This is a genomic window from Thioclava indica (assembly GCF_000714545.1).
GTDB lineage: Bacteria > Pseudomonadota > Alphaproteobacteria > Rhodobacterales > Rhodobacteraceae > Thioclava > Thioclava indica.
Map to the genome: position 1 here is coordinate 1 of NZ_AUNB01000023.1, position 49,799 is coordinate 49,799.

A 49,799-nucleotide genomic window follows, 5' to 3' on the forward strand; every position below is an offset into this window, starting at 1 on the left:
CCATCACCCAAATTCTGGCATAGCTCCTGACTTCCCATCCTAATGCACACACAGTTGAAAGGCATGGCCCACAAGTTACGGACCAACAGTTGGAAGCCAGAGCACTTACAGGTGTCGCGCCCGATGGTTCAACATTGGCTGGAAACAAGATCCCACCGCTGTCGTCTGCATTCAATTCGGAAGGTGCGATGCTGCGTGCAGATAGCGTGATGAGAGGGCAGCCTTTGCAAGATGCGATTGCAGCAAACCCAACAGCCAATACTCATAGGTTTACATTTGACGTTGGCGAAGACGTTGGCTGAGGCTATCGGCGCATAGGGTCAGCTAACCCAAACAATGTCGGGCGAAATGGGCCACCAGAAAGGGTTGATGGACTAACACACGTCCAAGTCGCAGTGGAACGAAATCCAACAACAGGGGCATGGGAAACAATAACAATGATCCCATCACTACCATGATGAATTATTCGCAAAAGTTTCCCAATCTGACACACCTACTCAACGAAGTATCTATCGGCTTAACAGAGACAGAACTGAAAGGTCTTGTTAAGCGTGAAGCAGAACGTCACTCAGCTTTGAAACTCGAAATCATCAGGTCCTTCGAAGCCCCTAATTTCTCGTGGATGGAAATACTGAACTACCCCGAAATTGGTGAGGTCTACGAAGCAGAAACCGAAGAAGAAGCACGTGAATTTGCCGCTGAAATGTTCCTAAAACCTGTAATGAGCTAGTCATGTTTGATGTTAGGAAAATGAAACGAGCCTGCCGAACATGATCTCGATCCGGTTGCGGCGTTTGTAGCGGCGCTTGTCATACCTTATTGGCGTCTTGCGTTGCTTTCGGCCTGGTATGCAGGCGCGTATCCCCTTGTCCTGCAACGCTTCCCGGAACCAATCGGCGTCGTAGCCACGGTCCCCGAGCAGCCAGTCTACATTCGGCAGGCTGCTCCGCAGTGCCCGCGCGCCAATGTAGTCGCTGACCCGACCAGCGGCCACGCCCCCCTTTTTTCACGCCCATACTGGTCGCGGTTCGGTGAGCCTTCAGGTATGTCGCGTCCGCTGCCCGGCAGCGGTTTGTTAGCAAACCGTTGCCGGGCAACGGATCATCGACGCGTGGTTTGTCGTGGGACTTCGGGAGGTAAGGCTCCAAGCGCGCCATCCGCGCGTCGCTCAGCCAGAAAAAATCAGACATGTCACCGCTTTGTTTGCAGATGGTGAATCATGACGCTGCAATGAAATCAATGGGTCCTGACCCGAGACACTGAAAAGGCATGACGGAAGCGCCAATGGAGCTCATTCCGCTAGCCTCTGAATGTCTTGCGTGCCCGCATTTCAAATGCTTCGCGATGGTATTGCGCGACAAACCAGTGCGGCGCGAAATCTCGCGGATCGATAGCTTCTCTCGCTCAGACAGTCGCAGGTGCGCACTCCACGAATGGCCGGGTTTTACCTCGTCGTTGACGGCCGGACGTTTCATCTGCCACTTAGGCGGAGATAGCAGACAACCCCAACCATCTTTGCAGCCTTGGCCAGATCAGCGCATCCAGCGAAACCATGCCACCGCCCAACCAGAGCGGTATCAACAGCAAGAACCCCCACAGCAGCCGCTGATCAAGGATCAGGCCGTAAGGATCGGCATCAAACATACCCCCGATTGTCGCTCCGTCTACGCCATGGCCGTAGAGATCCGTCAGCGACATCACCACGAGAAACCCCATCATTGCAAGCGCAGCGGGGCGGGTGGCGAGGCCGAAAATGACCAGAAGCGGCAGGATCAGTTCGGCGAGCGCTCCTGCGAGGACCACAAGATGAAGCGGCCAAGCCAACGCTGAAGGGTCATATCCTGCGGTCTCCATCTGGCGCGGCAGAACCTGAATGTAGGCCCCAGCCGAAAGGCCGAACCCGTCGATTTTCGTAACAAACGAGTTCAGGAAGAACTGCAGCAGGATCGAGGCAAACAACAGCCGTGCGATCAGTGAAACGGCGCTCGCAGCAAAACCTTGAGTGCGGTCCCACGGGTTGAAAAGGGTTCTCAGGGCGAGGGTTAGCATCGGCTGTCCTTTCGCGATGAAGTAAGGGAAACGGATGCGCCCCGTGATGAAAGGGCGCATCCAGACGGTTCAGCTTTTCGGAAGGTCGCGATCAAGCGCACTTAGCGAGCCTACCCGATCGCCGGGCAGTTCGATCGTTGTGCAGGTGCCCGCTGGAACAAGTTTGAATGAGTTGCCCTGATAATCGACCTTCGAGGTGCCTGCGCAGGTCGTACCGGGTCCTGCGGCACAATCGTTCTGGCCTGCCAGCGCGACGCCGAAGCACTGTTCTTGTCCGGCTGCGGCGGCGGGGGTGGCGAATTGAGCGGCAAGCCCTGTGCTCAGGGCTGCGGCGATCATCAAGCTTTGTTTGTGAATGGTCATTTCTCTCAGTCCTCCAGTTGGTGCGAAAGCGTCATGCCTTCCGATAGTCGACTGCGTTGGGGGCCAGACGTTACGGCGATCACGCTTTCGTGACCGCAGGTCGGATAGCCGCGATCCCGAGAGCGCGCGGCGCACGCAGCGAAGCAAAAATTACATGGGCGATGTAACATTCGCGCCGCGATGGCGACTTGTAACTGCCGGGGAAGAGATGGCGAGACAGTCCGTTCAACTGTCGAAAGCCGCCTGAAACCCGCCTGTTTGACTGTTCAAGGAGATGTTTAATGAGCCGCCCAGCCTCGCACACCTTCCCCGGCACGATCCCGCCCCGCGCGGGCGTTGGTCTGAAACCTCAGCATTATCACGAGATACTCGAGACCCGCCCCGAAGTCGGCTTTTTCGAAGTTCACGCCGAGAATTACATGGGCGCAGGCGGCCCGCCGCACCGTTATCTCGAGGCAATCCGCGCCGAGTATCCCCTGTCGCTACATGGGGTAGGATTGTCGATTGGTGCGGATCGGCCGCTGGATAGCGATCATCTCGACCGGCTTGCGGCGCTGGTGACACGCTATCAGCCCGAGTTGTTCTCAGAACATCTCGCGTGGTCGTCTCACGATGCGGGCTTTTTTAATGATCTTTTGCCGGTGCCTTACACCAACGAAACCTTGAACCGGATCTGTGACCATATCGATCAGGTTCAATCAGTGCTTGGGCGGCAGATGTTGCTCGAAAATCCCTCGACGTATCTGGCGTTCACCGAAAGCACTTGGGAAGAGGTCGACTTCATCGCTGAAATTGCCCGGCGTAGCGGGTGCGGGTTGCTGCTGGACGTCAATAATGTGCATGTGTCGGCGGCCAATCAGAACTGGTTTCCGCGCGATTATATCGCGCGCTATCCGCTGGCACAGGTCCGCGAACTCCACCTCGCGGGGTTCGCCCCCGAGAGGGATGAGGCCGGGCAACCGCTGCTGATCGACAGTCATGACCGGCCGGTGGATCACGATGTCTGGGATCTTTACGCCTATACCTTGTCGCTAACCGGCCCGCTGCCGACGCTGATCGAGTGGGATGCCGATGTGCCGGCGTGGTCCACGCTTTTGGCCGAGGCGCAGCGTGCAGACGCCGTAATGGACGCAACTTGTAATGAGGGTGTCGAGCATGCCGTCGCTCTTTGAACGTCAAGCCGATTTCGGTGCCGCGCTATTGGACCCGGCGCGCGCTGTGCCCGAGGGGCTTGTCGGGCCCGATGGTCGCCCGAGCGCCCGCCGCTTTGCCGTCTATCGCAACAATGTGGTCTTAAGCTTGATCGACGCGCTGGCCGAAGCTTATCCGGTTGTGCAGCGTTTGGTGGGAGAGGATTTCTTTGGCGCCACGGCGCGGGTTTTTGTCACCGAAAATCCACCCGATAGCCCGGTCATGCTGCGCTATGGCGCAGGTTTTGCTGACTTTCTAGATGGCTTTCCCCCGCTGGAAAACCTGCCCTATATCGGTGACGTCGCGCGGGTGGAACGGGCCTATCTGGCCTCGTATCACGCCCCCGAGGCGACGGCGCTTACGGTCGAGGCGATGATGGCGACGGCCCCCGAAACGCTGCTCGAGATGGGCATGGTGCTGCATCCGTCATGCCGCATCGTGACCTCGGATTATCCGGTGGGCACGATCTGGCAGGAAAACAGCGCTGCCGGACAGCCGGCCCCGATCGACCTTGCCGTTGGGGGCGAGACTGTGCTGATCGCGCGCCCCGAAGCGCGGGTCGATCTGCGCCTGCTGCCCGAGGCCCCCGCACAATTTCTTCTTAGCCTTGGCGCGGGACATAGCCTGACGCGGGCCGCCGAGACCGCGCTGCGCACCACGCCTGATCAGGACATATCCTCGTTGCTAAGCGGCGTGATCAGCCTTGGTCTGATCGTCGGCTTGCAACCGGTAGCCTGCGAAAGTGCGGCAACGCGCGACTGATTGCGCCAATGCCCGCGATTGGGCGGGACGCGCAAAGCGTCGCTCATGGCCTTGAGCGGCAAGCCCGGTTGGGCAGGACAAATGATGCCACCTCCGTGGCGAAAACAAAGGGATCGCATGCAAATCGATTTTTCAAATGAGGACACTCTTGTGCGCTTGCTCGTATCGGGCGATCGCGCGGCGTTTGAGCATGTGTTTCGCAAGCACAATGCCTCGCTGATCCGCATTTGCGCTGGCATCTGCAAAAACCGCGCGACAGCGGAAGAAGTGGTTCAGGATGCCTGGGTGGCGGTTCTCAAGAACATCGGCGGTTTTCAGGGGCGCTCTAGCTTGGCTGGCTGGATCTATACCATTGTTTTGAATAAGGCGCGCACGCGGGCGAAGCGCGATGGACGCTCGGTCTCGTTTGATGACGGGGGCGATGACAACAGCCTTGCCGCCGCATTTGACGGGCGCGGGCGCTGGAAGGATCAACCTGATCTTTGGGAAGAGGTAACCCCCGAACGCATCGTTGCCGGGCGTAGCGTGATGGCGCATGTGAGTGCCGCGATTGAGGCGCTGCCGTCGGGCCAACGCGCCGTGATCGAGCTGCGCGCACAACAGGGGTTGGACGCCGCCGAGGTTTGTTCAATTCTCGATATTTCCGAGGCCAACATGCGGGTGCTGCTCCATCGTGCCCGCTTGGCCGTAAGGGCGGCACTTGATGGGCTGCTTTAACGGGGGGTTGAATGTCGCTGGAAGAAAAGCAATCTGAAATCTGTAACACTGCGTGGCTTTGGTTGTCTAATGACTGTGAGCCAACGGAAAGGGCATCGTCGGATGATTACTTGCAAAGACGTTTCTGAGCGTGCCAGCGATTTGATCGACGGGAAACTAGGCCCGTGGCAGACCCTTCAAATGCGACTGCATCTTGCGATGTGTCGCGGGTGTGAGCGGTTTGTCGGCCAGATGCGAACGACCCGCGATCTGACCGAATCCACGCCCGTATCAGACAGCGCAGCACCCGAAGGTGGCGATGACGCAGAGATCGATACAATCCTTTCCAGGCTGCACGACACACAGCAACCAGAGGACTGACGTCCTCTAGAGAAGGATAGATGTCATGCAAAAACTACCAGCCGGCCTTGTTGCCGGGTTCATAGGGACTGTCGTTTTGTCGGCGATGATGCTCGTCAAGGCGATGATGGGGCTGATGCCGCAGCTTGATGTCGTTGCGATGCTCAGCGCGATGATGGGGGCGCCGATTGCCTTTGGATGGCTCGCGCATTTCATGATCGGAACGCTGGCTTGGGGCGGTGCCTTTGCGCTGTTTTATGACCGGATTCCGGGTGGCTCCGCGCCAATCAAAGGCGTGGTCTTTGGCGTGGCTGCTTGGCTTGCGATGATGCTTTTCGTCCTGCCAATGGCGGGTGCGGGTCTGTTCGGACTGGCGTTGGGCATGATGGCGCCGGTGATGACGCTGATGCTGCACATCATCTTTGGCCTCGTCCTTGGAGCCACATTCCAGATACTGGCCACACCGCGATTGCAACATTCGTAACCGAACGCTTGGGCCCGGTCGCGTCTTGGCCGGGCCGCATTTCGCACGGAGAAGCCGATGGACAATTGGATCACCCGAAGCTGCGATACGTTTCTCGATCGGATCGGTCGACGCTTGGCGGGCAAGCTCAATCGGCCAAGCTCGGGATATATCCCCTTCACCCCGTCCGATTTCGACACGCTTTGCCGTGTGCTTCAACCCGGCGATGTGGTTCTGATTGAAGGGCGGGAACGCGTTGCGAACGCGATCAAATACCTCACCCAATCCACTTGGTCTCATGCTGCGATGTATGTTGGCGACGCGCTACCCGCGCCAGATGGCGGCGCAGAGCCGCACAGGCTGATCGAGGTGAATTTGGGTGAAGGCTGCGTGTCGGCGCCCCTTGGCAAATACGCAAGCTATAACACCCGCATCTGCCGCCCCGTCGGGCTGACTGCCGCGGAATGCCAGAAGATTATCGGTTTTATGAAAGACCGCATTGGACTGCGCTATGACTTGCGCAACATTTTCGATCTCCTGCGATATTTTTTTCCAACGCCGCCGGTGCCTGTCCGATGGCGCAGGCGGATGCTGGCCGTTGGTTCGGGCGATCCGACGCGCGCGATCTGTTCATCGCTGATCGCTCAGGCCTTCCAGTCGGTTCGCTATCCGATCTTGCCAGAATCGCGCGTTCCGGAAATCGGGCCTGCGATGGATCCCGATCAGAGGGACCTCCTGCATATTCGTCATCACTCGCTGTTCGTGCCGCGCGACTTTGACCTCTCGCCCTATTTTCAGGTGATTAAGCCCTATCTGGTGGAGTCGTTTGATCCACATTTACTGCAATGGGACGAAACCCTACCGTCTGCCTGACGAGAACGCTACGCCCTCGCGGGGCGACGTCGGGGCCTGTCTTTTGGTCTAAATCTGTCGGATATTTGTGCTCATCCAGCAAGAGGAATCCTGTCAATCGATCGCCCCGGTCCCGGCCCAAAAACAGTTGCATGATCGAGCCTTTGGACAAATGCGCCCCGCCCGATTTTCGATCTGTATAAAAGTGACCGGGCGCCCGCATGTTGCAGCCGCCCGGTATCTGTCGATTGCAAACGGATCAACCTTCGCGGCTCGGAGGGTCGACGAGGCCCGTCTCAGGAAAATGGGTCACATCCACAAGATCACCCGCCTCAAGGCCCATACGCACCCTCTCTTTGTTAAAATAGAGATCACCGGCTTTGACCTGAACCTTATGCTCGGAAACGACGGCGGTCGGCGGGGCACCGGGGCGCTCGTTCGTTTGCGGACCGGCAGCGAATGCGGCACCTGCGAACAGTGCCAGAACGGCAGAAGTTGCAACGATACGTTTCATGATAGTCTCCTTGATTTAAAGTGTCCTACGGTCAGTGTCTTGACCGTGACAGGCCGTTATGACCCGTTACCTTAAAGACTTCTCACACGGCGATCGGTTACAATTCGAATGATGATTTGTTGCACGCGAATGACTGTCGTAGCGTAAAGTGCGCCGCACCGACCGGCCTATTTGCGTAGGTTCCGCACCCCACCGAGACCGCAATTCAGCGCCAGACACTCGGTCCGTGTTTTCGGAAAACGGCTTGCCTAAGTTGGACACCATCGCGCAGTTCGGAAAACCATCTCCAATGGTGCGGGGCCTTGATTGTCTTCGCGCTCTCAGATGAGCTTGGCATGTGCCGGCCCCGGTTTCGTGCGGCAACGAATGACCGGTTCGACGAGCTGCACCGCAGCATCACGATACTCCATTGAAGGTCCCCTCTCGGCCGACTGCTTCGCATTCGCCTGCCGGGCAATGGACGGCGCGATCTGCAGGGGTCTGCCCAAGACAGTGCAGCATGGCAGCTTTGACGGCCTCGGTCGTCCGATGCTTGAAATGGATGAGGTTCTGGCGCGTGCTTTGATCCCGCTGCTGGATGCGCGTCGGGTCTTGTATCAGCACTTTCTGGAACTGGATCGCCTGGTCAAACGCGCCGCCTCCCGGGATGCGACATGCCTGCGGATGATGACCGTTCCCGGTGTCGGACCTATTGCGGCGCTGACTTTCAAGGCTGCCGTTGACAATCCTGGCCGGATTTCAAAAGCCGGAGACCGGGATGTCCGATCAACTCATTACGCGGCCGCGAACGCCCTGCTGATGCGCAAGATGGCCAGCTCTCAGATCAAATCCTGAGGGATGCGACTGATGAAAACCAGAGCGCGCCGCCGCGCCGTTGTCGTCGTGGCCAGAAAATTGGCTGTTCTGCTGCACCGTATGTGGGCAGATGGCACCGGGAAGCGCGTCCCAAAGCAAGGCTCTCCACTGCCAATCCGACATATGCGTGCAGCGATGCCACCACGGCATCACCCAGACTGCGAAGAGAACCCTGACCCGGAGGCGTGAGAGGCGGCAAAGCCGGACGAAGCCGATGGTTGCGTCCTTGTCGTCTGGCTGTTGTCTGAGATGCATCATCGGCGCGACCGTTCAGCCGGGAAGCCCGTCGATCCTTTCGATGGAGGCCAGGTCGTTGTCCCAGTTCGCGCGACTGGAACAGCAGATATGCGCGTTGGGTCGTATGTCGATCCGGCTGTCGAGCGACCCTGCAGGCACCACAAGTAAACCAACCTCCGGCTGGGAAACAGGCAGCGCAGACCCGCAGTCGGAGCAAAAGCTCTTCACGTGCCGTGACCCGGAGAGCCGGAACGTCTTGATGTTTGCCTCGCCTGAAACCCAAATGAGTCTCGCCGTGGACGAAAACAGGTTTGCCGAATGGGCCGAACCGCTATCCTTGCGGCAGCGGGCGCAGTGGCATAGGAAAAAGCTCTCGAACTCTCCCGATATGCGGAACGTCACAGCGCCACACAGGCATTGTCCCGTAGTCGGATTGTCGTCCATTCACACTCCTCGCGACAGACAAGCCCCTGCCGCCAGTCGACCGCATTTTCATTGATCCCTTGTATCCACGTGTTGGATCACGGTCAAAGCTTCAACGGCCGAATGCGCGACGAGCTGCTGGGAGGCGAGCAGCGAGATCGACTAGCATAACGACGCGCGCGCGTGTCTTTGATCCGTTTTTCCGTGTCGACAGCAGCGGGACAAAACCGGGCTGCGGGCTGGGTATGTCGCTCATCAAGGCGATTGCAGAGCGTCACGGTGCAGACATCACGCTAAGCGACAATGCGCAGGTCCTGCGGGTGACGATCCGCTTTCCTGATCGCAGGGCGAACCCGACGCGCGTTGAGACCCGGGGGGCTTGAATACGCTTAACAAGCAAAATTTCGCGCGGCGCGACAAGCTGGAGATCACCCCCATCCTCAGCGCAGCCCCGAAAGCCGCGTCGCGCAACGTATTTAGCAACGAGACGCTGGCCCCAGCCGCAGGCGATCAAAAGCGCGCAAACCGTGAATGCTGCGATTGCCGTAAGACCGGCCCGGCAAACACGTCTGAGGGGGCTCGGAAGTTGCCCTTTCCCCAACGAGAGCCATTATTGATCTGTGACAGCAACCCAGTATTCTCTTGGAAGGAAGACAGGTATGGATGAGATCGACGCCAATGTCGGGCTGATATTTGACAAGCTGGACCTTTGGCTGGACGGCTTTTTCAAACTGCTTCCCAATATCTTCGTGGCAATTGTGGTCGCGGTGTTCTTCTGGTTCGTCGGTCTGGGCGTCGCCAAGCTGGTGCGGCAGGCCGCCATCCGGCGCGGGCGCGAAAACCTTGGCGAGGTCGCGGGGTCGCTGTTTCGCTGGTCCCTCGTTGTCGTCGGCTTCATGCTGGCGGTGACAATCGTGGCGCCATCGGTCTCGCCGGGCGATCTGATCGCGGGGCTCGGGGTCAGCTCTGTCGCCATCGGTTTCGCCTTTAAGGATATCTTGCAAAATATGCTGGCGGGCATCCTGATCTTGCTGCGCCAGCCCTTCGAGATCGGCGACCAGATCGTCTCGGGCGGGCATGAGGGCACGGTCGAAAAGATCGAGACCCGCGCGACGATGATCACGACCTATGATGGCCGCCGCGTCGTTATTCCAAATTCGGTGATTTATACTGACAGCGTCGTCGTCAACACCGCGTTTGAGACGCGGCGGTCGCAATACGATATCGGCATCGGTTGCAATGACGATTGGGACAAGGCGCGCGACATCATCGAGAAAGCCTGCGCAACTGTCGAAGGTGTCCAAAGCGATCCAGCGCCGGAAACCATCCCGATGGAGCTGGGCGATTTCGCCAATGTCGTTCGTCTGCGCTGGTGGACGAAATCGGACCGCGCATCGCAGATCCACACCTTTGGCAGGGTCTTGCAGGCGGTCTATATCGCGCTGGATGACGAAGGTATCGACATGCCCTATCCGACGCAGGTGCATCTGTTCCACGATCAGACCGAGGAAACGGATGGCGACCGCAGATTGCAGCGCGAAGGCTGGCCCGCCGGACGTGGCGATGTGCCCAAACCGCGCCACGCCGCATCGGCTGATAAGTGATCCAAGAACCGGAAGTGATGGGCATAGCGGCTCCCCCATCCGGCCATGATGCGCAACTTCTAGTGTCGGTCGGGTGCATTGCGGTGCTTGGAATACGCTGATGCTTGGGAATATCGTGGGCAGCCTTACCGTACCCGACCTTGATTGGATTGCGGACACGGTTTGCGACCTTACTGCCGGAAAATGCAGATATGCGTTGTCGGGCACTTGCTAATTTGGTGCACAGCAATAGCGAAAATCACATCCAAATATCGGTCGATGCTTCACCCCATACCAGAGCGAGCCGGGCGCGTCTTTGCCCGGTTTCTATCGTCTCGCCAGCTTAAAAGGGATATCACCCCCCAAGTCAGGCAGTAGATTGCACCCAAACCCAGAACATATTGCCCCTGCACAGGCCCGATGGTCGCGCGGTCTATCAATTGCGGTGCTGAGGTTAAAGGGTCGGGATGAACAAATAGCTTCCCGAGATAGGCTGTGCTTTGAATGAGCAGTATCCAGAAGTAATTTCGCCGAATACGCCGCCCGATTGCCACAGCCATGGAAACGTGGTGCGTCGGTCTCCAATAGTCTTCGGCGAGAACGCGTTGCCAACCCTCCTCCATGTGCAGATTGCCATCGTGCAGCATTGGCGCGAAAAAATGCAATTCCATCCATCTGCAACGCGCACGCCAAACATTGAAATAGCGATACCGACGCGCCTCTAGCATCAAGAAGAAGAAGATCAAGACACCCACAAGTATCAAAGGCAACGGGGATGCGGCGGGTGACGAAAACGCAATCGAGAGCGCGATCCCCAGCGTTACAACCGCCCAGTTCGTCGTCGTGTCGAGCCGTGTACGCCAAAGCGTCGATCTGTAGACTTCGCCGCGATATAGATGCGCTATCGCCCCAATCTCGGCTGCGTCAAGCTGTTTGCGTTCTTCGCCATTCTCAACCGCCATAGCGAGCCTCCCCCACGGATAGCGTTGCATGAAGCACATTCACCACACAACAATTATCCTGACCGGCGCCATGTATGTCGGGTCAAAGCGGTCTTTATCTTGGCTCACAACAAGAACGCCAAGAGAGGTCGAAGACCACGCTTGGCCTTTTAAGACGCTCGATAACCGATGAAAGCGGTGGAGGTGGTTGGTTGAACGCGACCGGTTCGAGAGAGGCCACAAACGGGGTATTTTCGCAAAGATGATAGCGGATTTGGCCGCCATGCACGGTGACACGAAAACCGTCATGATTGATGCGACCTATCTACTGCCCGGCGGGGATTTGCCTGCAAACCGCGCAAGGGTTCGCCTCCATCAGACTTCGGGCATGATAGCCCGAGAATCGTTTCCATTTCGCCCGCCCAAGGCGGCCGGTCGCCCTAAGAATGATCGCGCGGGCGCTTGCTGCGAACACTCGCTCCACCGTCGCAATCGACACCAAGGTTTAGCAACCTGGCGTTGACTTCAATCGATATTTATATGAGGTATTTGAGGTGTCTGAAGCGAATTGGGCTTTCGTTAGCAGCCTGTCTTGAGCGCCGTCACATCCTTGGTCAATAAAGACCTCGAAAGTGGGCGGCGCTTTGCCAAGCTACATGCCCCGGAGGCGAACCAAATGACTGGACTTCTGCCAAGTGATCGCGCAATCGCTCAATCCTCCCTTCTTCTCAACCAGCTGCCGCAGGATGTGCAGGATATGCTGCTCGAAAGCGCGCGCGCGATCGAGTTTGATCGCGGCTCCACCATTTTCTTGCAGGGCGAGCAGGCGCGCGCGATCTATATCGTGGCCAAAGGTTGGGTGAAACTATTCCGGATTTCGCCCAACGGCGCAGAGGCGGTTGTCGGCGTTTTCACCAAGGGGCGCAGTTTCGGGGAAGCCGTGGCCTTTCGACATGACATCTACCCCGTATCGGCCGAGGCGGTGACCTATTGCCGTCTGATCCGCATTGAGGCCTCGGTCTTTTTGCAGATGATCCGTGAAAATCATGAAGTGACTCTGGCGATCCTTACGGCGACATACACCCATCTGCATTCGCTGGTCGCGCAGGTCGAGGCGCTGAAAGCGCGGACAGGGGCGCAGCGCGTGGCCGAGTTCCTGCTCGACCTCGCCGATTGCAGCACCGGGGACTGCCGGGTGCGCCTGCCCTACGACAAGGGGCTGATTGCAGGGCGTTTGGGAATGAAACCCGAAAGCCTGAGCCGCGCCTTTGGCAAATTGAAATCCATCGGAGTCACGGTCACGCGCGAGACCGCCGAAATCGGCGATTTGCACGCGCTGCGCGATTTCGCCGACGAAGATCCCGCAAACGCTTGGAATAAATCATGAAAACGCCTCTGCAAACCGCTCTCGATGCCGTTGACGCGGCCAATGCCGCCGACCCTGACACCAGCGAAACCCGTCCCGCCGCGCTGCTTTACGGCGAGCGGATGACAACCGAGCTTGACCGGCTTTTCCCCGAGGCCTCCGATGTGCTGCGCATCGCCGCGCGTGGCCAGCATATCGAGCGCTGGCTGCTGCCGCGCAAGGACTTCCCCGAAGGCCGCACGGGCTATCTCGACTGGCGCCGCGAACAGGGTCGGCGGCACGGTGCACGCGTGGCCGGGATTATGGCCGAGGCGGGCTATGAGGCGGAGGACTGCGACCGCGCAGGCGTGATGCTGCGCAAGGAAGGGATCAAGCGCGACGCAGAGGTGCAGGCGCTGGAAGACGTGATCTGTTTCGTCTTTCTCAAGTGGTATTTTGCGCCCTTCTCGGGCACGCAGTCGCCCGAGGCGCTCGACAAGATCGTGCGGCGCACGGCGCGCAAGATGTCGGCTGAGGGGCGCGCGCGGGTGCTGGAAGAATTCGATCTGCCCGAGGCGCTGGCCGGGGCGTTCCGCGATCAGGAGGCCGGTTAAACGCGCGGCCAAGACGGCCCCATCAAACCCGTCTCAAACCGCCCCGGCGGCCACGGCAAGCCCCATCGCCCCCAGCATGAATAGCCCGAGCACAAACGCAAAGCCCCGGCTCCACGCTGGCACCTGCGACAGGCCAAGGTAGACATTCAAAACGATCTGCGCCTTGACCCAGGCCAGCGCGAGGATCGCCACGGCGGCCACTGCCCCCGTGCTGCCAGACCATGCAAGCAGCGTGCTGCCCACCGACAGCGCCACCAGAACCAGCCATCCTTGCGTTGCGGTCATTGCCTCACCTCAGCAGATAGATGATGGGAAACAGCAGCACCCAGACCAGATCGACCATGTGCCAAAACGCGGTGCCAACTTCGAGATTGCGCGGGCTGGCCTTCCAGCCGACCAGCGCGAGAATGACGATCCCCGCCAGCACATGCAGCGCATGAAAGCCGGTCAACAGGAAATAGAAGGTGAAAAACGTGTGGGTCTCGAAATTGATCCCCTCCGCCGCCTTGCCCGCATATTCCATCCCCTTGATCCAAAGGAAAAGCATCCCCAGCGACGCAGCCGCCGCCAGCAAAAGACGCACCCGCGCCACCTGCCCCGCCTCGCTTGCCTTGAGCGCAAGGGCCGCGAGCCAGCCCGACGTGACCAGCACGACGGTATTGATCCCCGCCGCCGTCGCATTGAGATGACCCTGCGCCGCCGTGAACCCCGCCGGATCGGTCACCCGCATCGCCATGAACGCCAGCAGCCCCGCGCCGAACACCAAAAGTTCCGAAATGATGAGAATCCACATCATCAGATCGCCCGGCAGCGCATAGAAATCGCTTTCACCCCCGCTTTCGTCGCTGTCGCTCATCCCATCCCCACCAACTCGCGATAAATGCGCGGCAACGTTGCGGTCAGCTTGTCGGGGTCAGGGATCACGGCAAAACCGCCCTGCCCGAAAATGCGCGGAAACCACGCTTTTGCATTGCGATCCACAGTGATGCCAAAGACGGCATGCCCCGCGCGCCGGGCCTCGCGCACGGCCATGCGGCTGTCTTCAATCCCGTGGCGCCCCTCGTAATGGTCCAGATCATTGGGCTTGCCATCGGTGATCACCAGCAACAGCCGCCGCTTGCGGGGCTGGCGCGACAACTCGGCCGAGACATGGCGCATCGCCGCACCCAGCCGGGTGTAAAACCCCGGTTTGAGGCTCGCGATCCGCGCCTCGACCGCGCGGCTCATTGGTGCGCCGAAATCCTTGGCCGTCTGGACATAAACCCGTTGTCGGCGCAGCGAGGAGAACGCGTTGATCGCGAAATCATCTCCGCAGGCATCAAGCCCCCATGCAAAGGCGGCCAGCGCCTCGCGTTCAACGTCGATCACGGTGCGGCCCTCATGGCCATGACCCGGAATTGCGGCTTCGGTCGAGCGGGACACGTCCAGCAGGATCGACACCGCCAGATCGCGCTTTTCCGCCCGCGTCTGGCGCCAGACGCGATCATAGCCCTCGCCGGTCGCGGCGAAATCGACCTGCGCGCGCACGGCACGTTCCATGTCCAGCTCATCGCCCTCAGGATGGCCCGGCGTCGAGATCCGGCCCGGACGCAACGCCTCGAACTGTCGCTTGACCGCCTTGATACGGGCGCGGGCGCGCGGGTCGTCGGCAAAGGCGCTGATCCCGGCTTTCGCCTCGATGCGCGTGGCCAGCACGCGGGCATGGGCGGGCATGTAGGCGCCTGTGCGCACGTCCCATTCGGGATAGGTCGTCTCGGCCGAAAGCGCCTCGCGATCCACGTCTTCGGGTGCAAGATCAAGGTGCAGTTTCAGGCGCGTCGCAGGGGCTTTGGAAATCTGGCCCAGCCCGATCTCGTCCTGATCGTCAGCGGCCTTGCCCGTGTCGTCTTCGTCATCCTCGTCAATGCGACGGTTGATATTCATGAACTGCGCAAAGCTGAGGATCGACTCGAACTTGTGCAGGACGAGACTGTCCTTCTTTTCTGCTTCATCGGCCTTATGACGGCGCGCACGCCGCGATGGGCCATCTTCCGAAACTTCGGGCGCGCCTGTCGCATCGGGGCTTTCGGCGGCGGCGGTGCCGGACGCGTTAAGCGCGCGCAGATCGGGCCAAAGTGGCACCGGACGCGTCGGGCGATAACGGCGCGGCGCGGTAAAGTGCGCGACATCGCCACTTTCGATCGCGGCGCGCATGGTTTGCGCCAGATCGCCCGATGCGGCAACCTCATCGCCCAGATGCGCGCGTAGCGCCGCTTCCAGCGCGGCCTCGATTGGCGGCAGATGCGGCACCCGGCGCAGCGCCAGAACCGCGCCGCAAAGATCGGCGTAAAGCCGGGCGTAGCCGGGCGCCGCCTCAAGGGCTGCGCGAACCGTCACCTGCGCGTGATGCAGCGCCAAAAGATCGGCCTGCAACGGATCTTGGGGTATCTCAGCCCCCGGCGCGGCCTGCGCCGCACAGGCAGCAAGCCAAACATACAGCGCCGCGTTGGCCTCGCGCGCGGGAAACACCGCAAGCGATTCCGGCAGGCGCAGCGCGGCCCCGTCAAAGCTGGCTCGCGGCGCGGTTTCGGCCCATGTGCCCAGCTTGCGCCGCCAAGACAGCCGGTGATGCGAGACCTCGTCTCCCACCGGTTTGATCTCGACGGCATGATCACCGCCCAAGCCCCGGAAAAGAACTGCCAACCGCCCGCCGACCTCAGAAAGGCCGACACGGGCTCCGTCGTGGACGCTCGGCGCGTCGAGGCGGCTGGCATAAGCGTGCCACAGTTTCCCGACGGTTTCTTCGGGTTCCCATGGCTCGATTTCGACCGTTGTCATCGCTTTGCCTCACCCGAAGATGGCGGTGACAAGATCGAGGAGCCCGCGTTTCACATCCGCGTCGTCCGTCAGCGGCTCGATCATCGCAGCGGTGATCGCGCGCTCGACCGGCATGCCCTGCTTGATCAGCGTGGCGGCATAGATCACGAGGCGGGTCGAAACCCCTTCCTCAAGGTCCTGCCCTTTGAGATCGCGCAGTTTGTCCGCAAGCCGCACCAACGGTTTCACCCGCTCTGGGTCAAGCCCGCTTTCGCGCGCGACGACGGCAATCTCATGTTCCTGCACCGGGAAATCGAATTCCACCGCGAGAAAGCGCTGCCGGGTCGAGGGCTTTAGCGTCTTGAGGATATTCTGGTAGCCGGGGTTATACGAGGCCACCAGCATGAATCCCTCTGCTGCTTCCAGCTCTTCGCCGGTGCGGTCGATGGGCAGGATGCGGCGATCATCGGTCAGCGGATGCAGCACGACGGTCACGTCCTTGCGCGCCTCGACCACCTCGTCGAGATAACAGATCGCGCCCTCGCGCACCGCGCGGGTCAAAGGGCCATCGACCCAGACAGTCTCACCGCCCTTAAGAAGATAGCGCCCGATCAGGTCAGCCGCCGACAGGTCATCATGGCAGGCCACGGTATATAGCGGCCGCCCCAGCGTCGCCGCCATATGGGACACGAACCGCGTCTTGCCGCAGCCCGTCGGCCCCTTGAGCAGCAGCGGCAGATCGTTGCGGGCAGCGGTCGCAAAGATCTCGCACTCGTCGCCCTGCGGGAGGTAGAAGGGGGCGTCTGCCGCCCCCTCCATCAAGGTATGTGCATTCATTAGCTTCACTCCGCAGGGGTTTCGGCTGATTTATGCGATTGCACGGGGCCAGCCTTGACGACCTCGCGGCGCGGGAAGGCGAGCGCATAGATCAGGATGTAAGCCCCGATCACCACCGCAACACCGGACCCAAAGCGCATGACGTAGAAGATCCAGAGTTGATCCTGAACGCTCATGTAGTCCACGCCCTCGACCCGCTGCATATGGGTCTGGATCGTGCCCGCAAAGGTCAGCGTGAAGGTCATAAAGGCCATCCCCGCCGTCATCAGCCAGAACGCGCCCATATTGAGCACCTGATTATAGGGATCGCGGTTGCGCAGGATCGGCATGGCATAAGAGAACATCGCCAGGTTCAGCATCACATAGGCGCCGTAAAAAGCGAGGTGCCCATGCGCGGCGGTGATCTGCGTGCCATGGGTGTAGTAGTTGATCCCGTGCAGCGTGTGCAGGAAGCCCCAGACACCGGCACCGAAGAAGGCCACCACAGAGCAACCGAGGCTCCACAAAAGCGCGGCCTTGTTCGGGTGATCACGCCGCCCCTTCCAGACCATCACAAAGGTGAAGGCCATCATTGCGAATAGCGGCGCCACTTCGAGAGACGAGAAGATGTTGCCGATCCACTGCCAATAGGGCGGCATGCCGATCCAGTAGTAGTGATGCCCGGTCCCGAGGATTCCCGAGAACAGCGCCAGCGCAACAATGATATAAAGCCATTTCTCGATCACTTCGCGGTCAACCCCGGTCAGCTTGAGCACAAGGAAGGCCAGGATCGACGCCATCACCAGTTCCCACGTCGCCTCGACCCAGAGGTGGATGACAAACCACCAGTACTGCTTATCAAGCGCGAGGTTGGCCGGGTTGTAGAAGGCAAACAGGAACAGCAGCACCATCAGCCACAGGCCAAGCAACAGGATATTGGTGATCGCCGTCTTGCGCCCTTTGAGCACCGTCATCGAGATGTTGTAGAGGAAGATCACCGCCGCAACGGCGATCCCGATCTTGACCCATATCGGCTGTTCGATGAACTCGCGCCCGCTGAAGCCGAAAAGCAGACTGCCCTTGAACAGGCTGAACAGGTAGGTGACGACAACGCCAAGCGTGCCCAACACCAAAATCCCCAGTTGCAGATAGGCAAGGAAGGGCGAATGTATATCGCGCTCGGATTCCTCGGGAATGAGGTAATAGGCCGCGCCGAAAAAGCCCAGCAGCAACCACACGACAAGCGAGTTGGTATGCAGCATCCGCCCGATATTGAACGGCAGGACCTCGGACAGGAAATTCGGGCTGACATAGATCCAGCCGATGAGAAGGCCCATGCTCACCTGAACGGCGAACAGGCCCAAGGCGACCGCAAAATACATAAGCGCGATCTTCTGTGTCGGATATTTCATGGTTTCATCCCCTCAGCCCGCGTCATTAGGCGGCCAGTCCTGCGTGCGGATCGTGTTGGTCCACAGCAGGAAATCCGCAAGCTCGCGGTATTCTTCATCAGTCAGGTTGAAATTGGGCATCTGTCGGCGGCCTTCGATGCCGGTGGGCATCGCGTCCATCCAGGATTTAAGAGAGTCGTAGGCCCCTTCGTGATCGCCACGATCCACACCCCAGCGGTCCATCACATTTCCCAGCTCGGGCGCGAAATACGCCCCTTCTCCCAGGATCGTGTGGCAATTGACGCAAGAGTGCTTTTCCCAGATATGCTTGCCCGCCGCCACGCTGTCGGTCAGCGTTGCTTTGTCGGTCGACGTGGTGACGATATATCTGTGCGAATGCACCGACAGGCCCACAAATATGAGGATAAAGAACACGGAACCGCCATAAAAGATATTGCGGGCCATGCTCTTGGTCATGACTTCACGCATAGCGCTCTTCCTTCCCTCGAGATTGCTGTCTGCAAAGGGACGATCACCCGGCAGCGCGATTCGCCTCCTTAACCAAAGTCAATTGTTTGTGAATTCCGCGCCTCAGCCGAGATATTCCAGCCGGGCGTCAGGAAAAGCGGCCAGCGCATCGGTGATCTGCGCCCGCGTCATCAGGCAAAACGCGGTCGACAGGCCATCGGCGAGCGCCGCCGAGGGGGCCGAGACCGACACCGTCTGCCAAAGCGCGCTGCGCCCGTCGATATGCTGGATATGCGCGGCATGCGCGGGGCCGACGCGGGTGGCCCCCGGCGACGAGGTCGCCAGCGCCCGGTTTTCCAACGCGCGCGTGTCCAGCAGCGCGCCATCCGCCCCCGCAATCCCGACACGCCACGGGGTGTGGTCTGCGCCCTGCCCCAGCGCCATGATTTCGCCCGCATCAATCAAGACATTGTCCAGCCCCTCGCGTCGCATCAGCGCCGCGATCTGATCGCCCGCATAGCCCTGCGCGATGCCGTTGAAAGTCAGCGCGCCGCCGGGGGCAAGGCGAATACGGTCGTCACCGATCTGCACGCGATGCCAGCCCGCCAGACGGCGCGCCTGATCGGGCTCGCGCCCCTCGGCCAAAGCCTGCCAGATCACCTGCACCGAGGGATCGAACGCGCCGCCAGTGGCCACGTTGAGATCCCCCGATAACCCCATCAGCGCGCGCATTGCAGCGCTCGGATTCACAAGGATGCCGGTTTCGTTAAGGCGCACCAATTCGGATCGCCGAAACAGAGAAAACCGCGCCTCGACCTGCCCTAGAACGCGTTCGACGCGCCGCCAAAGCCGCGCGCTCGCTGCGGCGGGCAGACCCTCGATCCGCAGGCTTACATCGGCCCCCAGTGCGCGGCCCTGCCATTGCGCGCGCTCGCCAGCGCCCACCGCAAAGGGAACCGCTACAGCCGAGCCAGAGATCACCAGAAAACGACGCCGCGAAAAGGTCATGCGGTGGCCCCTTTTTCCGGGAGGTCCGTCTCGCCCCAGAATACCGGCCAAAGCGAGATAACATAGAAGGTGAACAGCACAATCCAAAGTGCCCCCGCCAGCAACACGCCGGGATAATAGAACGCCGGGAAAGCCGACCCGGCAAACCGCGCCAGCGTCGCAACCGGCACCAGCGCATAGGCAAAGACCAGCTCGCCCGGCGCCACCAGCGCCCGCCCGGAATGGCCAATCGCGGCGCGTGACATCACCGAAAGGGTCATGCCACCAACCCCGCCAATCCCCAGCACATGCAGCGCCGCCACCTCAGAGCCAAGCCCCAGCATCGACACGCCAAGCGCGATGAACCCCAGCGCCACAGCCGCGTAAGACAGGTGCAGCGTCCACAGGATCGGCTGGCGCAACGCCCAAAGCCCGCGCCAGAACATCAGACGCGCCAAGGCCGCCGCCCCCGCAACAAGTGCGAGCACGCCAGTCACGCCCTCGGGCAGCCCCGCCAGCATCGACAGCGTCACGGCGATCCCCCCGCCGATGGCGGGAATGGCCAGCGCAGGCAGATCGCGCGGCAGCCCGTCCTCGCGCCCCGCGCGGCGCATCGCGTTGCGGGTAAAGGCGGGGGTCACCCGCCCGCCAAGAATGAGGATCAGCGACGACAGCGCCAACAACCCGACGCGCAACCCGGCATAGGCGGTGTCCTCGCTGATGCCCATCCATTCCAGATGCACCATCAAATTCCCCGCCCAGATCAGCGCGATCATCCCCAGCAGGATCATCTGCTGCGGCTTTGGGCGGGCCAGCAGCATCGCCAGAATGCGCCCTGCCACCACCGGCAGGAAGGCCAGATCAACCACGGCGACCAGCACAGGCGACAGGCTGCCCGACCACCAGATCGCCATACGCCCGGCCAGCCAAAGCGCCGTCATGGCAAGGAAGAAGACGCTGCCAGCACCCTTCGCCTTGGTCCAGTTCGGCGCGGCGGTCATCAAGAACCCCGCAATCGCAATCGAGCCATAGCCAAAGATCATTTCATGGGCATGCCACAGATGCGGTGCCATCGCGAATGGCTCGTCCGAGACCAGCCCACCGGCCGCATGAATCGCAAGCCAGCCCTCCCAGACGATCATCGAAAGGATGGCGAAAAGCCCGGCCAACAGGAAAAACACCCGGTATCCGGCAGAGAAAAGGTGCTTGAACGCGATCATGATATTTCCTCGCAACAAGGCGGCCGGGAGTGGGCCGAGCGTCTTTGACATTATGCCCGCCCCGTCGCCTGCCACCTTAACGAAAGTCAAAAGCGGCTTGATCGGATGCCACGGCGATCAGGCCAGATACATAGCCTACGATTGCCAGCACCAGCGAAAAGGCAAACCAGTGAAGCCCATCGAACCGATCAGTTCTGAACTGCGTCTCATCACCGGTGACGATAGCCAGATGCTTGAGCCGATTGTGCCAGCCCGGCCCCGCCGCGCCCGGCATGAACAACACTGGCGCGGTCGCAAAGACCGAAAACAGCCCAAGCGCGAGACATTGCTTGAGCGTCAAAAGCAGCCCAAAGCGCGTTTCGATCAGGGCCGCGAAGCCGCCTGCGGCGCTCAGATGCTCGCCATACATCCAGAAACCGGTTCCAAACAGCGGCACCAGCGCCACCGGATAGGCCCGCCGGATACGGCGAAACAGCAGGAACTCGATCCGCCGGAACTCCTCTTCGCTTAAATAACGGCGCAGCGGCGCGAGGGCGAACACCTCGGTGAAGATCGCCCCGCCAAAGAAGATGGCACAGACGAGATGCACGATGACGATATGGGAATAGTCCATGACAGCGCCCTTTTTCCAATTTCCGACAATTTAAGTCAGGTTAAGGGGCGGCTGATTTGACCAAAGTCAAGACTGCGACGTTTGCGCCGGGGCTGCGGGCGTTTGCGGGCGCGCGCGGCGCTTAAGCACGGGGCATTGCGCATCGTCATTCATGATCACCTGGCAGCGCAGGCACAGGATACACTCATTGGGGTTAATGCGCCCCACCGGATCAATCGCGCCGACCGTGCATTTTCTTTCACACAGCCGACATTCACGGCCACATTGCGGGCGGCGGTGCAGCCAGTCGAAGATTTTGAACTTGGACGGAATCGCCAGCGCCGCACCCAGCGGGCAGAGATAGCGGCAATAAAACCGCTCGATGAACAGCCCCGCAACAAGCAACACGACGACGAACAGAACAAACGGCCAGGCCCGCAGCATCCGCATCGAGATCGCTGTTTTGAACGGTTCGACCTCGGCCACCACCAGCGCGTCATGCATCGAATAAAACGACAGCGCAACGATGCCAACAAACGCGGTGTATTTCAAAATCCAGAGCCGTTCATGCAAAGCCTGAGGCACTGCGATCTGCTTGATATGCAGCTTGACCGCTGCCGCGTTAAGCAGCTCTTGCAGCGCGCCGAACGGGCAAAGCCAACCGCAATAGACCCCGCGCCCCCAGAACAGCAGCCCCAACGCCACAAAGCCCCAGAGCAGGAAGATCACCGGCTCGATCAGGAAGGTCTCCCAGCGGAACCCATTCAGCAGCGAATGCAGGAAGGCGACCACCTGCACGATGCTCAGCTGCCCGCCCAAGCCCCAGCCCAGCACGACAAGCGTGACCGCCAGAAAGCTTAGCCGCAAACCGCGCCAGAGTTTCGGGCGGTGAGTGACCCATTCCTGCGCAAGAAACAGCAACGTCAGCGCGACCAGCATCGCGCCCGTGATGGCGATGGACAGCTTATCCTCCTGCCACGCGCGGCGCCAAAGTGGCTCGGGCTCGGCTGGGGGCGCGGTGCGATAGGCCCCGGGCAAGGTGTAATCGGCCTTTATCACGGTCGCGATCTCCTCGCCGTTTTCGCCCGGTCGCGTGGCACGCACCTCGACTGTAAAGGGCAAAAGCGGGTCGATATCGGAGGGCAATTGAAAGAGGCTGATTTCCTTCACCTCCGGCGCACCCTCGATGCGCAGGCGTTTGACCATGTGATAGCTTTCGGCGGAGGGCTGCAACCGCGTGTCGCCCTGAACCAGCGTCAGCCGATCAAACACGCCCGAGCGCCGCCAACCGGTGCCGCGATGGGAATAAAGCCCCGAGGAAATCACCAAAAGCGCCGTTTGCCCCGGATCGAGCCCGCCGATGGCGGCGGTGTATTCCTGCTGGCCTAAAAGGTTCTGCCCCACGGTGGGAGGATCGGCCAGCCCGGCCCAGAGATGCAGAAAATCGCCATCGCTCGGGGGGATCGCCACCTTGGCCTTGGCAAAGACCTGCGCCGCATCCTGCATGCTAAGCCGCCCCTCGGCCAGCCCGCCGGTCTCGATCAGATCACCCCAGACTGCGGGGTGCCATGTCAGCCGGTCAATCCCGCCGCCAATGTCGATCAACCCGCGCCCCGCAGCCAGCGTGCGCGCGCTGCGCAGGATGCCGTCGCGGATCACACCGGTCGAGACAGTCGCGCGGCTGATTACATCGGGAAGACCGGCTTCAACCTCGGTGAACGGCTTGCGCAGGTCATGTCCGGCAAAGCCTGACACATATTGCGCGATATCCGCATCGGAAATGCCCAGCGTCAGCACCGGCTCGTTATGGCGCACCAGCTTGGCCCCGGTGATCACCGCCTCGGGGCTGATGGCGACCAGCACCTCAAGCGGACGTCCGGAATAGCCCACCGAAGCCGCGATTTCCCAAGTCGAGCCGATATAGCCCGCAAGGCCGCGCGCATCCTGCACGCTCCAGCCCGGCACGCCCTCACTGACGCGCTCGATCGTAATTGGCGGGGAGATACCCAAAAGCGTTTCGGCCATAGCCCGGTCCGGGGCTGTCGCTGGATCAGAGGCACTTGGCCCAACGCCCTGCGCGCTCGCGGACATGGCCAGCGAGACGAGCAGAAAAATCAGCAAAACTCCGGTTCTGAACATGGCCACTATCGCTGTTCCGATCCGGCGAGACTTTCCGATCCGTCGTGAGTCGTCCTTGAGAAAAGTCAAAGTTTCGTGATCGCGACTATGCCACGCTCACGCTGCCTTACCCACGCAACGGAGAGTTAGCCATGAGAATCATACCGACCACAGCCAGACGCCTACTCCTGAGCAGCGCCGCCGTGGCCTTGATGCTCACCGGAAGTACGGTGTGGGCACAAGACACCAAAGAGCCGATCCCCGAAGACCCGAAGGTGGTCCACGGCGACAACCCTGCCGACGCCTACCAGCCGTCGATGACGACGCTGGCGGAAATTCAGGTTCAGATCCCCGGTCGCAAGGAAGGCGACCCGGTCATGACACAGGACGAATTCCAGCGCGGCACGAAGATCTATTTCGAACGCTGCGCCGGGTGTCATGGCGTGTTGCGCAAGGGCGCCACGGGCAAGCCGCTGACACCGGATATCACCCGCGAGCACGGTTACGACTACCTGCAAAGCTTTATCACCTACGGCTCGCCCGCCGGGATGCCCAACTGGGGCACGTCGGGTGAATTGAGCGAAGCCGACGTCGACCTGATGGCGCGCTATGTGCTGCTTGAGCCACCGACGCCGCCCGAATTCGGCATGCCGGAAATGTTGGACTCCTGGAAGGTGATTGTCGCACCCGAGGATCGTCCGACCAAGAAGATGAACGATATCGACATCGAGAACCTGATGTCGGTCACGCTGCGCGACGCGGGCGAAATCGCACTGATCGATGGCAATACTTATGACATCCGCGAAGTGATCAAGACCGGTTATGCCGTGCATATCAGCCGGATTTCAGCCTCGGGGCGCTATCTTTTTGTCATCGGTCGCGATGCGCGCGTCAACATGATCGATTTGTGGATGGAGCACCCGTCCTCTGTTGCCGAGATCAAGATCGGTATGGAAGCGCGCTCGGTCGAGACCTCGAAAATGGAAGGCTGGGAAGACAAATATGCTATCGCCGGGGCATATTGGCCGCCGCAATATGTCATCATGGATGGCGACACGCTTGAGCCGAAGAAAATCGTCTCGACCCGCGGCAACATCTATGACGAGCAGACCTATCACCCCGAACCGCGCGTGGCCGCGATTTTGGCCAGCCATTACCGGCCGGAGTTCATCATCAACGTCAAGGAAACCGGCAAGATCCTGATGGTCGATTATACCGACCTGAAGAACTTGAAAACCACCGAGATTGAGGCCGAGCGCTTCCTTCACGATGGCGGTCTCGACAGCACCCATCGGTATTTCATCACCGCCGCCAACGCGCGCGGCAAGCTGGTGGTGATCGACACCAAAGAGGGCAAGCTGGTCGCCATCACCGAGACCGGCGGCGAAACGCCCCATCCGGGTCGTGGCGCGAACTTCGTGCACCCCGATTACGGTCCGGTCTGGGCGACGTCGCACCTTGGCGATGACTCGGTGGCGCTGATTGGCACCGATCCCGAGGGGCACCCCGAGCAAGCTTGGAAAATCGCCGACAGCTTCTATGCGCTTGGCGGTGGGTCGCTGTTCATCAAGACGCACCCGAACTCGGACAACCTGTATGTCGATGCAACGCTGAACCCGGATGCCGAGACCTCTGCTTCGGTCGCGGTGTTCAAGATCAGCGACATGAAGGAAAGCGTCGAGCCGGAATACACCACTTTGCCGATTGGCGAATGGGCCGGTATCGCCGACGGCCAGCCGCGTGTGGTGCAGCCCGAGTTCAACAAAGAGGGCACCGAAGTCTGGTTCAGCGTCTGGAACGCCAAGGACAAGGTCTCGGCCATCGTTGTGGTGGATGACAAGACGCTGGAGCTGAAGAAGGTGATCAAAGACCCGCGCCTGATTACGCCGACCGGCAAGTTCAACGTCTATAACACCCAGAAAGACGTCTACTGATCGTCTTCTCGCGGAAGGGGGGCTTCTCCCCTTCCGCATCTCTTTTCAAAGCCAATCGAAAGATAGAGCCATGAAAGATCTGACACGCGGCAAAGTCTTCCTCATCGGCGCCGGTCCCGGCGATCCCGACCTTCTGACGCTCAAGGCGCTCAAGGCCATGCAAGCCGCCGATGTGGTGGTCTATGACCGTCTTGTTTCGCCCGAGATCACGGCGCTGGTGCCCGCGCATGTCGAACGCATCGACGTGGGCAAAATGCCCAAGCGCCACAAGGTGCCACAGGAACAGATCAACGATATTCTCGTCAAACTCGCGATGCAGGGCCAGCGCGTGGTGCGTCTTAAGGGCGGCGATCCGCTGATTTTCGGGCGCGGCAGCGAAGAGGCCGAAGAGTTGCGCCTTGCTGGTGTGGCCTATGAATATGTGCCCGGTATTACTTCGGCGCAGGGGGCTGCTGCCTCGACTGGGGTGCCGCTTACGCATCGCGGGCTGGCCAGCGGTGTGCGCTATGTCACCGGGCATCGTGCCAAGGATGCGACCCTTGATCTCGACTGGGCCAGCCTTGCCTGCGAGGACACCACACTGGTGATCTATATGGGCGCGATGAATATCGGCGATATCGCCGCCGAGCTGATGCGCAACGGCCTGCCGTCTGCGCTGCCGGTGATGGCCGTGGCCTCGGTCACAACGCCGCGCGAAAAGCGGCTGATCTCGACGCTGGCAACCATCGCGGATGACGTCGAAGGGGCCGCGCTGGCCGCGCCGGTGCTGTTCGTCGTGGGCCATGTCGTCTCACTTTACGAAGCTACCGCCCTGCCTGCCGAGGTCGCAGCCTATGCCTGACGCCCGCGCGATCCCTGCCCTTCTGCTGTCACTGGCGCTTGCGTCAGCCCCGGCCCGGGCCGAGGTTGCAGGGCAGATTCCCGGCCCCCGCGCCGCCGAGCTTGAGCACATGGTGATCCAGGATTGCGGCTCGTGTCACGGGCTGACCATGAAGGGCGGGCTTGGCTCGCCGCTGACCCACGATGCCCTTGACGGGGCCGATCCGGGCGCTTTGGCCTCGATCATCCTCGACGGTGTGCCGGGCACCGCGATGCCGCCTTGGCGCCCGCTTCTGACCGAGGACGAGGCGCACTGGATCGCTGACTACCTTTTGCAAGGAGAGAAAGAGAAATGAAACGCCTGCTCGCCGCGACCGCCCTCGCCCTTTTGCCTTTCGCCGCGCTGGCGATGGATGCCGATCAGTCCCGCGCCACTGGCGACATGGGGCTGGTGATCGAACGCGCCACCGGCTCGGCACTGGTGATTGACCGGTCCGAGCATGCCGCCATTGGCCGGATCGAGGGGCTGGGCGATACCAGCCACGCCTCGATGACCTATTCACCCGACGAGCGTTTCGCCTATGTCTTTGCGCGCGACGGAGGGTTGACCAAGATCGATATGCTGACCCAGAAGGTGGTCGCGCGCACCATGCAGGCGGGCAATTCGATCGGTGGCGCGATTTCGGATGATGGCAAGCTGGTGGCGGTTTCAAACTACACGCCCGGCGGCGTGAAGGTGTTTGACGCAGACACGCTTGATCTGGTCGCTGACATCCCCGCCGGTGGCAAGACCATCGGTCTTGCGGATCTTCCGGGGCGGCGGTTCGTCTGGACGGTCTGGGATACGGGCCATGCGTTTATGGGTGATTTCTCTGGCGAGACGCCAGTGGTCACCGATCTGGGCGAGGTGGGCGAAAACCCGTTCGACGCGGTGGTGACGGATGACGCGCATACCTACCTGATCGGGCTGTTTGGCGAAAAAGGCGTCACCTCGATCGACCTTTGGTCAGAGCATCCCAAGCCCGTCAAGTTCCTCAAAGATTACGGCAAGCTTGAGGACGACATGCCCGTCTACAAGATGCCCCACCTGCAAGGCTGGGCCTTTACCGAAGGGCAGTTTGTTCTGCCCGCCGTGGGGCGTCACGAGTTGCTTTGGGTCAATCGTGAAACGCTGGAGGAAGTGGGGCGTACGCAGGTGCATGGCCAGCCCGTCTTCGTGATCGCGCAGCCCGCCTCGCCCTATGTCTGGGTCAACTTCGCCACGCCGCTGAACGGTGTGGTGCAGGTGGTGGACAGCCGCACGCATGAGGTGGTCAAGACGCTGGAACCCGGAAAGGCGATCCTGCACATGGAATTCGCCCCGCGCGGCGCCGAGGTCTGGATGAGCTCGCGCGATGACAACAAGATCATCGTCTATGACACCCGCACCTTCGCGGTGAAGGCCGAAATCCCGGCGCAGTCGCCCTCGGGGATCTTCTTTACCGCGCGTGCGCACCAGCCGGGGCTTTGAGCGCAATGTTGGACGCTTTCGCCCCCCTCGACCGCTCCCTGCTGAATGATTTCCAGCGTGGCTTGCCCGCATGCCCGCGCCCGTTTGCATGGATGGCCGAGCAGTTGGACAGTACCGAAGCCGAGGTGATCGCGCGCCTGACGGCCCTGCGCGATGATGGTGCCATCACGCGCGTCGGGGCGACCGTGCGGCCCAATACCGCCGGGGCCTCGACACTAGCCGCGCTGGCCGTGCCCGAGGCGCGCCTAGAACAGGTCGCGGCGTTTCTGGGCGGTTTCGACGAGGTCAACCATTCCTATCTGCGCGAGAATGATTGGAACCTGTGGTTTGTCGTCACCGCCAGCGATAGCGCGCATCTTGATCAAACGCTCGATACCATCCGCCGCGATACGGGGCTGACCCTGCTCGACCTGCGGCTTCTGCGGCCGTTTAATATCGACCTTGGCTTTTCGCTGTCGGGCGCGGGCGCGCAGCCGCTGACCCGCAAGCAGATCGACCTTGATGCCCTGCGCGAAGACGACCGCCCCCTGCTGCATCACTTGTCGCGCGGCCTGCCGCTATACCCGCATCCGTTCAAGGCGGTGGCCGACGCACTGGGCCGCCCCGAGGATACCGTAATCGCGCGCACCGACGCGCTGATCAAGGCGGGGATCATCTCGCGCTTTGGCGTGATTGTGCGCCACCGCCGGATCGGGTGGAGCGCCAATGCGATGGTCGTCTGGGACGTGCCCGACGCGCAGGTCGAGGCCGCCGGCACGGCGCTGGCCAGTCTCTCTGGCGTCACGCTGTGTTACCAGCGCCGAACCGTGCCCGATCTCTGGCGCTTTGGCCTGTTCTCGATGATCCACGCGCGGTCGCGCGATGAGGCGCATGAGGTGCTGTCGCGCGCCAAAGCCCTGCCCGAACTGGCGGATATCGAGCATCAGGTGCTGTTCTCGACGCGCTGCTTCAAGCAGACCGGCGCGGCCCTGACCAATTCCCGCAGCACGGAGGCCTGATATGCGACGCACCCCCCTGCCCCCAGACGCGCTTGATGACATTGACAGGGCGTTGATCAACCGCCTTCAGGATGGCATCGCGCTGACCTCGCACCCGTTTGCCGGGATCGCCGCGGATCTGGGCCTAAGCGAAACCGAGGTCGTCGATCGGGTCGCGCTGATGCGCGATCTGGGCGCGATCACGCGGTTTGGACCGTTTCTTGATGCCAAAGCGATGGGAGGAGATTTCTGCCTGTGTGCGATGGAGGTGCCCGAGCCGCGGTTCGAAGAGGTCATGACTTTGGTCAATGCGCATCCCGAGGTCGCGCATAACTATGAACGCATCCACCGGCTGAACATGTGGTTCGTCCTCGCCTGCGACAGGCCTGACGACATCGACAGGACGGCGGACCGGATCGAGGCGGAAACGGGTCTAACCGTGCTGCGCTTTCCGAAGCTGAAAGAGTTTTTCATAGGGTTCCGGGTGAGCGCATGATCGACGCAACAGACAGACGCATCCTTTCTGCAACGCAGGGCGGCCTGCCGCTTGTTCCGGCGCCCTACGGCGAAGTGGCGGGCTGGCTGGGGCTGAAAGAGAGCGAAGTGATCGCGCGGTTCGAGCGGATGATGAAAGAGGGCATCGTGCGCCGTATCGCCATCGCCCCCAATCACTATGCGCTGGGGATGATCGCCAACGGGATGAGCGTTTGGGACGTGGATGATGCCCATGCCGAGACCTTGGGGGAAAAGGTTGGCGCGCTTGATTTCGTCAGCCATAGCTACCTGCGCCCCCGCGCCAAGGGCTGGCCCTATAACCTGTTTGCGATGATCCACGGACCCAACCGCGAGGCCGTCGAAGCGCATCGGGGCGAGATCGCCGACATCCTAGGCGATGCCTGCCGCGAACGCGATATTCTCTATTCCACCCGCATCCTGAAAAAGACCGGCATGCGCCTTAAAAAGGAGGGCTGAACGATGTTTCGCCTCACCCAATACATGCAGCAACTGGTAAACCCGACCCCGGTGCGGGTGCGCCGCGGCAACGGCACTGGCGGCGTAAAACCGGTGGTGATCTGGAACCTGACGCGGCGCTGCAATCTGAAATGTCGGCATTGCTATACCGTCTCGGCGGATGTGGATTTCCCCTTTGAGTTAAGCCATGAGCAAGCGATGGGCGTGCTGGACGACCTTTCGGGCTTTGGCATCCCCGCGCTGATCCTGTCGGGTGGCGAGCCGCTCTCGCGGTTTGATTTCTTCGATATCGCGGAACGCGCGCGGGCGCTGAATTTCCGCTACCTTGCGCTGTCCACCAACGGCACAAAGCTGGTGGGCGATACCGCCGCGCGGGTGGCCGATATCGGCTTTGATTACGTCGGCATCTCGCTTGACGGGATCGGCAAGCATAACGACTGGTTTCGCGGCAAGGACGGCGCGTTTGACGAGGCTTTGGCAGGCCTGCGCGACTGCAAGAAGCGCGGAATCAAGGTGGGCTTGCGCTTTACCATCACCGACAGCAACGCGCATATGCTCGCAGATATGCTGGACCTGTGCGACAGCGAGGGCGTGGACAAGTTCTACCTTTCGCATCTCGTCTATGCCGGGCGGGGCGACAAGAACCGGGGCGAGGATACGCAGCATATCCGCACCCGCCGCGCCATGGATGCGCTGATCGAGCGCGCCTGGATCGCGGTGGCCGAGGACGAGTCGCTGGAAATCGTGACCGGCAACAATGATGCCGATGCGGTGTATTTCCTGCAATGGGCGCGCCGTAATTTCGACGCAAGCCGTGTCGCCCATGTCGAGGATCATCTGCGCGCTTGGGGGGGCAATTCCAGCGGGCTGGGCGTGGCCAATATCGCCCCCACCGGCGCGGTGCATCCCGATACCTATTGGTCGGATTACACCGTGGGCAACGTCAAGCAGGTGCCGTTCACACAGCTCTGGAACGGCGATGATGCGATGCTGGCCACGCTGCGCCAGCGCCCCCGCCCGCTGAAGGGGCGTTGCGGGGCCTGCGCGTTCAAAGAGGTCTGCGGCGGCAATACCCGCATCCGCGCGTTGCAAATCACCGGCGATCCCTGGGCCGAAGATCCCGCCTGCTACCTTTCCAACGCCGAGATCGGGTTGGATCAGGACGCCCTGACCGACTCCGAACGGCTGACCGTCACCCCCTTCCGAGGCAAACGAAATGATCCCGAACACCGCTTTTTCTGAACGTCTGCGCCAAGGGGCGCGCGTGCTGGCGGTGGCGGGGCTGTCCCTTCCTGCCGCCGCCAGTCACCTGAATGCCGCAGAGCAAGGCCAGACGATTTACAACGATCTCTGCGCTTCGTGCCATGCCGAAAGCCGCCTTGGCGGGATCGGACCCGCGCTGATCCCGGAATCGCTGGCGCGGCTGCGCGGTGCCTCGCTGGAAGAGGTGGTTGCCCACGGTCGCACGGCCACGCAGATGCCTGCCTTCGCCGATCAGTTGACGCCAGATCAGATCGCCGCCGTCGCCGCCTATATCGAGACGCCGCTTGATCATATCCCCGACTGGACCGCCCAAGACATCCTGGCCGTGCTCGAGATGAACCCCGATTACGTGGCCGCCGACACACCCGTGTTTGACGCCGATCCGATGAACATCACGCTGGTGGTGGAAACCGGCGATCACCACATTAGCGTTCTGGATGGCGACACGTTCGAGGTGCTCGACCGCTTTCCCACGCCCTTCGCGGTGCATGGTGGCCCGAAATTTTCACCCGACGGGCGCTATGTTTTCGTGATGTCGCGCGATGGCTGGGTGCAGAAATACGATATCTGGTCGCTGCAAGAGGTGGGGCGCACCCGCGCGGGCATCAATTCGCGCAACATCGCGATGAGCGCGGATGGCAAATGGCTGGCGGTGGCGAATTACCTGCCCCACACGCTGAGTATCCTGTCAACCGAGGATCTGACACCTGTGCAGGTCCGCCGCGTCGTCGCCCGTGATGGGCGCGAAAGCCGTGTCTCTGCCGTTTATCAGGCCCCGCAGCGTGAGAGTTTCATCCTCGCGCTCAAGGACGCGCCCGAGATCTGGGAGATCGGCACGACCGAGGCGTCAGGCCCGTTTCATGACGGTTTCGTTCACAGCCACGAGGCGGACATGAAGGAATCGCTGGGCGCGGAACAGGGCCTGTTTGCGCGTCGCCGGATCGAGGTCGCAGAGCCTCTGGATGATTTCTTCTTTACCCCCGATTACCGCAACCTGATCGGGGCCAGCCGCTCGGGCGACAAGGGGGTTGTCGTCAATCTCGACGTGGGCCGTGAAATCGCGCAATTGCCGCTGCCGGGAATGCCCCATCTCGGGTCTGGCATCTCGTGGGAAAGTCAGGGTCGTCAGGTCATGGCCACGCCGCATCTGCGCGAAGGGCGTCTAAGCGTGATCGACACCGCCGACTGGTCGCTGGTCAAGACGATCGAGACGCTTGGCCCCGGCTTCTTCCTGCGCAGTCATGAAAATACGCCCTATGTCTGGGCCGATGTGTTTTTCGGCCCCAACAAGGACAAGATGCATATCATCGACAAGGACACGCTGGAAATCGTGCGCACGCTCGACCCCGCGCCGGGCAAGACCGTGGCGCATATCGAGTTCACCCGCGATGGCAAATATGCCTTGGTTTCGATCTGGGAAGACGACGGCGCGGTGATCGTCTACGATGCCAAAACGCTCGAAGAAGTCCGCCGCCTGCCGATGCGCAAACCCTCGGGGAAATACAATGTTTGGAATAAGATCACATTCTCCGATGGCACCAGTCACTGACCCCTCCCTGCTCATTGTCGCCCATGGCAGCCCGTCCGAACCTGAGCCACAGGAAGAGGCGATGCGCGCGCTGGGTCGCGCGGTGGGCGAACACCTGCCGGGCTGGCGCGTCGAGGGCACGACGCTGGCTGCTAAGGGCTGTTTCGAGGCCGCTGCCGCGCGGCTGGGGCAGCCCGTGGTCTATCCGTTCTTCATGTCCGAGGGCTGGTTCACGGGCCGGTTCCTTGCCGGGAAGACGTCAGAACTGGGCCTTGAACAGCTCGCCCCCTTTGGCGTTGATCCCGCATTGCCAGCTTGCGCGGCAGCGCGGCTCACGGACACGCTGGTATCGCAGGGCTGGGCCAGCCGTGACACCGCACTGCTGCTTGCCGCCCATGGCAGCGCGCGCTCGCGCAGCAGCGCCGATGCGCCGCGCGCCTTTGCCGAAAAACTGGCGCAGGCCATTGCGTTTCGCCACGTGACGACCGGTTTTGTCGAGCAGGAGCCTTTCTTAACCGACGCCGCCCGCGATCTGGGTCAGGCGCTGTGCCTTACGTTCTTCGCCCTGCGCTCGGGCCATGTTGAGGGCGACCTGCCCGAAGCGTTCCGCGCGGCGGGCTTTAGTGGTCCGGTCCTGCCCCCCTTCATCGAATGGAGCGAGGTGCCAGAGTTGATCGCGCAAGGCACCCTGCGCCAGATCGGCCATCCAAAGGAGGCGATCGGATGAAACTGCGTAAACCCCTGCCTTCGTGGAAACTTCTCCTCGGGCTTTACCCGTTTGCCGCAGCCGCCGTGGCGATCAACCTTTTCATGCTGTTCCTGATGCTTCAGGCGGTTGGCGTGGCGGCGCTCACGCCGTTGAATGCGGTTCTGGCGGCGATCCCGCTGGGCCTGCCCGCGACATGGGCGGCGGCACGCTGGGTGCAACACCTGATCGCCGAGGCCGAGCGCACCCCTCAGTGACCACCCCATACAAAACTGTCAGGCTACACGATCATGCAATCGCCCCTTTGCACCTCCGCGAAAGACCTAGAGTGTGCAAAGACCAGTGAACCCTTGGCCAGGCGAGTTGCTGTAGAACTTGCAAACTCGCCTGTGTATCCGAGCCAAAATCAAGCGTCACGTGGGCAGACGCTGCGGTTTAGGTATTACTCCGCAGCCATCTGTTGATCATACGCGTTGTCCTGCTGTGCGTCATCGCGATACAGGTAGTCGCGCGTCAGCGGCACGTCGCCCACCTCATGGGCCAGTTGATATTGGAATACGACCTGCCCGCCATGGCGGAATGCCATTTCCGACGCGATCAGATAGAACCTCCACATCCGGGTGAATTCTTCGTCATACAGCGCTGCCGCCTTGTCGAGATTGGCCTCAAATCGGGCGCACCAATGTTTCAACGTCTCGGCATAATGCAGCCGCCAGACCTCTAGATCGGTGACAATCAAGCCTTCATGCTCCAGCGCGTGCGAGGCCTCTGACATCGCCGGGCAATAGCCACCGGGGAAGATGTATTTGGTGATGAACTCTGCCGTGGCCCCCCCCGGCCCCGAGCGCCCGATAAAATGAATAAGCGACACGCCGCCGGGTTTCAGCATCTCGCGGATATGGCGAAAATACTCGCGATAATGGGGCACGCCGACATGTTCGAACATTCCGACCGAGACGATCCGGTCAAAAGTTTCGCGCACATCGCGGTAATCGGTGAGGCGAATGTCGACCATCTCCTCAAGCCCAGCCTCGCGAACGCGTTTTATAGCCAGCGCATGCTGTTCCGTCGATAGCGTTACGCCCACGACTTTAACGCCATAATCGCGCGCCAAGGTGATCGCCATGCCGCCCCAGCCACAGCCGATATCCAGAACGCGCATGCCGGGTTCAAGCAGAAGTTTCTTGGCGATATGATGTTTCTTGGCCTCTTGCGCCTGATCCAACGTCAGATCGGGATGCTCGAAATAGGCGCAGCTATATTGGCGGTCCGCATCCAGAAATAAATCGTATAATTCGCCCGACAGGTCATAATGATGAGCCACATTCGTGCGCGCTTTGTTAACCGGATTGAACTGCGCGAACCTGCGTCCAAAGACCCGCGAGACCTCGCGTGGCTTTTCAAACCAAGGCATCCCCGAGCCCGTCTGATTGCGGATCGCCAGCGCCAGAAATCCGCGCAGATCGTCGTTCTCAATGGTGTAATCGCCAAGCATATAGCCCTCGCCAACCCCCAGTTCCGGATTGACGACGATCTTCTTGACGGCATCGGGGGATTGGACGGTGACGTTGACAGGTTCGCCCGTCCCGTCCCCATATCGGCGGATAGTGCCGCAGTGGTAGGTCAACTCCAACGTGCCAACGCGCATCAGATGGCGCAGCATACGGTCTAAAATGGCATCCCAAGGTTTCATGACAGTCTCCGAAATGATCGATCCTTTATCTTTCGACTGCGCAAGCGCATGACATTGCGGGAACCGCACTGGCGGCGGATCGGTTCCCCGAAGGGGGCAACCTTACCAAAAAGTGAACGAATTTTCGAGCATCAGACGATCTATGCGAACATAGCTTGCGGAGAGGCGGTTGAGTGCATGGCTATGATCCGGGCTTGATTGATCCAGATCATGGCGCTACTTCCCGCTTATGCGCAAATGCGCATTAAGGAGATTGCCCGATGATCCTAACCGTTCTATCCGCCCTTGCCGAACCGACGCGCCTTGGCGTGATTGCCCTGCTTGCCGATGGCTCTGAGCATTGCGTCTGCGAGTTGATGCCGAAACTGGACGCCACCCAAAGCCGGATGTCGCGCCATATGCAGGTGCTGCGACAGGCCGGGCTGGTGGTGGATCGGCGCGACGCGCAATGGGTGCGCTATCGGCTCAACCCCGACATGGCCCCGGAAATTCGCCAGATCATCAAGGCGGTTCTTGAGGCCAGCGAAAAACACGAAAGGGCCGCCGCATGAGTGCCGATATCACGAGTCCCCCGCAGCGCGCCCCCCGCCCCGATTGGGTTTGGCACTTGGGCGTCGTGGCCTTTGTCGTGGTGTGGTGGCTGGTCTATCAGCAACTGATCCCCGCCTCGGAATGGATCACCGCGCTATTTCCAATCGCGCGCCACAGCCACACGGGCGAGGCCGTCGCCTTCTTCTTTTATGACACGCCGAAGGTGATGATGCTGTTGACGCTGATCGTCTTTGCGATGGGTGTGGTGCGCAGCTTTTTCTCGCCCGAAAAGACCCGCGCGCTACTCTCGGGGCGGCGCGAGGGCGTGGGTAACATCTTTTCCGCTGGGCTTGGCATTGTGACGCCGTTTTGTTCGTGCTCGGCGGTGCCGCTGTTCATCGGCTTCGTCTCGGCGGGGGTACCTTTGGGGGTGACGTTCTCGTTTCTCATCGCCGCGCCGATGGTGAACGAGGTCGCGCTGGTCTTGCTGGTCGGGCTTGTCGGTTGGCAGGTGGCCGCGATTTACCTAATCTTCGGGCTGAGCATCGCCATCGTCGCCGGATTTATCATTGGCAAGCTGCATCTGGAAGGCTGGCTGCAAGATTGGGTGCGCGACATTCATTCCGGCGCCAACACCGCCGCTGTCATGGAGGAATACCACCTCAGCATGACCGATCGCTATCGCCTTGGCATCGAAGCCGTGCGCGAGATTTTCTCTAAGGTCTGGGTCTGGATCATCCTCGGGATCGGGATGGGCGCGCTTATTCACGGCTATGTCCCGCAGGATCTGATGGTGCGCATCATGGGGGCCGGGGCGTGGTGGTCCGTTCCCGCCGCCGTACTGATGGGGGTGCCGATGTATACCAATGCTGCGGGCGTCATTCCGATTGTCGAGGCGCTTTTGGGCAAAGGGGCCGCGCTTGGCACCGTGCTGGCCTTTATGATGAGCGTGATCGCGCTGTCCTTGCCCGAAATGATCATCCTGCGCCAGGTTCTGACGCTGCGCCTGATCGCCGTGTTCGTCGGCGTCGTCGCCAGCGGTATTCTGGCGGTCGGCTTCCTCTTTAACGTCATCTTCTGAAAGGACATCCCATGAAATCCATCAAGGTCTACGGCCCCGGCTGCAAACGTTGCGAAACCGCCGAGGCAATGGTGAAAGATACCGCTGCAAATCTTGGCGTCGAGGTTGAGGTCGAGAAGGTCACCGACCCGAAAGCCATCGCAATGGCGGGCGTAATGTCAACGCCGGGAATAGCGATTGATGGCAAGCTGGTACATGCGGGCGGGCTGCCCGATGCCGCGAAACTTGCGGGCTGGCTGAGCGCCTAACCCGCCCCTTCTTTCTGCATGACCTCACAGGATGTGAACGCAAATCATGGATTATCACGTCACCGCCCGCCGTATCGACAGCCATCGCTCTGAAGCCATGACGAAAGAGGCCCGGATCGTTCTGGACACCGATATGGCGGGACGGCTTGATGCCTTTAACCCCGCCGAGATGCTGCTGGCGAGCCTTGCGGCCTGTATCCTCAAAGGCACCGAGCGGATCATTCCGATGCTGAAGTTCGATCTGCGCGGGATCGAGGTATCGCTGCGCGGTGTGCGCCAAGATGCCCCGCCAAAGATGGTGCAGATTACCTATGAAATCGTGGTGGACTCCGATGAGACCGACCAGCGGATTGATCTTTTGCATCGCAATCTTCAGAAATACGGCACGATCTATAACACATTAGCCGGTGCGACCGAGCTTTCGGGGACGATCCGGCGAAAGGACTGACCCATGCCACATGATCACGCGCATGCGCACGCAGCCCCAACCGATCTTGGGCCCGCGTTTCGCTGGGCGGTGGGGATGAACACTGCCTACGTTTTGATCGAGGGCGCGGCGGGGTTTCTGACCGGCTCGCTCGCGCTGTTGGCGGATGCCGCGCATAACCTCACCGATGTTGCGGGGCTCTTGATTGCGTGGGGGGCAACGGTTCTGGCCAAGCGCGCGGGCAATAGCCGCTACACATTCGGTTATGGCCGCGCGACAATTCTGGCGGCAATGCTCAACGCCACGGCCATTCTGATCGGCGTCGTGCTGGTGATCTGGGAGGCCGCGCACCGCTTTGGCACGCCCGTCAAACTGCCCGGTGCCACGATTATGTGGGTCGCGTTGATCGGGATCGCGGTGAACGCAGGATCGGCGCTGTTGTTCATGCGTTCGCAAAAGGGCGATCTGAACGCCAAGGGCGCATTTTTGCACATGGCGGCGGATGCGGTGGTCTCGGGCGCGGTGGTGCTGGCGGCAGCGGGGATCATGCTGACCGGCTGGGAGTGGCTTGATCCGGCGGTGGCGATTGGCGTCAGTCTTGTGATCGCTGTGACGGCGTGGGGTCTGCTACGTGACTCGCTGCGGCTGGAACTGGACGGCGTGCCCGACACCATCGACCGGCAGGCGATTGCCGACTGGCTGGGCGCGCAGCCCGGCGTGAGCGACGTGCATGACCTGCATATCTGGCCGCTCTCGACGACGCGCACCGCCCTGTCGGTGCATCTGGTCTGGAGCGGCGAAGACGGCGATGCGCTGATCCAGCATCTCGCGCACGAACTGGCCGAGCATTTCGCCATCGCCCATGCCACGATCCAACTTGAAGCCACCCCCTGTGACGCTGCGGCGGCCTGTGTCGCGTAACGCGCTGCCCCGTCTTGGGCGCTGAGATCGCGACGCCATCGTCATATAAAATTGCGCCCCCAAAGTGGAGAAACCACGATGGGGGCGTATTTGGTCTTTGAGTGTCACTCGGCCAGATCGGCGATCTGTTCAGGTGCCGGGGGCGTGGTTTCAGCCCCCTTCCCTTCTTTCTCAAACAAATCGGCAACCATGCCGGTCATGCCCTTGTCCATGTTCAGCCCGACCTGTTTGCCAATCGCATCCAACGCAGGCAGTTGGAACGCCATTTTGCGCATTTCGTCAAAGGCTTGGTTGACCAGACCGTCACCGCCACTTGAGTGCGCGGCGCCCACGCCGCCGCCCAAAGCACCGGTCAGCCCCTCGACCTTGTGAATGATGATGCCACCGATTTTCTCGGCCGGATTGACCATTTCAGCCACGATTTTCGGCATCGCATCAAGGCACGCTTTGGCCAGACGGAAGTCGATGATCGAGGCGGACAAGCCGTTTTCAGCCTCGGCCAGAGCCTCGCTTTTGGCGGCTTCGGCACGCAAGCCATCGACCAGCTTACCCTCAACCATCTCGCGCAGCGCGCGTTCGTCAAAGGTGCGATCGCCCAAGGTTTGGGCGGCGCGCGCGATGCCCTCTTCGTTGGCCTGAACCGTGACATAAAATTCCACGCCCACATCGACGCGCATCCGGTCTTTGGTGATCAGTGCCGAATTGCCGTCACGGCGAACTTCCAGACGGGTGGATCACCAAGGTGCCCCCGTCGATGATCACCTGACGCCCGCCCGTCCCGGTTTTGACAAGGCTGACCTCGCGTGTCGAGCGCACATACATGCGTGAAAACGCCAAGACCACCACAAGGAAAGCGAAGATAATCAGCAAGACAGGCATTGCCAGGCCAAAGAGAAGGTTCATAGGGAAAGGTCCTGTTTTGAACTTTTAGGAAGGGGAAAGGGTTGAGGGGCTGATCAGCCCAGTGGAACGAGACGCAGCAGGCCGCGCGGCAGGCGTAGCACCAGCACCTTGCTGCCTTGGGTGATTTCATCGCTGTCTGACAGCGGTTCGAGCATCGTGTAATGGGTGTTGCCATAGCCATCGGTGATGCGCACCTGCGCCGGGCTGCGCCGCCGCGCGGTGCCGATGATGACCACGCTACGGCGCCGCCCCAGACTATGTTCAGATATCGCAGGGGTTTCTGTGCGCGGGATCAAGCGCGCAATGCCGCTTGCGATGGCGCGCGTCAACGCCAGCGCAGGCACCAGCGCAATGGGCACCGCGATTATGCGTGGCAGCATCCAGCCAAAGGTCGCAGACAAAAGCGTCTGCATCACCAGCCCCGCGCTCGCAAACAGCGCCAGAAAGATCGCAAGCCAAACCGTCATCGGCACTTTGCGCATCCCCAAGATGTCCAGAATGCCGCCAACAGAGGTGCCAGATACGTCATGCGTGATCTCGCCGGGGCCATCATAGCCGTCCAGATCCAGCTCAACCTGCGCCGCGATATCGCTTGGCAGATCAAACTCGGCGGCGAGTTCGGGCGCGCTCATCGCTGTGACATCAAGATCCAGATCGGGCGCATCGCCAAGGGTTGGCGCATCACCCGCGCTGGAAAACCCGCCCATCATCAGTGCGATTTCCAACAACAACAGAAGGACAACAAGCCCCGCCGCACCCAGAAATGGAAACAAGTCAGGATTGAAAATAAAGGACATTATGGGACCGCTCAAAATCACGGCTCAGATTACGCGACCTATGCCGCGCGTTTCGTTTTAAGCAACCTAGGCGTAAAAAAATGCGCTGGCAGGAAAGACCTGTGACAGAGACGAATGAGGGAACGCCGCGTTGCCAAACGCATCTTTGAAGGCGCTTATCTCCCGTCCATCGCGGTTGCCAGCGCCTCACCGCTGACACGGCGATAGTTCACGAATGCATTGGCACTGACCACGACGAAAAAGCTGTCCATATCGATCACGACAAAGCCGATTTCAAACGCCGCGCGGGTCAGCTGTTCGATGTCATCGCGATAGATCCGTTTGCGCCCCAGCAACTCGCGGACCTGCTTGGCGGTCAGTCGAAACCTTCACCCGCGACGGGACGGATTTGGTGCGCTTTAGGGTGCAACAAGATGATGAAATGCCCGAAGTCGCGGTGGAATCCCCGATTTTCGAGTGGCGCCACATCAAGCATACCAGCGGCATCCCCGAAGAGCGCATCGTGATCCGCACCACGTAATAGCTGATCGACCGGGCCTGGACCATCGCGGTGTCGCTGACCGATCGCAGCAATATGCGCTTTCCGACGATTGTCGGGCGCACCGCGCGGAAAAAACACAATATCGCAGTGCACACGCGCCGCGCCAACCTGACTTGCGACTTAGGTCGGTAACGCCCCTGTGGCAAAAGGAGTTTTCTAATGAAAATCGCAATGATGGCGCGCGGGCACGAGCTGCACATCATCAACACGCTGCGCTGCTATATGAACATCGCCTCGCGCCGCCCCGAGATGTATTACAATGGCGAAAAGCTAGAGGGCTTTGACGCCGTGATCCCGCGGATCGGAGCGTCGGTGACGTTTCACGGGCTGGCCGTGCTGCGCCAGTTTGAAATGATGGGGGTCTATCCGCACAATGAAAGCGTCGCGATCGGGCGCAGCCGGGACAAACTGCGCTCGATGCAGCTTTTGGCGCGCGACGGTGTGGGTCTGCCGGTCACGACCTTTGCCCATGATCCCAAGCAAACCGATGAGGTGCTGGAGTTGGCGGGGGCGCGCCCGTCGTGATCAAGCTGTTAGAGAGCACGCAGGGTATCGGCGTGGTTCTGGCTGACACCAAGCGTTTCGCGGCGCAGGCGTGAACATTCTGCTGCAGAAATTCATCAAGGAACCCGGCGGCACCGACATTCGCGCCATCGTCGTGGGTGGTAAGGTGATCGCGGCGATGAAACGCACCGGTGCCGAGCGCGATTTCCGCTCGAACCTGCATCGGGGTGGATCGGCGCAAGTGATCAAACTCTCGCCCGAAGAACGCGCAACGGCAGTGCGCGCGGCAAAGTCGATGGGGCTGGATGTGGCGGGTAAGATTATCGAATATCTTGAGAAAAACGTGCCCACCGGCAGCACGAAAACCAAGGGCAAAGGCTGATAGCCAAGCGCGCAGGATTTGAGATTGGCGGCCATGTGATCGCGCCCGGCACCCGTCAGACCGTTGACCTGCCCGTCAGCGTTCTGTCCGATCACACGCCGGTGTCAATGTCGGTGCATGTCATTCATGGCAAGGCCGACGGCCCCACCATGTTCGTCAGCGCAGGCATTCACGGCGATGAGGTGATCGGAGTGGAAATCGTGCGTCGCTTGCTGCGCACGCCCCATCTTAAGTCGCTGCGCGGCACGCTGATCGTGATCCCGATTTTGAATGCGTTCGGGTTCATCAACCACGCGCGCTACCTGCCCGACCGGCGCGATCTGAACCGGATGTTTCCGGGCACGCCGGGGAGCTTGCTGCGCATCTTTCACGGGCGCGGCGATGTGGTGGCAAGCGGTGATCTGATGGCGGTGGTTTGCGACCCGTTTGGCGAAAACGAGCAGGAAATCACCGCCCCCTTTGATGGCATCGTCGTAGGTCGCGCCGTGCTGCCCGTCGTGAACGAAGGGGATGCGATCATTCACCTTGCGCGGGTGCAGTCAATGAAACGCGCCGAAGATGCGGTAGGCGATCTGAATGACCAACTGTCAGACGATCCGCTTTTTGACGAGGACGAGATTATCTGAGATTAGCTGCGGCAAATATCAGCGCCATGCCTTACAGCGCCTGTTGCGTGAGCTGATGCAGCTTTTGCGTGATGTCCAACAGCGTCTGCGCCTCGGCATCCGAAAATACGCGATCAGACCGCGTGAACCCCGAGATCGAGCGCGAACTCGATGGCCCCGTTGCGCAGGCCAGCCCATTGGTCAAGCCATGCGCCGCCGCATCCGCGAGAATGCCGATGGGATCCTCAAGATCGCTCCAGCGCATCACGCCGGTCTCGCGAAGCCCCCATTTCACCACCGGATCTTCGATGATCATGCCCTTCGCATCGTAGTGCGAAATCCAGCTTTGGGGATAGGTGCGATACATGAAACTTGGGCGTGTAAAGCGGATATGCAGGGCAAAAGCATAGCCCGTATCGCAAAGCGCACCTGTCTCGCTCAGCAATTGCTCTACCGAATGTCGAATTTCGGTTTTCATATGCCGCATACAATCATAGGTTAAGTCCCAACACCTACTCATCGCCCCTCAAGCGAGATTAGGTTTCGCCCTTTTGAAACGCAAGCGGTTTGACCTGCGAATGACCTTAAAGCACAGCCAGTCCCTGTTCCAGACGCTAGCGCCTGCTGGCTATTATGTGGCTTTGCGCGTCGGATATTCCTTTCCTGAAGAAGAAATGAACTGCCTCAATCAGGACTGGATCGAGGAATACACACAGCGCGGTCTGTTTGTTCACGATCCCTCGATGCGTTGGATTTATGGCAACCAAGGCGCGATTCGCTGGAGCGAACTCACGCTGCCCGACCCTGCCGGCGTTCTGAATTTGGCACGCAGTTTGAACCTGAGCTATGGCGCGACGATCTCGGTCAGCGGTGGTGCAGATTGTGGGCGGCGTAGCTATGGTGTGCTGTTTCGCACCGACCGCGAGTATGAAGATCGCGAGTTGGACGAAGCGCTTCAAACGCTCAAAAGCCTGCATTCACGCGCGCAACGCGGGCCAAGCCTGACCGATGCCGAGGCCGAGGCCATCCGAATGCGCGCTGACGGGCTGTTGCTGAAACAGATCGCGGCAGAGCTTGCGATTAGCGAAAGCGCAGTCAAAGCCCGCATCGCCTCGGCCTGTCGGAAATTTGGCGCTAAAAATGCCATAGAATTGCTGGCAATTGCATCCGCAAGACGATTGATTTAACGACCCACAACCCAAAGTGGTGAAAATTTTACGAATTCGTGTTTGTGGTTAACCATCCTAAAGGAGGTTAACATGCACAATCAGACATTTGAATTTTCCCAGCTTCATCAACACGGAACCGCATTTTACGACTTTTTGCGCCTGCGCAAAAAAGTCTTTGTGGATCAGCTTGGTTGGGACGTGCCCCATAATAATGACGTTGAGATGGATCAATATGATACGCCGCTCGCGCATTATTCGATCGTGATCAAAGATGGTGAGGTGGTTGGCGGCGCGCGTGCGATGCCCACCACGGCGATCTGGGGGCCAAATACCTACATGCTGCGCGATGCGCATCTGGGCAAGCTCGCCCACATCCCTGCCGAGGTGCTGCCCGACGATATCGCCTCGGAGTCCGTGTGGGAATGCACCCGGCTGGTGATTTCCGACACCTTAAGCACGCAGGTCGAGCGCACGACCTGTCTGCGACTGATCGTCGATGGTTTGGTTGAGCGCGCGATGGAGCGGGGCGCGGATGAGATGATCTGCCTCTCGTCGCTGGCGCTGATGCGGGCGCTGCGACAGGTCGGCCATGATGTTACCCGGATGGGGCCGATCTATCGCAATGACGAAGACGGTCGCAGCTATGCCGCGCTAAGCATGCCCGTCGCCTTTTCCAATGCCCGGCGGGCAGAGATGGGCATACTTGGCCACGCGCTTTCGGCGCAAAGCGGCAGGCGCGACATCCGCCCTGCCGCCTAATCTGGCGCAACCGATGAAACGATTGCCCCCTGATGGCGCGCCAAAGGGGGGCTTAGACCAACAGGTGGTCGGGCATACGTTCCAGCAAGCGCTTGAGCGTTTCGATCGCTTGACGGAACCGCTCTTCGCTGACCCCGCCCGACAGCGCGATGCGCACCGCATTGGGCGCCTGCCCGTCTTGCAGCACATATTCATCCGCCGCGCGCAGCAGCACGCCCTCGGCCTCGGCCATGCGCACAAACGCCGAGGCGCGCCAGCCCAGCGGCAAGGTCAGCCAGACAAAGCTCAGCCCCGATTGCCAGCCCAGTTCCTGATCGCCAAGCGCCTGTAACAACATCTGCAACCGTCGCCCCATTTCGGCCTGCGCGCGGTGTTTAAGATCGAGCGCTTCGCCGCTGTCAAACAGCCCCGCCATGATGTCGGTGACCGGGCGCGACAGGCCGAAATAGCTGTGCTGCGCGGTCAGTCGGCCCGCCTCGCCCATGCCCTCAGGCGCGACCACAATGCCAAAGCGCATCCCCGCTGAAATGGATTTCGACAGCGAGGTGATATGCCAGCAGCGTTCAGGCGCAAGCGTGCGCAGGCTCGCCAAACCGGTGACGGGGGCGGTGTAGCAATCATCCTCGATGATCTGCAAATCATGGCGGCGTGCAACCTCGACCAAGGCATGACGGCGCGCCATGCCCATCCGCCCGGCGGTGGGGTTTTGCGCATCAGGCGTAACACAAACCAACTGCCCGCCGTGGCGACGACAGGCTGCATCCAGCGCCTCGGGGATCATGCCCTCATCGTCAATCGCTACGGCGCGTATTTCGGCCCGGTTCAGGCGCGCGGCATGGCGAAACCCCGGATAGGCCAGCGCCTCGGCGTGAATGACGGGGCGCTCACCGCGCAGGCAGCATTGCATCACGACGTTGATCCCGTTCTGCCCGCCATGGGTCAGCACCAGATCATCGGCCGTGATCGCATCGAAATCGGTATATTCCGAGAACCAGTTCAGCGCGGCTTGCCGGCAGTATTCGTCGCGCTTGAGGCCGGGATATTCCAGATAGTGCCAGCCGATATCATCGGCTGCTGCAATCATCGCGCGCTTGAGTGCCTCGGACTGCCCGATATCGGGCAATTGCGGCGAGCGCAGATCGACCACATTTTCATCAAGTGCAGGATCGCGCGACGCCATCGTGTACAATGTCTCGGTTGGCCCCATGCGGCGCGATTGTGTCGATACAAACGTGCCGCGCCCCACAACGGCCTGCAAAAGCCCCTCTTGCGTGGCAATTTGATAGCCGCGCGCGATGGTGCCCGGCGTAACCCCCAAGCGCCACGCCAAGTCCCTGACCGTTGGGAGTTTTGCGCCCGGTGCAAGGTCTCCGTTGCGGATCCCTTCGCGCAATGCCCGCACGAGGGCGAGGTATTTCGGGCCGCTTTGGCGGGCGAGATCTGCTGTCCAGCTTGTATCAGTCACAATGTTTCTCTGGCCGACTCAATTTGCTATTTGTATTCATCACCTACCAGAACAACACACATTGTATCAACACAAGAAAGGTATCCCCATGTTGACCCTTACGCGGACCCGCCCCGCCCTCGCCCGTCACGCCGCCAATGGTCTGACTGCGCGCGTTGCGCGTGCGCTGTCTGTGTATCGTTCGCGCAAGGCGCTGGGGAAACTGGATGATCGCCTGTTGAATGATATCGGACTAAGCCGCGCCAGCGCGCAAATCGAAATGCGCCGCTTCCTGTGACGCAAGCGGGCCTTCTGTTCCCCGGAGGGTCTGCACTTAGGCCGGGCCACGCGCCCGGCTCTTTTTTATGATCCGCAAGAGTTTATGACCGGCAAAAGATGAAGGCCGGATGCAATCGCATCCGGCCCATCGTGCAAACCGTGTCAGAGGTCGGTTGGCCTAGGAAACTTTATGATCCACCAGCGGCGCATCGGGGCGCACAGGGGCATATTCAACAGCGTCGGGAAGCGCGGCCATCAGATCGGCGCGCGATTGCGTCGAGAGAGCTGCGATATTGTCTGCGTTAGGGCGAAAGCTCTCGGACCAGATGCCGTTGGCCAACACCAGTTCATGGTGATCAAACAGCAATTGGAAATAGGTCACCTCGGGACAGGCGCATTGTGTCACGCCCTCAAGCCCGATCAGATCGCGCGCCATCACCAATTGTTCGCCGTTTGCGCCCAGTGCGGGCATACTGGACAGCAAGCGGTGATTGGGCGACACGGTGATTTCGGTTTCCGGCAGATCGCGGCCCAGCGCACTGGCCGCCAGTCGCACCGGGCGCAGCAGCGGGTTCAGACCCAGCATGTGCCAGCCAAACCGACGCGCGCCGATCCAGCGCAGCTCTTGCAAGCCATTGTCGCGCGTCACAACCCGCTGACCTGCGCGCAAGTCCGAGACCGCCACTTCGCCCGCCTCGGTGACGATACGTGCATCTTGCGTGAAACAGGGAAGTGCCGCGATGACAGTCGCAATCTCACCGTTGAACAGCGCCTGCCCCTGCGCATCATAGCCGCGCACCATGCCGTTGCGTTCGTCATGATCGCTGAATTCAAGCCGAAGCATCTGCGCACAATCCGGCCCCTGCTCTGTGAAAACAGAGGTCAGGAAAGGGGTTTGCCCCGTGCTGTTCGTCGTCAAATCCATTTGCATGTCTGCCGCAGTCATCTTTGCCCTGTTTCCTTGGCGCTTTGCCAAGTCACTTGAGCCCCCATAAAAAGGTATGGCAGAACGGGACTTAAAGAAACGTTAAAACGCCCAAACTTCGCCAAGTTAGACGAAATTGAGCGTTTCCTGACATGAAACAGACATAATCTGTTCACGACATGTTTGCGCCCGGAACCGTAGCCCCGGGCGCGATAGGTCTGGCGATCAGCCCTTGAGAAGAACCGCAGCCTCGTGCTTTTTCAAGGTCTTGCGTGCCGCTTGGTAGTCTTCGCGACCCGCCGAGGTTTGCAGCTCGGGGAACAGTTCGAAGATTTCCTGACGTTGCGCATTACCCATGCCACCCAAGGTCAGATCGCCCGGCTGGAAGCTTTCAGTCCAGGCACCGTTGCCCAGAACCACCTCGTGACGGTCGAACATAAAGTGCAGATAGCTTGTGCCCAGCGTCTGCGCCGAGGCGATGCCGTCATTGCCGATCAGGTGCTTGGCCGCGACGAGAACCTCGTGCTCTTCGAAGTAGAGCGCAGTCTTGTCATTGGCGACCAGCATCCGGTGGTTGGGCGAGACCAGCATATCGCGCTCGGGCAGATCGTTGCCGAGGCTTCCAGCCTTGATTAGCACCGGAGCCAGATGCGGCGCATCGTGCAGCATATCGCGGGTCAGATCGCAACGCCCGGCCCAACGGATTTCCTGAATGCCGTTGTCGCGCGTCAGAACCTTGTCGCCTTCTTTGAGCGTCTCGGCAGGCACTTCGCCTTTCGGCGTCGCAATCATCGTGCCCGGCGTAAAGCAGGGGATCACTTGCTCCATATTGGAGAATTCAAGCGTTCCATCCGGGTTGCCGTCGCCATCGAGGAAGGTGACCGTGCCCGCATAGGTGCTGACACCCGAGACCGGATCATAATCCGTCACCGTCTGATCAACCCGCAGCGGACCGGAGCCGGTCAGATCGAGCGTGTCGAAGTCGTCGCCACCCTCGCCACCATCCAGCGTGTCGCCTGCCCCGTCTTCAGCCGAGCCGACCACGAACAGATCGCGATCATCGCCACCCGAGACCGAGTCATTCCCCGTGCCGCCGTTCAGCGTATCGTCGCCCTGCCCGCCTTTCAGCGTGTCGTTGCCAGCATCGCCAAACAGCGTGTCATTGTCGATCCCGCCATCCAGCATGTCATTGCCGGTGCCGCCATGGATCAGGTCGTCGTCATCCTCACCGTAGATAACGTCATTGCCCGCACCGCCCGACAGCGTGTCCATGCCGTTATCGGTGACCGGATCAGGGTAGATCGAGCTGTCATTGGGGACGTTGAGGATATCGGGATAGCTTGGGCCAAGACCACCATAGATCGTGTCATTGCCATCGCCGCCATCGACACTGTCCGAGCCTTCGCCCGAGGTGATCACGTCATTGCCGTCACCGCCAAAGACCGTATCGGCATCGATGCCGGAGTCGATCACGTCATTGCCGGTGCCGCCATCGACATAATCCGCATCGTCGCCGGTGATGATCGTGTCATTGCCCGCGCCGCCATAGACAGTGTCGAGATCGTTATTGGGGTTGGGGTCAGCGCTCCAACCGCCCGGGAAGGCGAGGTCCGGCTGGCCATCGCTGCCCGAGGTGTTGATGTAGTCATTGCCATCGCCACCTTCGGCCAAATCATTGCCGTTGCCGCCGATCAGGCTGTCATTGCCGGCGCCGCCGTTCAGCGTATCGTTGCCCGATTCACCGATAAGCGTATCATTGCCGCTGTCGCCGTTAAGCAGATCATTGCCCGAGCCGCCGTTCAGGCTGTCATCGCCGGAGCCGCCATTGAGCGTATCGTTGCCCGCTTCGCCATAAAGCGTGTCATTGCCGCTATCACCGTTGAGCAGGTCATTGCCCGTGCCGCCATAGACAAGATCATCGCCCAGCCCCGCATCGACGGTATCGTTGCCCGCACCCGCTTCGACGATATCGTCATTGGGCGTGTCATGGGGCAGGATCGCGTCGCCATGGTCGATCATGTCGCCTTGGGGGTCGCCGGTGTAGTCATAATCGATCAGATCATCGCCATCGGTGCCTTCAACGATGCCGTCGCCATCGGTCACGATGTTCTCGATATTCTCGAATTGCAGCGTGCCGACAGTGTTGCCGTTATCATCCAGGAAAGACACGGTGCCCGCATAGGTGCTGACACCCGTGACCGGATCGGTCGCCGTGACAGAGGACTCCACGCGCACCGGGCCTGCGCCCGTCAGATCGAGCGTGTCATAGTCATCGCCACCTTCCGAGCCATCAATGCTATCGCCCGAGCCATCGGCCGCCGATCCTACATTGAACACATCGCGATCATCGCCGCCAACAAGGCTATCCGCGCCCGTGCCGCCGTCGATCGTGTCATTGCCAGCGCCACCGGTAACAGTGTCATCGCCCGCATCGCCCGACAGGCTGTCTGCGCCATCATCGCCGGAAAGGCTGTCATCGCCCTGCCCGCCCGACAGCGTGTCATCGCCCGCATCGCCCGACAGCGTGTCATCGCCTTGCTCGCCGTAAAGCACATCGTCGCCGGTGCCGCCGTTGATCACGTCATTGCCCGGCGCGCCAGTATCGGTATTCAGCGGAACCGTCTCGAAGTTGATGTCGGTAACCGTGATCGCCTGATCGGTATCGGCGCCGTTGTTATAGCCGATGGAGAGTTTCGCCGTCGGATCAGCGATCTCGACCAGAACCGAGCCCGTAGCGTCATCTGGGTCGATATTTCCGGAGTCGGAATCGGTGCCGGTAATCGTGTAGGTGCCGGAGCTGGCATCATAGCTGACGGTCTGGTCGCCCGAAGGCGTAATGGTGATATCAACCGGGTTGCCTTCGTCATCGACAGCGAGCAGCGTCACGATATCGACGTGGTTATCGTAGCAATTGCCCTTGTCCAGATCGTTGATGCGGAACGAGAGGTTTTGCGCCTCGCCGGTGTAGTCGTCATTATCCGAGCTGAAGCTCAGCGTCGTCATCGAAGTCTTGTCGACCCCGCCTTCACCGCCGCGCCCATAAAGCTTGAGGCCCGAGTTTTCGTCAAAGCTGGCACCGCCGGTATATTCGGTGGTGTTGGTGTAGCTCGCCGTGGCACCGTGATCGAGCACGGTAAAATCGAACGCCACCTTGGTGTCGCCCAGATCGACGGTCTGATCCTCGATCTTGCCGCAATCGGTTTTAAAATCACCCCAATCGACGGTCTGATCGACCGGATCGGCGG

The 49,799-nt window shown here is 60.6% G+C and carries 57 protein-coding genes and 5 pseudogenes; 35 read left to right on the forward strand and 27 right to left on the reverse strand.

The features are described from left to right. Positions 1-421 precede the first annotated feature (421 nt). On the forward strand, positions 422-730 hold the full coding sequence (locus DT23_RS08500) for a hypothetical protein (protein ID WP_038130446.1): 309 nt from the start codon (positions 422-424) through the stop codon (positions 728-730). Positions 731-757: 27 nt separating this feature from the next. Here the strand turns inward: DT23_RS08500 and DT23_RS18980 are convergent. From DT23_RS18980 to DT23_RS08515, 4 genes and pseudogenes are all read right to left on the reverse strand, one after another. Further along, a pseudogene (locus DT23_RS18980) lies at positions 758-1,190 on the reverse strand (transposase); the annotation flags it as partial. Positions 1,191-1,328: 138 nt separating this feature from the next. Continuing rightward, a pseudogene (locus DT23_RS19805) lies at positions 1,329-1,475 on the reverse strand (winged helix-turn-helix transcriptional regulator); the annotation flags it as partial. Positions 1,476-1,482: 7 nt separating this feature from the next. Next, a complete protein-coding gene (locus DT23_RS08510) occupies positions 1,483-2,049 on the reverse strand; it encodes a DoxX family protein (protein WP_038130505.1) in 567 nt (188 codons plus the stop codon). Positions 2,050-2,118: 69 nt separating this feature from the next. Continuing rightward, positions 2,119-2,412: a BufA1 family periplasmic bufferin-type metallophore gene (locus tag DT23_RS08515; RefSeq protein WP_038130447.1), complete on the reverse strand. Its 294-nt coding sequence runs from the start codon at positions 2,410-2,412 to the stop codon at positions 2,119-2,121. Positions 2,413-2,693: 281 nt separating this feature from the next. On the opposite strand from DT23_RS08515, the gene bufB reads away from it, so the two are divergent. The 6 genes from bufB (at position 2,694) to DT23_RS08545 (ending at position 6,757) form a co-directional block, all read left to right on the forward strand. Then, a complete protein-coding gene (bufB, locus tag DT23_RS08520; RefSeq protein ID WP_038130449.1) occupies positions 2,694-3,584 on the forward strand; it encodes an MNIO family bufferin maturase in 891 nt (296 codons plus the stop codon). After that, positions 3,568-4,365 (forward strand): HvfC/BufC N-terminal domain-containing protein, encoded by a 798-nt coding sequence (locus DT23_RS08525; RefSeq protein WP_038130450.1) that lies wholly within the window; start codon positions 3,568-3,570, stop codon positions 4,363-4,365. The genes bufB and DT23_RS08525 overlap by 17 nt, the downstream gene beginning before the upstream one ends. Before the next feature lie 117 nt (positions 4,366-4,482). After that, positions 4,483-5,082, forward strand: a complete 600-nt coding sequence (locus DT23_RS08530) for an RNA polymerase sigma factor (protein ID WP_038130451.1) — start codon at positions 4,483-4,485, stop codon at positions 5,080-5,082. A gap of 102 nt (positions 5,083-5,184) precedes the next feature. Beyond that, a complete protein-coding gene (locus DT23_RS20310) occupies positions 5,185-5,442 on the forward strand; it encodes an anti-sigma factor family protein (RefSeq protein ID WP_038130453.1) in 258 nt (85 codons plus the stop codon). Positions 5,443-5,467: 25 nt separating this feature from the next. Then, complete coding sequence (locus DT23_RS08540; protein ID WP_038130454.1) at positions 5,468-5,905, forward strand: DUF6789 family protein; 438 nt, start codon at positions 5,468-5,470, stop codon at positions 5,903-5,905. A gap of 57 nt (positions 5,906-5,962) precedes the next feature. After that, positions 5,963-6,757, forward strand: a complete 795-nt coding sequence (locus DT23_RS08545; protein WP_205618231.1) for a YiiX/YebB-like N1pC/P60 family cysteine hydrolase — start codon at positions 5,963-5,965, stop codon at positions 6,755-6,757. A 238-nt stretch (positions 6,758-6,995) separates the two neighbouring features. On the opposite strand, the gene DT23_RS08550 is transcribed toward DT23_RS08545, so the two are convergent. Beyond that, a complete protein-coding gene (locus tag DT23_RS08550; RefSeq protein ID WP_038130455.1) occupies positions 6,996-7,250 on the reverse strand; it encodes a hypothetical protein in 255 nt (84 codons plus the stop codon). A gap of 366 nt (positions 7,251-7,616) precedes the next feature. Here DT23_RS08550 and DT23_RS08555 point away from each other — a divergent pair, with 366 nt between their 5' ends. Next, a complete protein-coding gene (locus DT23_RS08555) occupies positions 7,617-8,084 on the forward strand; it encodes a hypothetical protein (protein WP_240473574.1) in 468 nt (155 codons plus the stop codon). Between the two features lie 291 nt (positions 8,085-8,375). Here the strand turns inward: DT23_RS08555 and DT23_RS18990 are convergent, their stop codons facing one another. Then, on the reverse strand, positions 8,376-8,786 hold the full coding sequence (locus DT23_RS18990) for a GFA family protein (protein WP_081847020.1): 411 nt from the start codon (positions 8,784-8,786) through the stop codon (positions 8,376-8,378). 59 nt (positions 8,787-8,845) lie between these two features. Here DT23_RS18990 and DT23_RS20260 point away from each other — a divergent pair, with 59 nt between their 5' ends. Both DT23_RS20260 and DT23_RS08560 read left to right on the forward strand, forming a co-directional pair. After that, entirely contained in the window at positions 8,846-9,148 is a 303-nt protein-coding gene (locus tag DT23_RS20260) for a sensor histidine kinase (protein WP_338064220.1), read from the forward strand. Between the two features lie 276 nt (positions 9,149-9,424). Further along, entirely contained in the window at positions 9,425-10,369 is a 945-nt protein-coding gene (locus DT23_RS08560; protein WP_051697151.1) for a mechanosensitive ion channel family protein, read from the forward strand. Between the two features lie 263 nt (positions 10,370-10,632). On the opposite strand, the gene DT23_RS08565 is transcribed toward DT23_RS08560, so the two are convergent. Continuing rightward, positions 10,633-11,340 carry a DUF2270 domain-containing protein gene (locus tag DT23_RS08565; protein ID WP_420804684.1) on the reverse strand — a complete coding sequence of 236 codons (708 nt, stop codon included), beginning with the start codon at positions 11,338-11,340 and terminating at the stop codon, positions 10,633-10,635. A 190-nt stretch (positions 11,341-11,530) separates the two neighbouring features. On the opposite strand from DT23_RS08565, the pseudogene DT23_RS19990 reads away from it, so the two are divergent. Then, positions 11,531-11,617 (forward strand): annotated as a pseudogene (locus DT23_RS19990) (IS5/IS1182 family transposase); the annotation flags it as partial. A gap of 39 nt (positions 11,618-11,656) precedes the next feature. Here DT23_RS19990 and DT23_RS19435 read toward each other — a convergent pair. After that, positions 11,657-11,758: pseudogene (locus DT23_RS19435) on the reverse strand (IS5/IS1182 family transposase); the annotation flags it as partial. A 207-nt stretch (positions 11,759-11,965) separates the two neighbouring features. On the opposite strand from DT23_RS19435, the gene DT23_RS08570 reads away from it, so the two are divergent. Both DT23_RS08570 and DT23_RS08575 read left to right on the forward strand, forming a co-directional pair. After that, entirely contained in the window at positions 11,966-12,676 is a 711-nt protein-coding gene (locus DT23_RS08570) for a Crp/Fnr family transcriptional regulator (RefSeq protein ID WP_038130456.1), read from the forward strand. Continuing rightward, positions 12,673-13,248 carry a DUF4202 domain-containing protein gene (locus DT23_RS08575; RefSeq protein WP_038130458.1) on the forward strand — a complete coding sequence of 192 codons (576 nt, stop codon included), beginning with the start codon at positions 12,673-12,675 and terminating at the stop codon, positions 13,246-13,248. Before DT23_RS08570 ends, DT23_RS08575 begins: the two co-directional genes overlap by 4 nt. Before the next feature lie 33 nt (positions 13,249-13,281). Here DT23_RS08575 and DT23_RS08580 read toward each other — a convergent pair whose 3' ends face one another. The 10 genes from DT23_RS08580 to DT23_RS08625 form a co-directional block, all read right to left on the reverse strand. Then, entirely contained in the window at positions 13,282-13,533 is a 252-nt protein-coding gene (locus DT23_RS08580; RefSeq protein WP_038130460.1) for a cytochrome C oxidase subunit IV family protein, read from the reverse strand. A 4-nt stretch (positions 13,534-13,537) separates the two neighbouring features. Next, positions 13,538-14,104 (reverse strand): cytochrome c oxidase subunit 3, encoded by a 567-nt coding sequence (locus tag DT23_RS08585; RefSeq protein WP_038130461.1) that lies wholly within the window; start codon positions 14,102-14,104, stop codon positions 13,538-13,540. Next, a complete protein-coding gene (locus tag DT23_RS08590) occupies positions 14,101-16,065 on the reverse strand; it encodes a nitric oxide reductase activation protein NorD (RefSeq protein WP_038130463.1) in 1,965 nt (654 codons plus the stop codon). The genes DT23_RS08585 and DT23_RS08590 overlap by 4 nt, the downstream gene beginning before the upstream one ends. A gap of 9 nt (positions 16,066-16,074) precedes the next feature. After that, on the reverse strand, positions 16,075-16,881 hold the full coding sequence (locus tag DT23_RS08595) for a CbbQ/NirQ/NorQ/GpvN family protein (RefSeq protein ID WP_038130464.1): 807 nt from the start codon (positions 16,879-16,881) through the stop codon (positions 16,075-16,077). A 5-nt stretch (positions 16,882-16,886) separates the two neighbouring features. After that, entirely contained in the window at positions 16,887-18,272 is a 1,386-nt protein-coding gene (locus DT23_RS08600; RefSeq protein WP_038130465.1) for a cbb3-type cytochrome c oxidase subunit I, read from the reverse strand. Positions 18,273-18,284: 12 nt separating this feature from the next. Continuing rightward, on the reverse strand, positions 18,285-18,740 hold the full coding sequence (locus tag DT23_RS08605) for a c-type cytochrome (RefSeq protein ID WP_038130467.1): 456 nt from the start codon (positions 18,738-18,740) through the stop codon (positions 18,285-18,287). Positions 18,741-18,842: 102 nt separating this feature from the next. Further along, the gene (locus tag DT23_RS08610) at positions 18,843-19,727 is read right to left on the reverse strand and encodes an FAD:protein FMN transferase (RefSeq protein WP_038130468.1); all 885 of its coding nucleotides are present in this window, start codon (positions 19,725-19,727) and stop codon (positions 18,843-18,845) included. Continuing rightward, positions 19,724-20,926, reverse strand: coding sequence for an NnrS family protein (locus DT23_RS08615; protein ID WP_038130469.1), 1,203 nt, complete (start codon positions 20,924-20,926; stop codon positions 19,724-19,726). The genes DT23_RS08610 and DT23_RS08615 overlap by 4 nt, the downstream gene beginning before the upstream one ends. A gap of 76 nt (positions 20,927-21,002) precedes the next feature. Beyond that, entirely contained in the window at positions 21,003-21,539 is a 537-nt protein-coding gene (locus DT23_RS18540) for a hypothetical protein (protein ID WP_051697152.1), read from the reverse strand. 66 nt (positions 21,540-21,605) lie between these two features. Beyond that, complete coding sequence (locus DT23_RS08625) at positions 21,606-23,657, reverse strand: NosR/NirI family protein (protein ID WP_038130470.1); 2,052 nt, start codon at positions 23,655-23,657, stop codon at positions 21,606-21,608. Positions 23,658-23,788: 131 nt separating this feature from the next. Here DT23_RS08625 and DT23_RS08630 point away from each other — a divergent pair, with 131 nt between their 5' ends. The 11 genes from DT23_RS08630 (at position 23,789) to DT23_RS08680 (ending at position 33,602) form a co-directional block, all read left to right on the forward strand. After that, positions 23,789-25,570 (forward strand): nitrite reductase, encoded by a 1,782-nt coding sequence (locus DT23_RS08630; RefSeq protein WP_038130472.1) that lies wholly within the window; start codon positions 23,789-23,791, stop codon positions 25,568-25,570. 70 nt (positions 25,571-25,640) lie between these two features. Beyond that, positions 25,641-26,411: a uroporphyrinogen-III C-methyltransferase gene (cobA, locus tag DT23_RS08635; protein WP_038130473.1), complete on the forward strand. Its 771-nt coding sequence runs from the start codon at positions 25,641-25,643 to the stop codon at positions 26,409-26,411. Continuing rightward, positions 26,404-26,745, forward strand: coding sequence for a c-type cytochrome (locus tag DT23_RS08640; RefSeq protein WP_038130475.1), 342 nt, complete (start codon positions 26,404-26,406; stop codon positions 26,743-26,745). The genes cobA and DT23_RS08640 overlap by 8 nt, the downstream gene beginning before the upstream one ends. Then, positions 26,742-27,899, forward strand: coding sequence for a cytochrome D1 domain-containing protein (locus tag DT23_RS08645; RefSeq protein ID WP_038130476.1), 1,158 nt, complete (start codon positions 26,742-26,744; stop codon positions 27,897-27,899). The genes DT23_RS08640 and DT23_RS08645 overlap by 4 nt, the downstream gene beginning before the upstream one ends. Before the next feature lie 5 nt (positions 27,900-27,904). Next, positions 27,905-28,897, forward strand: a complete 993-nt coding sequence (ahbB, locus tag DT23_RS08650) for a siroheme decarboxylase subunit beta (RefSeq protein WP_038130477.1) — start codon at positions 27,905-27,907, stop codon at positions 28,895-28,897. Position 28,898: 1 nt separating this feature from the next. Next, a complete protein-coding gene (locus DT23_RS08655) occupies positions 28,899-29,372 on the forward strand; it encodes an Lrp/AsnC family transcriptional regulator (protein WP_038130479.1) in 474 nt (157 codons plus the stop codon). Then, complete coding sequence (ahbB, locus tag DT23_RS08660) at positions 29,369-29,848, forward strand: siroheme decarboxylase subunit beta (RefSeq protein WP_038130480.1); 480 nt, start codon at positions 29,369-29,371, stop codon at positions 29,846-29,848. Before DT23_RS08655 ends, ahbB (DT23_RS08660) begins: the two co-directional genes overlap by 4 nt. Before the next feature lie 3 nt (positions 29,849-29,851). After that, on the forward strand, positions 29,852-31,090 hold the full coding sequence (nirJ, locus tag DT23_RS08665) for a heme d1 biosynthesis radical SAM protein NirJ (RefSeq protein ID WP_038130481.1): 1,239 nt from the start codon (positions 29,852-29,854) through the stop codon (positions 31,088-31,090). Continuing rightward, a complete protein-coding gene (locus tag DT23_RS08670) occupies positions 31,065-32,660 on the forward strand; it encodes a nitrite reductase (protein WP_081847022.1) in 1,596 nt (531 codons plus the stop codon). The genes nirJ and DT23_RS08670 overlap by 26 nt, the downstream gene beginning before the upstream one ends. Next, positions 32,644-33,366: a hypothetical protein gene (locus DT23_RS08675; RefSeq protein WP_038130483.1), complete on the forward strand. Its 723-nt coding sequence runs from the start codon at positions 32,644-32,646 to the stop codon at positions 33,364-33,366. Before DT23_RS08670 ends, DT23_RS08675 begins: the two co-directional genes overlap by 17 nt. Next, positions 33,363-33,602, forward strand: coding sequence for a hypothetical protein (locus tag DT23_RS08680; protein ID WP_038130485.1), 240 nt, complete (start codon positions 33,363-33,365; stop codon positions 33,600-33,602). Before DT23_RS08675 ends, DT23_RS08680 begins: the two co-directional genes overlap by 4 nt. Positions 33,603-33,787: 185 nt before the next feature. On the opposite strand, the gene DT23_RS08685 is transcribed toward DT23_RS08680, so the two are convergent. Then, a complete protein-coding gene (locus DT23_RS08685) occupies positions 33,788-35,038 on the reverse strand; it encodes an SAM-dependent methyltransferase (protein WP_038130486.1) in 1,251 nt (416 codons plus the stop codon). Positions 35,039-35,298: 260 nt separating this feature from the next. Between DT23_RS08685 and DT23_RS08690 the strand changes: the two genes are divergently transcribed. Genes DT23_RS08690 through DT23_RS08710 form a run of 5 tightly spaced genes read left to right on the forward strand, consistent with a single transcriptional unit; the run spans position 35,299 to position 38,246 of the window. Then, the gene (locus DT23_RS08690) at positions 35,299-35,589 is read left to right on the forward strand and encodes an ArsR/SmtB family transcription factor (protein WP_038130487.1); all 291 of its coding nucleotides are present in this window, start codon (positions 35,299-35,301) and stop codon (positions 35,587-35,589) included. Beyond that, positions 35,586-36,650, forward strand: coding sequence for a permease (locus DT23_RS08695; RefSeq protein ID WP_038130489.1), 1,065 nt, complete (start codon positions 35,586-35,588; stop codon positions 36,648-36,650). The genes DT23_RS08690 and DT23_RS08695 overlap by 4 nt, the downstream gene beginning before the upstream one ends. An 11-nt stretch (positions 36,651-36,661) precedes the next feature. Continuing rightward, positions 36,662-36,898, forward strand: coding sequence for a thioredoxin family protein (locus DT23_RS08700; protein ID WP_038130491.1), 237 nt, complete (start codon positions 36,662-36,664; stop codon positions 36,896-36,898). 46 nt (positions 36,899-36,944) lie between these two features. Next, complete coding sequence (locus tag DT23_RS08705) at positions 36,945-37,346, forward strand: OsmC family protein (RefSeq protein ID WP_038130492.1); 402 nt, start codon at positions 36,945-36,947, stop codon at positions 37,344-37,346. A gap of 3 nt (positions 37,347-37,349) precedes the next feature. Further along, complete coding sequence (locus tag DT23_RS08710) at positions 37,350-38,246, forward strand: cation diffusion facilitator family transporter (protein WP_038130493.1); 897 nt, start codon at positions 37,350-37,352, stop codon at positions 38,244-38,246. A gap of 104 nt (positions 38,247-38,350) precedes the next feature. Here the strand turns inward: DT23_RS08710 and DT23_RS08715 are convergent, their stop codons facing one another. From DT23_RS08715 to DT23_RS08730, 4 genes are all read right to left on the reverse strand, one after another. After that, positions 38,351-38,923, reverse strand: a complete 573-nt coding sequence (locus DT23_RS08715) for a flotillin domain-containing protein (protein ID WP_038130495.1) — start codon at positions 38,921-38,923, stop codon at positions 38,351-38,353. A 31-nt stretch (positions 38,924-38,954) separates the two neighbouring features. After that, complete coding sequence (locus tag DT23_RS20265; protein ID WP_038130496.1) at positions 38,955-39,149, reverse strand: hypothetical protein; 195 nt, start codon at positions 39,147-39,149, stop codon at positions 38,955-38,957. Between the two features lie 53 nt (positions 39,150-39,202). Next, on the reverse strand, positions 39,203-39,946 hold the full coding sequence (locus DT23_RS18545; RefSeq protein ID WP_051697154.1) for an OB-fold-containig protein: 744 nt from the start codon (positions 39,944-39,946) through the stop codon (positions 39,203-39,205). A gap of 155 nt (positions 39,947-40,101) precedes the next feature. After that, positions 40,102-40,281 (reverse strand): hypothetical protein, encoded by a 180-nt coding sequence (locus DT23_RS08730; RefSeq protein WP_051697155.1) that lies wholly within the window; start codon positions 40,279-40,281, stop codon positions 40,102-40,104. A 365-nt stretch (positions 40,282-40,646) separates the two neighbouring features. On the opposite strand from DT23_RS08730, the gene DT23_RS20385 reads away from it, so the two are divergent. The 3 genes and pseudogenes from DT23_RS20385 (at position 40,647) to DT23_RS08745 (ending at position 41,999) form a co-directional block, all read left to right on the forward strand. Then, the gene (locus tag DT23_RS20385) at positions 40,647-41,012 is read left to right on the forward strand and encodes a hypothetical protein (protein WP_276202215.1); all 366 of its coding nucleotides are present in this window, start codon (positions 40,647-40,649) and stop codon (positions 41,010-41,012) included. A gap of 32 nt (positions 41,013-41,044) precedes the next feature. After that, a pseudogene (locus DT23_RS20390) lies at positions 41,045-41,373 on the forward strand (ATP-grasp domain-containing protein). Beyond that, positions 41,373-41,999: a succinylglutamate desuccinylase/aspartoacylase family protein gene (locus DT23_RS08745; RefSeq protein ID WP_038130498.1), complete on the forward strand. Its 627-nt coding sequence runs from the start codon at positions 41,373-41,375 to the stop codon at positions 41,997-41,999. The pseudogene DT23_RS20390 and the gene DT23_RS08745 overlap by 1 nt, the downstream one beginning before the upstream one ends. 31 nt (positions 42,000-42,030) lie before the next feature. Here DT23_RS08745 and DT23_RS08750 read toward each other — a convergent pair whose 3' ends face one another. Beyond that, a complete protein-coding gene (locus DT23_RS08750) occupies positions 42,031-42,456 on the reverse strand; it encodes an autoinducer binding domain-containing protein (RefSeq protein ID WP_162177194.1) in 426 nt (141 codons plus the stop codon). Between the two features lie 100 nt (positions 42,457-42,556). Here DT23_RS08750 and DT23_RS08755 point away from each other — a divergent pair, with 100 nt between their 5' ends. Beyond that, the gene (locus DT23_RS08755) at positions 42,557-43,165 is read left to right on the forward strand and encodes a helix-turn-helix transcriptional regulator (RefSeq protein WP_038130499.1); all 609 of its coding nucleotides are present in this window, start codon (positions 42,557-42,559) and stop codon (positions 43,163-43,165) included. A gap of 72 nt (positions 43,166-43,237) precedes the next feature. Continuing rightward, positions 43,238-43,906, forward strand: a complete 669-nt coding sequence (locus DT23_RS08760) for an acyl-homoserine-lactone synthase (RefSeq protein ID WP_081847028.1) — start codon at positions 43,238-43,240, stop codon at positions 43,904-43,906. Positions 43,907-43,958: 52 nt separating this feature from the next. Here DT23_RS08760 and DT23_RS08765 read toward each other — a convergent pair whose 3' ends face one another. Next, positions 43,959-45,371: an aminotransferase-like domain-containing protein gene (locus DT23_RS08765; protein WP_038130501.1), complete on the reverse strand. Its 1,413-nt coding sequence runs from the start codon at positions 45,369-45,371 to the stop codon at positions 43,959-43,961. A gap of 88 nt (positions 45,372-45,459) precedes the next feature. Between DT23_RS08765 and DT23_RS08770 the strand changes: the two genes are divergently transcribed. Continuing rightward, positions 45,460-45,648, forward strand: coding sequence for a DUF1127 domain-containing protein (locus DT23_RS08770; RefSeq protein WP_038130502.1), 189 nt, complete (start codon positions 45,460-45,462; stop codon positions 45,646-45,648). Between the two features lie 159 nt (positions 45,649-45,807). Here DT23_RS08770 and DT23_RS08775 read toward each other — a convergent pair whose 3' ends face one another. Together DT23_RS08775 and DT23_RS08780 are read right to left on the reverse strand one after the other, a co-directional pair. Continuing rightward, positions 45,808-46,554, reverse strand: coding sequence for a Hint domain-containing protein (locus DT23_RS08775; RefSeq protein ID WP_162177196.1), 747 nt, complete (start codon positions 46,552-46,554; stop codon positions 45,808-45,810). A 225-nt stretch (positions 46,555-46,779) separates the two neighbouring features. Further along, positions 46,780-49,799: Hint domain-containing protein (locus DT23_RS08780; protein ID WP_156023894.1), on the reverse strand; the 3,020-nt coding region annotated here is incomplete at its 5' end.

Excerpts from the sequence above, each read along its gene's own strand:
- DT23_RS08500 (WP_038130446.1), top strand. The coding sequence starts at position 422 with ATGGGAAACAATAACAATGATCCCATCACTACCATGATGAATTATTCG.
- DT23_RS08510 (WP_038130505.1), bottom strand. The coding sequence starts at position 2,049 with ATGCTAACCCTCGCCCTGAGAACCCTTTTCAACCCGTGGGACCGCACT.
- DT23_RS08515 (WP_038130447.1), bottom strand. The coding sequence starts at position 2,412 with ATGACCATTCACAAACAAAGCTTGATGATCGCCGCAGCCCTGAGCACA.
- bufB (WP_038130449.1), top strand. The coding sequence starts at position 2,694 with ATGAGCCGCCCAGCCTCGCACACCTTCCCCGGCACGATCCCGCCCCGC.
- DT23_RS08525 (WP_038130450.1), top strand. The coding sequence starts at position 3,568 with ATGCCGTCGCTCTTTGAACGTCAAGCCGATTTCGGTGCCGCGCTATTG.
- DT23_RS08530 (WP_038130451.1), top strand. The coding sequence starts at position 4,483 with ATGCAAATCGATTTTTCAAATGAGGACACTCTTGTGCGCTTGCTCGTA.
- DT23_RS20310 (WP_038130453.1), top strand. The coding sequence starts at position 5,185 with ATGATTACTTGCAAAGACGTTTCTGAGCGTGCCAGCGATTTGATCGAC.
- DT23_RS08540 (WP_038130454.1), top strand. The coding sequence starts at position 5,468 with ATGCAAAAACTACCAGCCGGCCTTGTTGCCGGGTTCATAGGGACTGTC.
- DT23_RS08545 (WP_205618231.1), top strand. The coding sequence starts at position 5,963 with ATGGACAATTGGATCACCCGAAGCTGCGATACGTTTCTCGATCGGATC.
- DT23_RS08550 (WP_038130455.1), bottom strand. The coding sequence starts at position 7,250 with ATGAAACGTATCGTTGCAACTTCTGCCGTTCTGGCACTGTTCGCAGGT.
- DT23_RS08555 (WP_240473574.1), top strand. The coding sequence starts at position 7,617 with ATGACCGGTTCGACGAGCTGCACCGCAGCATCACGATACTCCATTGAA.
- DT23_RS18990 (WP_081847020.1), bottom strand. The coding sequence starts at position 8,786 with ATGGACGACAATCCGACTACGGGACAATGCCTGTGTGGCGCTGTGACG.
- DT23_RS08560 (WP_051697151.1), top strand. The coding sequence starts at position 9,425 with ATGGATGAGATCGACGCCAATGTCGGGCTGATATTTGACAAGCTGGAC.
- DT23_RS08565 (WP_420804684.1), bottom strand. The coding sequence starts at position 11,340 with ATGCAACGCTATCCGTGGGGGAGGCTCGCTATGGCGGTTGAGAATGGC.
- DT23_RS08570 (WP_038130456.1), top strand. The coding sequence starts at position 11,966 with ATGACTGGACTTCTGCCAAGTGATCGCGCAATCGCTCAATCCTCCCTT.
- DT23_RS08575 (WP_038130458.1), top strand. The coding sequence starts at position 12,673 with ATGAAAACGCCTCTGCAAACCGCTCTCGATGCCGTTGACGCGGCCAAT.
- DT23_RS08580 (WP_038130460.1), bottom strand. The coding sequence starts at position 13,533 with ATGACCGCAACGCAAGGATGGCTGGTTCTGGTGGCGCTGTCGGTGGGC.
- DT23_RS08585 (WP_038130461.1), bottom strand. The coding sequence starts at position 14,104 with ATGAGCGACAGCGACGAAAGCGGGGGTGAAAGCGATTTCTATGCGCTG.
- DT23_RS08590 (WP_038130463.1), bottom strand. The coding sequence starts at position 16,065 with ATGACAACGGTCGAAATCGAGCCATGGGAACCCGAAGAAACCGTCGGG.
- DT23_RS08595 (WP_038130464.1), bottom strand. The coding sequence starts at position 16,881 with ATGAATGCACATACCTTGATGGAGGGGGCGGCAGACGCCCCCTTCTAC.
- DT23_RS08600 (WP_038130465.1), bottom strand. The coding sequence starts at position 18,272 with ATGAAATATCCGACACAGAAGATCGCGCTTATGTATTTTGCGGTCGCC.
- DT23_RS08605 (WP_038130467.1), bottom strand. The coding sequence starts at position 18,740 with ATGCGTGAAGTCATGACCAAGAGCATGGCCCGCAATATCTTTTATGGC.
- DT23_RS08610 (WP_038130468.1), bottom strand. The coding sequence starts at position 19,727 with ATGACCTTTTCGCGGCGTCGTTTTCTGGTGATCTCTGGCTCGGCTGTA.
- DT23_RS08615 (WP_038130469.1), bottom strand. The coding sequence starts at position 20,926 with ATGATCGCGTTCAAGCACCTTTTCTCTGCCGGATACCGGGTGTTTTTC.
- DT23_RS18540 (WP_051697152.1), bottom strand. The coding sequence starts at position 21,539 with ATGGACTATTCCCATATCGTCATCGTGCATCTCGTCTGTGCCATCTTC.
- DT23_RS08625 (WP_038130470.1), bottom strand. The coding sequence starts at position 23,657 with ATGTTCAGAACCGGAGTTTTGCTGATTTTTCTGCTCGTCTCGCTGGCC.
- DT23_RS08630 (WP_038130472.1), top strand. The coding sequence starts at position 23,789 with ATGAGAATCATACCGACCACAGCCAGACGCCTACTCCTGAGCAGCGCC.
- cobA (WP_038130473.1), top strand. The coding sequence starts at position 25,641 with ATGAAAGATCTGACACGCGGCAAAGTCTTCCTCATCGGCGCCGGTCCC.
- DT23_RS08640 (WP_038130475.1), top strand. The coding sequence starts at position 26,404 with ATGCCTGACGCCCGCGCGATCCCTGCCCTTCTGCTGTCACTGGCGCTT.
- DT23_RS08645 (WP_038130476.1), top strand. The coding sequence starts at position 26,742 with ATGAAACGCCTGCTCGCCGCGACCGCCCTCGCCCTTTTGCCTTTCGCC.
- ahbB (WP_038130477.1), top strand. The coding sequence starts at position 27,905 with ATGTTGGACGCTTTCGCCCCCCTCGACCGCTCCCTGCTGAATGATTTC.
- DT23_RS08655 (WP_038130479.1), top strand. The coding sequence starts at position 28,899 with ATGCGACGCACCCCCCTGCCCCCAGACGCGCTTGATGACATTGACAGG.
- ahbB (WP_038130480.1), top strand. The coding sequence starts at position 29,369 with ATGATCGACGCAACAGACAGACGCATCCTTTCTGCAACGCAGGGCGGC.
- nirJ (WP_038130481.1), top strand. The coding sequence starts at position 29,852 with ATGTTTCGCCTCACCCAATACATGCAGCAACTGGTAAACCCGACCCCG.
- DT23_RS08670 (WP_081847022.1), top strand. The coding sequence starts at position 31,065 with ATGATCCCGAACACCGCTTTTTCTGAACGTCTGCGCCAAGGGGCGCGC.
- DT23_RS08675 (WP_038130483.1), top strand. The coding sequence starts at position 32,644 with ATGGCACCAGTCACTGACCCCTCCCTGCTCATTGTCGCCCATGGCAGC.
- DT23_RS08680 (WP_038130485.1), top strand. The coding sequence starts at position 33,363 with ATGAAACTGCGTAAACCCCTGCCTTCGTGGAAACTTCTCCTCGGGCTT.
- DT23_RS08685 (WP_038130486.1), bottom strand. The coding sequence starts at position 35,038 with ATGAAACCTTGGGATGCCATTTTAGACCGTATGCTGCGCCATCTGATG.
- DT23_RS08690 (WP_038130487.1), top strand. The coding sequence starts at position 35,299 with ATGATCCTAACCGTTCTATCCGCCCTTGCCGAACCGACGCGCCTTGGC.
- DT23_RS08695 (WP_038130489.1), top strand. The coding sequence starts at position 35,586 with ATGAGTGCCGATATCACGAGTCCCCCGCAGCGCGCCCCCCGCCCCGAT.
- DT23_RS08700 (WP_038130491.1), top strand. The coding sequence starts at position 36,662 with ATGAAATCCATCAAGGTCTACGGCCCCGGCTGCAAACGTTGCGAAACC.
- DT23_RS08705 (WP_038130492.1), top strand. The coding sequence starts at position 36,945 with ATGGATTATCACGTCACCGCCCGCCGTATCGACAGCCATCGCTCTGAA.
- DT23_RS08710 (WP_038130493.1), top strand. The coding sequence starts at position 37,350 with ATGCCACATGATCACGCGCATGCGCACGCAGCCCCAACCGATCTTGGG.
- DT23_RS08715 (WP_038130495.1), bottom strand. The coding sequence starts at position 38,923 with ATGCGCGTCGATGTGGGCGTGGAATTTTATGTCACGGTTCAGGCCAAC.
- DT23_RS20265 (WP_038130496.1), bottom strand. The coding sequence starts at position 39,149 with ATGAACCTTCTCTTTGGCCTGGCAATGCCTGTCTTGCTGATTATCTTC.
- DT23_RS18545 (WP_051697154.1), bottom strand. The coding sequence starts at position 39,946 with ATGTCCTTTATTTTCAATCCTGACTTGTTTCCATTTCTGGGTGCGGCG.
- DT23_RS20385 (WP_276202215.1), top strand. The coding sequence starts at position 40,647 with ATGAAAATCGCAATGATGGCGCGCGGGCACGAGCTGCACATCATCAAC.
- DT23_RS08750 (WP_162177194.1), bottom strand. The coding sequence starts at position 42,456 with ATGAAAACCGAAATTCGACATTCGGTAGAGCAATTGCTGAGCGAGACA.
- DT23_RS08755 (WP_038130499.1), top strand. The coding sequence starts at position 42,557 with ATGACCTTAAAGCACAGCCAGTCCCTGTTCCAGACGCTAGCGCCTGCT.
- DT23_RS08760 (WP_081847028.1), top strand. The coding sequence starts at position 43,238 with ATGCACAATCAGACATTTGAATTTTCCCAGCTTCATCAACACGGAACC.
- DT23_RS08770 (WP_038130502.1), top strand. The coding sequence starts at position 45,460 with ATGTTGACCCTTACGCGGACCCGCCCCGCCCTCGCCCGTCACGCCGCC.
- DT23_RS08775 (WP_162177196.1), bottom strand. The coding sequence starts at position 46,554 with ATGGATTTGACGACGAACAGCACGGGGCAAACCCCTTTCCTGACCTCT.